Origin of the sequence: Saccharopolyspora sp. ASAGF58 (genome assembly GCF_012277335.1) — a bacterium.
In the GTDB taxonomy this organism is placed as follows: domain Bacteria; phylum Actinomycetota; class Actinomycetes; order Mycobacteriales; family Pseudonocardiaceae; genus Saccharopolyspora; species Saccharopolyspora hattusasensis.
The window spans coordinates 2,470,604-2,527,385 of sequence record NZ_CP040605.1 but is presented as its reverse complement, the minus strand read 5'-3'; the positions used below and the strand labels follow the sequence as shown (position 1 = coordinate 2,527,385).

Genomic DNA, 56,782 nt, shown 5'->3' with positions numbered 1-56,782 from the left:
TCGCGATGCGGCCCGACCAGCGACACGCCGCGGTCGATCTCCTGCGGCCGGACCCGCTCCAGCTCGGCGAGCAGGGCCGCTTCCAGTTCCGCCGGGTCGGCGGCCTTGCCCAGCGGCGCGCCGTAGCCCTCGGGCAGCGACTCGCCGAGGCTGCTGCGGTAGCGGACGTCGGCCACCCGACCGGACGGCACGGTCGCCTCATCGGTCGCCGCGACGTTGGCATATGCGCTGGTCACGTGGGGTGCGATGGCAGCGACCAGGTCGAGCCGACCCGCCAGCAGCTCGGCACCGAAGCGGGCCAGGTGGCCATCCCACGCCTCCAGCGTGCGCAGGTCCGCCGAGCCGCCGCCCTTGCGCGCCGCGCCCGCGGACTTGAGCAGAGCGCTGCGCTGCTTGAGCACCCGGTCGTAGTCCGAGCGGATACCCGCGTACCGGGGTGACCGCGTGACCAGCAGGTCGTCGAGGAACCGGCGGCGCTCGCCCGGATCACCGCGCACGATCGCGAGGTCCTCCGGTGCGAACAGCACGGTGCGCAGGATGCCGAGCACGTCGCGAGGCCTGGCGACGGCACCGCGGTTGATCCGCGCCCGGTTGGCCTTGCCGGGCGTGATCTCCAGCTCGACCAGCAGCTCGCGCCCGCTGTTGACCACGGCGGTCCGCACGACCGCGCGCGCCGCGCCGTCGCGGACCAGCGGGGCATCGGTGGACACGCGGTGCGAGCCGAGGGTCGCGGCGTAGCCGATCGCCTCGACCAGGTTGGTCTTGCCCTGCCCATTGGCCCCGAGCAGCACGGTGATGCCCGGCTCCAGGTCCAGGTCGGCGTGCGGCCACGACCGGAAGTCGGTCACTTGCAGATGACGGACGTACACGGCGATCCAACTTATTCGCAGCTTTGTTCGGTCGTCCGCCCGGTCGCCGAATTCGCGGATTCGACGCCTTTGTCGCCCTGGCGATTTGTCGACAAATCGCCAGGACGGCGGGCGGCGGTGCTCCCTGGGGCGGGTTTTCCTGGTAGCTGCCTGGTGCGTTGAGTCGCTACCGCACCTCAACGTACTCAAGACACCTGACCTGCGGAAACAGCGACGACGGTCGGCGGTGTTGATTTGTCGGCAAAGCAACACCGCTTCCGGGCCCCGGTCAGTCCTCGGTCTTCTCCACGGCGTGGCCGCCGAACTGGTTGCGCAGCGCCGCGACCGCCTTCATGGCCGGGGAGTCCTCCTGGCGCGAGGCGAACCGCGCGAACAGCGAGGCGGTGATCACCGGCGTGGGCACGGCGTTGTTGATCGACTCCTCGACGGTCCACCGACCCTCGCCGGAGTCGTTGACGTAGCCGCGCAGCTCGGCCAGCTCCGGGTCCTCCTCCAGCGCGCGGACCAGCAGGTCCAGCAGCCAGGAGCGGACCACCGTGCCGCGGCTCCACGCCTTGATCGTCTCCGGCACGTTAGTGACCACGTCCGACGCCGACAGCAGCTCGAAGCCCTCGGCGTAGGCCTGCATCAGGCCGTACTCGATGCCGTTGTGCACCATCTTCGCGTAGTGCCCGGCACCCACCGGGCCGGAGTGTGCGAAGCCTTCCTCGCGCGGGCCTTCCGGGCGCAGCGCGTCGAAGATCGGCATGGCGCGCTCGATGTCCTCGGCGTCGCCACCGGCCATCAGGCCGTAACCGTTCTTGGCACCCCACACGCCGCCGGAAACCCCGACGTCGACGTACTTGATCCCGCGCTCGGCGAGCAGCGCCGCGTTGGCCTGGTCATCGGTGAACTTCGAGTTGCCGCCCTCGATCACCAGGTCGCCGGACGACAGCAGCCCGGCCAGCTCCTCGACGGTCTGCCGGGTCGGGTCGCCGTGCGGCACCATGATCCAGACGATCCGCGGGCCGGCCAGCTTCTGCACCAGCTCCGCGATGGAAGCGACATCGCTGACGTCCGGGTTGCGGTCGTAACCGACGATGTCGTGACCGGCGGCGCGCAGCCGCTCACGCATGTTGAAACCCATTCGGCCGAGACCGACAAGTCCGAGTTGCACCGGATCTCCCTCTGCGAGCTGTGTATCGACTGGTTGGTCGGCGCGGATGGCCGGCCGCGGGGTGAAGACCACCAGCTGAATCGATCCGACCGGAGCCTAGCCATCGGCGTTCGCGGCTCCGGTCGGGCAGTGCGCCGGATGTGACCCAGGTCAGCCAGGAAGGCGGACCGGCATCAGGAGGTAGAGGTAGCCCTCCGCCACTTCGCCATCCTCCCCGACCGGCTTGATGAGGGCCGGGCGGTTGGCGGTGGTGAACTGCAGCTGGGCGCGCTCGGTCTTCATCGCGCCGAGCCCGTCGAGCAGGTAGGCCGGGTTGAACGCGATGGTCAGCGGCTCGCCGACCAGCTCGATCGCGAGCTCTTCCTCGGCGCTGCCCTCGTCGTCACCGCCGGCGGTCAGCCGCAGCAGCCGGTCGGAGAACTCCAGGCGCACCTGGGTGCCGCGCTCGGCGACCAGCGAGACGCGCTTGATCGCCTCGACGAGCGGGGCGACGTCGACGTCAGCGGTCACGGCGCTCTCGGCGGGCAGCAGCTGCCGGTACTTCGGGAACTCCGCGTCCAGCAGCCGGGTGGTGTTGCGGCGCGCCATCCCGGACAGGCCGAGCAGGCCGTCGCCGGAGGCCAGCGAGATCTCCACCTTGCCGCCGCCGGTGCCCAGCGTCTTCGCCGAGTCGGCAAGGGTCTTGGCCGGGACGAGCACCGCGGTGTCCTCCATCGAGGTGCCCGGCTCCCAGGTGATCTCGCGCATCGCCAAGCGGAACCGGTCGGTGGCGACCATGGTCAGCTTGTCGTTGTTGATCTCCATCCGGATGCCGGTGAGCATCGGCAGCGTGTCGTCCTTGCCGGACGCCACCGCGACCTGGCCGACGGCCTCGCTGAACAGATCGCCCGGAACCGAACCGGCGTGCTCGGGCATCGCGGGCAGTTCGGGGTAGTCCTCGACCGGCATGGTCGGCAGGCTGAACCGCGAGCTGCCGCAGGTGATGGTGACGCGAGAGCCGTCGACGGTGATCTCGACCGGGCGGGCCGGGAGCGCCTTGGTGATGTCTGCCAGCAACCGCCCGGAAACGAGGGTGCGTCCGCTGGCGTCGATCGAGGCGTCGATGGTGACCTGCGCCGAGACCTCGTAGTCGAACCCGGAGATGGTCAGCGCCTCCCCGGAGCTCGCGTCGAGCAGCACTCCGCCCAGCACCGGAACCGGTGGGCGCGACGGCAGGCTGCGCGCGACCCAGGCGACGGCGTCGGCGAGACCGTCACGTTCCACGCGGATCTTCATGGGTGTCCTTTCGGTTCCAGCCGTGGCTCGGCTGCCGGAGAACTGTGTAGAGCTGGAGCGCAGCTCATCGGGTCGGTGTAGTCGGTGTGCCCCGCGCCCCTCGTAACGAGGACGAAGCGGTCCCCCACGAGCGCCGTGCACGCGAAGTCGGCTCGAGCTCGACCCGGAGTTCACGCCGGCGGCCTCCGCAGGAGTTCCACCGTAGAGCGTGCGCCGCGATCTCCGCATCCGGGTCCGGGCAGTTCGTGCTGCCGTCCTGGCGGTCCAGGCCGAGTTGTCCACTTATCCACCGAGCCTTCTTCTCTTTTTCTTTTTTCTTCAAAGAGAAGAAAAGACCGTAGTAGTAGTAAGGGCTGTGAGTTGTGGGGACAAGTGTCGTTTGGGCTGGTCGGACGGCGTGGTCGGTTGTGGATGAACACGGGATGTAACTGGGGACTACGACGTCCGGGTTGTGGACAACTTCTGCCCCACCTCGGTTTATCCACAACCACCCCGAGTTGTCCACAGTTCCATCCACAGCTTTCGGCCCGGTTATACCCAGCCCCTGTTGGTTTTGGGCTCGTCCACCGATCAGGTTGTGGGCAAAGCTGTGAAAGCGTTGTGGTCAACTGGGCTCCGCTCTGTGGGCAGCTTGCTCCAGCTTGTGCACAGCTTGTGGATGAATTGGGGAAAACTCCAGGTCAGGCCTGGGGATGAAGAATCTGTGGATAACTCGGGCCTCGCCGCTGACATGGCGGACTTTTTTATCGATGGGGTGAGGCGAAGACCACCCGGGCCCTCAGGAAAATTCGGCGCGCCAGCTCCCTTCGCGAGTGCGGAGCGCGCTTGATCAACCTCGGAACGTGGTGGTTTGCTGTCCGGGCCCGCGCCCCGCGGGCGGTTCACAGCCTTCGATGCGCGCGCATCCCGGGCTCCGGCGGTCCGCGAAGCGGCCCGAAGTTTTCTGTCGGGGCGGTCTGATGCGAGCCGGGTGGTCCAACAGAAACCTCTCGACGTCCCCGGCGGACCCCGGGACGTCCGGCGCGCGCCGCGAATCGCGCAGCGGCCAACGATCAGGCGGAGCCCCGCTCCGGGCCCGACGGCGCGCGGCCGGAATGATTCCCCACGGGCAGCTACGGGAGAGCTTTCTGCTAAAGGGGGTGGCTCGCGCCGGGCGGGGTCAGCAGAAAGATTCGCCGCGAGAGGCGAAGGAATCACACCGGGGGCCCCGAGATGGCCCCGCAGCGGCCATCTGAGCGGCCCGACCCTTCTGACCTCGAACTTCTCAACAGCACCGCGGCATCAGGCAAGCAGCGAAGGCGCGCAGGGACGCCCCCGGTTTCCTTTGAGAGGTCAGCGGGACTGCTGCTTGATTCTGGCCGTGAGCTCTTGGACGTGCTCGTAGACGCGGCGCCGCTCGGCCATCTCCTTGCGGATCTTCTTATCCGCGTACATCACCGTCGTGTGGTCGCGGCCGCCGAAGTACTGGCCGATCTTCGGCAGCGACGAGTCGGTCAGCTCCCGGCACAGGTACATCGCGATCTGGCGGGCCTGCGCCAGCGCCTTCGTCTTGCCCGGGCCGCACAGGTCGTCGATGGTCACGCTGAAGTAGTCCGCTGTCACCGCCATGATCGTCGGCGGGGTGATCTCCGGGGTCTGCGAGTCCGGGATCAGGTCGCGCAGCACGATCTCCGCCAGCTGCAGGTCGACCGGCTGCCGGTTCAGCGACGCGAACGCGGTGACCCGGATCAGCGCCCCCTCCAGCTCGCGGATGTTGCGCTCGATCCGGGACGCGATGAACTCCAGCACGTCGGCCGGCGCATTCATCCGGTCCTGGGCGGCTTTCTTGCGAAGGATCGCGATCCGCGTCTCCAGCTCCGGCGGCTGGATGTCGGTGATCAGGCCCCACTCGAACCGGGTGCGCAGCCGGTCCTCCAGGGTGCGCAGCCCCTTCGGCGGCCGGTCCGAGGACACCACGATCTGCTTGTTCGAATTGTGCAGCGTGTTGAAGGTGTGGAAGAACTCCTCCTGGGTTCCTTCCTTGCCCTCCAAGAACTGGATGTCGTCCACCAGCAGCACGTCGACGTCGCGGTACCGGCGCTGGAACGCCACCTGCCGGTCGTCGCGCAGCGAGTTGATGAAGTCGTTGGTGAATTCCTCGGTGGACACGTAGCGGACGCGCATCCCGGGGAACAGCCGCTGGGCGTAGTGGCCGACCGCGTGCAGCAGGTGCGTCTTTCCGAGCCCGGACTCGCCCCAGATGAACAGCGGGTTGTACGCGCGGGCCGGTGCTTCCGCCGCGGCGACGGCGGCGGCGTGCGCGAAGCGGTTCGAGGAGCCGATGACGAACGTGTCGAAGGTGTACTTCGCGTTCAGCCGGGTCTGCGAGGTCGGCGGCGCGTGCTTCGGCGCGGTGAACGGCTGGCCCTGGTGCGGCTCGCCCGGTTGTCCGGCGCGGCCGAAGGTCGGCCAGATCTCGTTGGCGGACTCGTCGGCTTCCGGCTCGGTCGCCGCGCTCTCCGGCTCGTCGGTTTCGCCGTCGCCGTCGGCATCCAACAACGACGGAACCTCGCCGTTGGGCCATTTGAACTCGGCCGTCGAGAAGTCGATCCCGGGGTGCTTGTCCGGTGCCGCGTGCCGCCCTCCGGCGTCGGGCACCGAACCAGGCACCGGACCGGGGACGGGCCCGCTGATCGAGCCGGTGTGCGCGGTGTTCCCGAAAGCTTCGGGCCCCCGCCCGAAGCCAGGCGCGGAGACGAACGGATGCCCGGAGTGATCGGCACCGGTCGGAGTACCGGGACCGCGGCCGGACCAGGAATCGACCGACGCGGGTGCCGCGACCGGGCGGGTGGGCGCGGGAACGGCGGTGTCCACCTTCACCGCCAGCGACACGGCGCGGCCGAGCCGGCGGGAAAGCGCGTCGGTGATCGGGTCGCGCAGCGCGCGCTCGATGGCTTCCTTGGCGAAGTCGCTCGGCGCGGCGAGCAGCGCGGTACCGTCCAGCAGCCCGATCGGTCGGGTCACCCGCATCCAGGCGCGTTGCTGAGGCGAGAGCGTGCCGGAAGACAGCTCCTGCACCACCTCATCCCAAACTCGAACGAGATCGGCTTGGTGGTCGGACACCGCCTTGCTCCCCTCCCCTCGCTCGCGAAGCCCCCGGTGCGGTCCCGGGCCAGGCTCCCACGGTGCTCGGGCGCGGGCGGTGTCACGGGACGGTGGGGCAATACTCAAGTGGACACCTGTTCGAGCAGGTGTCCACAGAGTTGTCCACAACTTGTGTATGAAGGTACGGCAGGCCGCTCCGGTGATCCTTCCTGGGGCGGCTGTACCGCTGCGATCGAGGTCAGGTGCCCACCGAAGACCGGTGCTCCCACACACCGGTCCGCGCATCGCAGGGGGGCACGCTAACAAGGTCGCGCCCGCGTCACAAGCGACTCCCGGAGATGCCGCGAAGATCGGGATGTGGCAGCCTGGTGGCCACCGGTGCGGCGGTTGTGCCCGGTGATCGTCGCCGGTTGGCGACCCCGGTTCAGCGTCCTCCGCTGCCACTGCGTACTCTCGTACAGTCCCCCGCTTCCTGAGCGGGCATGTCGCTGCGCCGAGATTCCGGCGCCGTGCACCGCTCGGTGTTCGCCGATCGCCGCACGGCCAGCGACTGCGGCTCGCGAAACAGGGACACCTTGACCGAACCGTGGTTCACCGTGGCCATCGGTGCCTGTAGTAACCGGGAGATCCGACCGTGAGCAAGGGCAAGCGCACTTTCCAGCCGAACAACCGCCGCCGTGCCAGGAAGCACGGGTTCCGGCTGCGCATGCGCACTCGGGCCGGCCGGGCCATCGTGGCCTCGCGCCGTCGCCGGGGTCGCGCGCAGCTGACTGCCTGATCGCGTCCGGCCGTGCTTCCCGCGGCAGCCAGGCTGACCAAGAACCAGGAGTTCCGCCTGGTGGTCCGTCGTGGTCGCCGGGTCGGCCGGTCCCGCCTGGTGGTCCACGTGCTGCGTCCGGACCAGGCTCGGGACCTCGGCCCGCACCACACCGGCGAGGCCTTGCCGGAAGCCGAGGCGAAAACGGCACCCACCCGGAATTCGGATGTCTCGACCCGGGTGGGTTTTGTCGTGAGCAAGGCCGTGGGGACGGCCGTCGTCCGGCACCGGGTCACCCGCCGCCTCCGGCACCTGATGCGCGACCTCCTGCCGGCGTTGCCCGCTGGCACACTGGTGGTGGTCCGCGCCCTGCCGCCCGCGGCAGGTGCGTCCAGCCGCGAGCTCGGTGCGGATCTCGACGTGGCGCTGCGCAAGCTCCGCGTCCTCTCCCCCGATGTTCCGGCGACGGGTTCCAGGTGATGGCTTCGGACGAGCGCCACGACGACAGGCTCCGCGCCCCTGCTCGGCGCCCGGGCCCGCTCGCCTGGGTGCTGCTCGGTCCGGTGCACGTCTACCGCAAGGTGATCTCCCCGCTGCTGCCGCCGTCGTGCCGGTTTTACCCGAGTTGCAGCACGTACGCGGTCGAGGCGCTCACCGTCCACGGCCTGTTCCGCGGTGGCTGGTTGACCCTGCGCAGGTTGCTGCGCTGCGGCCCCTGGCACCCTGGAGGCCTGGACCCCGTTCCACCGCCCCGTGAGCGGTCCGCGGCGGGCGACCCCGTTGGTGGCCGCGTACCCGAGAAACCTGCCGAGGAGTAGCCCGCGTGCTGGACTTCATCTATTACCCGGTGTCGGCCATCCTCTGGTTCTGGCACAAGGTGTTCGGCTTCGTGCTTGATCCGGCCAGCGGCTACGCCTGGGCGCTGGCGGTGATCTTCCTCGTCTTCACGCTGCGCGCGCTGCTGTTCAAGCCGTTCGTGCACCAGGTGCGGTCGATGAAGAAGATGCAGGAGTTCGCGCCGCAGATCCGAGCGCTGCAGGCCAAGTACGGCGACGACCGGCAGAAGCTGGCCGCCGAGATGCAGAAGATGCAGGCCGAGCAGGGCTTCAACCCGATCAGCGGCTGCCTGCCGATGCTGGTGCAGGTCCCGGTGTTCATCGGGCTCTTCCACGTGCTCAACGGGTTCAAACCGGGCGCACCGTCGAACTACATCTTCAACGCCGACGACGTGGCCTCGTTCGTGGCGGCCGATCTGTTCGGCGCGAAGTTGTCGAACACCATCAGCCAGACCCCCGAGGTGCTCGCGACGTTCGGCACCGACCGTGTGGAAATGATGCTGGTCGGTGTGCCGCTGATGATCGCCGCCGCGATCGCCACGCACTTCACCGCGCGCCACTCGGTGCAGCGGCAGACCGCCGATGCGGCGGCCAACCCGCAGACGGCGATCATGAACCGGATGACGCTGTGGATCTTCCCGATGTTCGCGATCATCGGCGGTCCGTTCCTGCCGCTGGCCATTCTCATCTACTGGCTGGCCAACAACTTCTGGACGCTGGGTCAGCAGCGCGTGGTGTACCGCCGGATCGACCACGAGGAGGCTGCGCTGACCGGCGCGCCCGTGGTCGTCGAATCCACTGCGGTGGAGACGGAAACCACGCGGGCCGCGGACCCGGCGGCCAAGGACCAACCCGGTGAGATCCCCGGGGTGATCGAAGACCGTTCTCGCGACGCGGACAAGCCGGGCGAGTCCCGCTGAGTCCGTCGCGAACCCTGGAGAGGAGACACCCAGTGTCCGAAACCGTGCAGGAGTCGAGCCCGTCCCCGGCCGAGCCCCAGACCGACAGCACCGAGAACACCGAGACTGAAAAGTCCGAGGTGTCGAACACCGAAGCTCTCCTGGTGCAGGAGGGCGACATCGCGGGTGACTACCTGGAGCGGCTACTCGACCTGCTGGACTACGACGGGGACATCGACCTGGACGTCGAGGCGGGTCGCGCGGTGGTGAGCATCGACGGCGGCGACGATCTGGAGAAGCTGGTCGGCGGACGCGGCCAGGTACTGGAGGCGCTGCAGGAGCTGACCCGGCTGGCGGTGCAGCAGGAGACCGGTGTCCGCAGCCGGCTGATGCTGGACGTCGCGGGCTGGCGGGCGGGCCGCCGGCAGGAGCTGACCGAGCTCGGGCGCTCGACTGCGGAGAGCGTGCTGGAGACCGGCAAGGAGGCGCGGTTGCGCCCGATGACGCCGTTCGAGCGGAAGATCATCCACGACGCCGTTGCGGCCGTCGACGGCGTGCACAGCGAGAGCGAAGGCGAAGAGCCCAACCGCAAGGTCGTCGTCTTCAAGAGCTGACTGCTACCCCACCGGTGCCCCCGTCGATCCTCGGACCGGCGGGGGCACCGTCCTATTCCGGCCCGTGTTCCACGTGAAACGCGGCGGTTGGACGAGACCTCGATGCGTTCGCTTCCTCGAAGTAGCGCCCGCGCTGTCGCGGGTTCTCAGACGTCGCCTGGCGAGTAAGCCGTTACGTCCTGTTGTAATTGCGCGAACCGGGGATCTGGAGTCCGGGCGGCGCCTGTGGTTGCGCCGCCCGCATCGCCACGCGCGTTGAGCCGATTCCCCCAAGGAGGTTTCACGTGAAACGCGGGTTGCCGTGTGACTGCGGATTGCGATCCGGCAGGCTTAGGTGAACACACCTGGTTCCACGTGAAACATCGACACGGGGTGAATGCTTTGACCGGAGGTGCGCCATCCGAGGCGCGGGTCGTATTCGGCGAGCGGTTGGCGTTGGCGGAACGCTTCGTCGAGTTGCTCCAGGAGCACGGAATCCGCCGCGGTCTGATCGGTCCGCGCGAACTGGACCGGCTCTGGGAAAGACATTTATTGAACTCTGCGGTGATTGCGGAGTTGCTGCCACCGAATTGCCGGGTGTTGGACGTAGGCTCTGGGGCGGGGTTGCCGGGCATCCCGTTGGCGATCGCCCGCCCGGATCTGAACTTGACCCTGTTGGAGCCGATGGCTCGACGGGTGACGTGGTTGCAGGAAGTCATCACCGAGTTGGCGCTCACCGTCGAGGTGGTGCGTGGACGTGCCGAGGAGGGCCCGGTGCGCGAACGGCTGGCCGATCAGGACGTCGTGACCGCGCGTGCCGTGGCGCCGATGGAACGGCTCGCGAAGTGGTGCCTTCCGCTGCTTCGGACCGGGGGCCGGCTGCTCGCCATGAAGGGCGAGAGCGCGGCGGAGGAACTCGAACGGGATGCGGCGGCGATCGCTGCGGTCGGCGGCGGTCGCGGCGAAGTGGTTTCGTGTGGTGTCGGTGTGATCGAGGTGCCGACGACCGTCGTCGTGGTGGAGCGGGTCGCGGCGACCCGAAATGCGTCCGGTCGGCGTCGTGACGGTGCACGTCGAACGAGAAAGGATCGTGGACGGTGAATCCGGAGTCAAACGGAGCGGGTCGTGTTTCACGTGAAACGAGGGGGCGTGCAATGGGCGGGCTTCGGTTCCCCTCCGGGCCGGGAGGCGAGTCGTCGATGAGCAGCTTCGGCAAGGACGACATCGGCTGGACCCCGATCATGGAGGAGGCCCAGCGGGCGACCCGGGTGCTGCACCCGGAGACCCTGGAACTCCCCCGCCCCACCAATCGGCGGATCATGACCGTGGCCAACCAGAAGGGCGGCGTCGGCAAGACGACGAGCACGGTGAACCTCGCGGCCGGGCTGGCGCTGCATGGGCTCAACGTGTTGGTCATCGACCTCGACCCGCAGGGCAACGCGAGCACCGCGCTGGGCGTCGAGCACCGCTCCGGCGTCCCGTCGGTGTACGAGGTGCTGCTCGGTGAGATCAGCATCGCCGACGCGGCGGCGCAAAGTACCCAGTCGAAGAACCTGTGGTGCGTGCCGGCGACGATCGACCTGGCGGGCTCGGAGATCGAGCTCGTCACCATGGTGGCGCGCGAGGGTCGGCTGAAGGAGGCGCTGAACTCCGAGGTGGTGGACCAGCTCGCACCCGACTACGTCCTCATCGACTGCCCGCCGTCGCTGGGGCTGCTCACGGTGAACGCGTTGGTCGCCGCGAACGAGGTGCTGATCCCGATCCAGTGCGAGTACTACGCGCTGGAGGGGCTGGGCCAGCTGCTGCGCAATATCGAGCTGGTGCAGGCGCACCTCAACCCCGCGCTCTGGGTGTCGACGATCCTGTTGACCATGTACGACGGACGCACCAAGCTGGCGGACCAGGTCGCCGCCGAGGTACGCGGCCACTTCGGGGACCTGGCGCTGCGGACGGTCATCCCGCGGAGCGTGAAGATCTCCGAGGCCCCCGGCTTCGGCCAGACGGTGCTGACGTACGACCCGGGCTCGCGCGGGTCGATGAGCTACCTGGACGCCGCTCGGGAGATCGCCGAGCGGGGTGCTGAGAGGAAGACAGCATGACCGAGCGTCGAGGTGGTCTTGGCCGCGGCATCGCCGCGCTGATCCCCAGCGGTCCCCCGGCAGGCGCTCCCCCGGCGGGTGCCGACGGCGTGGCATTGCAGAGCAGCCCGGCCCTGCGTAAGTCGTTCGGCAACCGGTCCGGGCCCGATGTTTCACGTGAAACCGGCGGTTCCGTGGCGGGCGCGGTGTACCGCGAGATTCCCATCGACTCGATCGTGGCCAACCCGAAACAGCCCCGGCAGGTCTTCGAAGAGTCCGCGCTGCACGAGCTGGAGCACTCGATCCGCGAGTTCGGGCTGCTGCAGCCGATCGTGGTGCGGGAGCTGGGTGCCGATAAGTTCGAGCTGATCATGGGTGAGCGCCGGTGGCGTGCCTCCCAGCTGGCAGGGCTGAAGGTCATCCCCGCGATCGTCCGCAGGACGCAGGACGACGCGATGCTCCGGGACGCGCTGCTGGAAAACATCCACCGGGTGCAGCTGAACCCCCTGGAGGAGGCGGCGGCCTACCAGCAGCTGCTGGACGAGTTCGGCGTGACCCACGACGAGCTGGCCGACCGCATCGGCCGCAGTCGCTCGGTCGTCACAAACACGATCCGCCTGATGCGGCTGCCGCTGGAGGTGCAGCGGCGGGTGGCGGTCGGGGTGCTGTCGGCCGGGCACGCCCGCGCCCTGTTGGGCCTGGAGGACGTCGAGCAGCAGGAAGACCTCGCGAAGCGGATCGTCGCGGAGGGCTTGTCGGTCCGCACGACCGAGGAGCAGGTCAAGCTGATCAAGTCGGAGGCGCCGCGGAAGAAGAGGGCGGCGAAGAAGCCGATCGAGGCCCCCGGCTTCGATCGGTTGGCGGACCGGCTGTCGAACCACTTCGACACCACCGTCAAGGTGGAGCGCGGCAAGCGGAAGGGGCGGATCGTCGTCGAATTCGGGTCGGTTGACGATCTTGAGCGGCTGGTGGAGTTGATCTTGATTAATCAGGACCGCGAGATCCATGATCAATGATGCCGGGGCCTTTCGTCACGGTGACGATGACTTTTGGTAGTTGAAAATCGCAGACAGTAGTTAAGGGCCAAGGGTGCTCATAGCTCTCGCTTGCGACAAGAAGGGGGCCGGTCTCGTCGGAGACCGGCCCCCTTGTTTCACGTGAAACAGCGGATCACCGCGATCGCGCGATCGCCCGCTCGACGAGCGTCGCGAAGACCTCCCCCAGTGACCGCCCGGCGGCCTCGACCGCCATCGGCAGCAGCGAGGTCTCGGTCAGTCCGGGCGACACGTTGACTTCCAGGAAGTGCGGCGTCCCGTCCCGGTCGATGATCGCGTCCGTCCGCGAGACGTCGCGGAGCCCGAGCAGTCGGTGTGCGGCGATCGCCAGCTCGCCCGCGGCGGCGGCGGCTTCGGCCGGGACCTCGGCGGGTGCGTGGTAACTGGTGAGCCCGGCGGTGTAGCGGGCGGTGTAGTCGTAAACCCCGTTCGCCGGCTCGATCTGCACCGCGGGCAACGCCTCCGGTCCATCCGGCCCGTCGATGACGGTGATCGCCACCTCGGTCCCCTGGACGAACTGCTCGACGAGCACCGCGTCGCCGTAGGACAGCGCGCCCACCATCGCCGCGGGGAGCTCGGCGGCGTCGCGCACCATGTGCGCGCCCAGCGCCGACCCGCCCTGGTCCGGCTTGAGCATCAACGGCAGCCCGAGCTTGGCCACGAGCGCGTCCAGCACGGCCTGCGCGCCGAGCTCGCGGAACGTTGCATGCGGCAACGCAACCCAGTCCGGCGTGGCAAGCCCGGAGCGCGCCAGTTCGGCCTTGGCGGTCGGCTTGTCCCAGGCCCGGCGGCAAGCATGCGGGCCGGTGCCCACGTACGGGACACCGACCATGTCCAGCACGGCCTGCACCGCGCCGTTCTCCCCTTCCCCGCCGTGCAGGGCGACCACGACCGCGTCGGGGCGCTCCTGTTCGATGCGGGACAGCAGCCGGGCGTCGGCATCCCACTCCGCCACGGTCATGCCGACCGAACGCAGTGCGGCGGACAATCGGCGCCCGGAGCGCAGCGACACCTCGCGCTCGTGCGACAGCCCCCCTGCGAGCACGGCAACCCAGCGATCAGACACTCAACACACCCCTGGAAAGTAGTAGTCCACTGTGCTCAGGAGGACTCCTGGTGCACAGTGGACTGTTTGGATTTCGGGCCAGGATTCGGCGAAAACTCTACGCGGTGTCGGGAGACGGAACCTGCGGGCCCGGGACGCTGCGCTGGGGCACCGTGCCGAAGGTGCGGACCAGCTCCATCTCCTCGGTCAGCGTGTTGGCCAGCCGTCGGACGCCCTCGCGGATCCGCTCCGGTGTCGGGTAGCAGAACGACAAGCGCATCTGCCGGCTGCCGAACCCGTCGCGGTAGAACCCGGTGCCCGACACGTACGCGACCCGCTGGGTCACCGCGCGGGGCAGCATCGCCTTGGTGTCCACGCCCTCCGGCACGGTGAGCCAGACGAAGAAGCCGCCGTCGGGGCGCGTCCACGTGCAACCCGGCGGCATGTGCTGCTCGAGCGCGCTGAGCATCGCGTCACGCCGCTCCCGGTACTGCTCCTGGAAGATCTTGATCTGTCCCAGCCAGTCGTGCGTGCTCAGGTAGCGGGACACGATCATCTGGTTCAGCGTGGGCGGGCACAGCGTGGCCGACTCGGCGGTCAGCACCAGCTTCTCCCGGATAGCGTGCGGCGCCAGCACCCAGCCGACGCGCAGCCCGGAGGCGAACGTCTTGGAGAACGAACCGAGGTAGACGACGTTGTCCGCATCCATGCTGCGCAGCGCGGGGTGCGGCTGGCCGTCGAAGCCGAGCAGGCCGTACGGGTTGTCCTCCACCACGAGGATGCCGTGCTGGGCGCAGATCTCCAGGATCTCGGAGCGCCGCGGCAGGGCCAGCGTGATGCCGCCCGGGTTGTGGAAGTTCGGAATGGTGTAGAGGAACTTGATCCGCTTGCCCTGCGCGGTCACGTTGGCGATGGCCTGGCGCAGTGCCTCGGGCTGCAGGCCGTCCTCGTCCATCGCGACGTGCACGACCTCGGCCTGGTACGCGGCGAACGAGCCGAGCGCGCCGACGTAGGACGGGCCCTCGGCGAGGATGACGTCGCCCGGGTCGCAGAAGATGCGGGTGACCATGTCCAGGGCCATCTGGGAGCCTGCGGTGACCATCACGTCGTCCGGGTGGGCGGTGATCCCCTCCAGCGCCATGACCTCGCAGATCTGCTCGCGCAGCTCCGGCACGCCGTGCGCGGAGCCGTACTGCAGCGCGACCTGGCCGTCGACGGAGATGAGGCGGGCGACCTCGGCGGCCAGCGAGTCCAGCGGCAGCGCGGCGAGGTTCGGCATGCCGCCGGCCAGCGAGACCACCTCGGGGCGGCTCGCGACGGCGAAGAGAGCTCGGATCTCGGAGGCCGTCATCCCGGTGGTCCGCTCCGCGTAGTGCGCCCGGTACGCGTCCAGGTTGCGTGCGGGCTTCTCGGGCGGGCTGGGCTGTTCCGGCGTGGCCGGCTGGCTTCCGTGGTCCGACATATCGCGCTCCGGTTTCGGTTGTGCGCTCTGCTCATCCCCGTGGGGACGATCGGGCGATTCTATAGGGCCTATCGTCACAACCCACCCGACATGTAACGAGCACCTCGCAATAGCGGGTCTCCGATCTCGTTCTGCGTGGCGGTGCGGGTGGCGGCACCTCAGGGGCCTTCTCGACTCCGGGATCCCCGACTGGCGTTGCGGCTGGCCTCGCGAGATAGCTCCGGAGAACCCGCGGCGGTGCAGGTTGCATAGGTGGGCCAAGCGGCTCCGCCACATCCGGCAGCTTGGAACGCATCCCGTTCAGGTGTCGCCGTGGCGGTTGTTCCGGTGGCGCTGGTGGTGGCGGCTCCCTTGTGATCGGTTGGCCGGAGGTAAGCGATCTCACTCCATCGGGTTGCTGATGGTGTGCGCTGTGGGTTCCGGTGCCGGGCTGCGGCGGCTTATCCTGGCGGCATCCCGCCGCATCTGCGCGGGTTCGTGCGGGTTTCCAGGAGGTCAGGTGTCGCGACGCGTCGTCGGCGTCACGCTGGACAACCTCGACCACCTGCCCCGGCGGTGTCGCCGATGTGTTTTCTGGGAGTTGGCGCCGCACGTCCGGGAGCAGGCCGAGGAGTTCGGCGAGACCGAACTGGAGAAAGAGGCTTGGGTCTCCAGCGTGCTGCTGGAGTGGGGCTCCTGCGGCCGCATCGTCTACGTGGACGGCGTTCCGGCGGGGTACGCGATGTACGCGCCGCCCGCGGCCGTGCCGCGCTCCAACGCCTTCCCCACAGCCCCGGTGAGCGCGGACGCGGTGTTGCTGACCGCGCTGCGCGTGCTGCCGGAGTTCGAGCACGGTGGGCTGGGGCGGATCCTGGTGCAGAACGTGGCGAAGGACCTGACCCGGCGCGGGGTGAAGGCCGTGGAGGCCTTCGGCGACCTGGCGGGCTCCGCCGAGAGCTGCGTGATCCCGGCCGGCTTCCTGCAGCAGGTCGGCTTCAAGACGGTTCGCCAGCACCCCAAGTGGCCCAGGATGCGGCTTGAGCTGCGCACCGCGATCTCCTGGAAGGAAGACGTGGAGGCGGCGCTGGAGCGGCTGCTGAGCTCGGTGACGATCAAGACGGCCGAACCGGTCATAGGCGGCGCCTGACCGGCCGAACGGGCTCGGCAGGGTGACCAAGTCGACAGGTCACCAAGTCGACAAGTCACCAAGTCGACAAGTCACCAAGTCGGAGAGGCCACCAAATCGACGTCAAGAGGCCACCAAATCGACGTCGACAGGTCACCAAGTCACCAAGTCGACAAATCCCCCAACTATCCGGGAAACTTCCGCATCGCAGAACATAAGTTTCGGTTCCGCAATTTCAATGGAAATTGGACCTTCGATTTCCATTGAAATTGCGGCGGACCAGTGCGGTCAGGCGCCCTCGGCGCGGGCGAGTTCGTGGCGCAGCAGGTCGTCGAAGGTGAACGTGCCCGTCGGCTGGTCGTCCTTGCCTAGCAGGTACAGCCGCTTCACCGCGACCAGCAGGCCCTCCGCGACGACGTCCCGGAACGCCGGGTCCAGCAGCCGGCTGCGGTCCCGGGCGTTGGTCAGGTAGCCGATCTCCATCCGCACCGCGGGCATCCGGGTCAGCCGCAGCACGTCCCAGGTCTTGGGGTGGGTGTGGCAGTCGCGCAGCCCTGTCCGGGCCACGATCTCGCGCTGCAGGAAGCCCGCCAGCGCCTCCCCCACGGTCGACGTGGTGCCGTTGCCGGTGCCGAAGTGGAAGCTCGCCACGCCCTCCGCCAGCGGCGACTGGTTGGCGTCGATGTGCAGCGACAGGAACATGTCGGCGCCGGCCTCGTTGGCGAAGCCGGCCCGGTCGGCGTCCGGCGGGCTGGCGTTGGGCCCGCGGGTGATCAGGGCCTCCATCCCGGTGGCGACCATCCGGCCTTCCAACCGGCGGGCCAGGTCCCAGGTCAGGTCGGCCTCGTGCACGTTGTCGATGCACACCCCGCGGTCCGTGCCGCCGTGGCCCGGGTCGATCACGATCCGCTTGCCGCGCAGCCGGGGCCCCGCGCGCCGCACCTTCTCCTGCTCGCGCAGGAACACCGGCCGCCCGCCGCGGACCTTCGGCGCGAGCTGCTTGAGCGCCCGCAGCGTGCCCGGCCCGCAGATGCCGTCGGGGTTCAGCCCGTAGTCGCGCTGGAAGCTGCGCAGCGCCTGCTCGGTCTCCCGGCCGAAGATGGCGTCCGGGCGGCCCGTGTCGAAGCCCAGCTCCAGCAGCCGTTCCTGCAGCGCGAAGACGTCGTCGCCGCTGATCGGCTTGGACACCAGAAAGGCCAGCGACCGGTCGCCGAGCCGCCAGCGCGCGTCCGTCAGCGCCCGGTAGGTCGCCGGGCCCACGACGCCGTCGGTGATCAGCCCACGTTGCTGTTGGAAGACCCGGACCGCTTGTTCCACCGCGTCGTCGAAGATCGACGGTCCCGTCCGGGTGTTGGCCGGAAGCAGACCCAACGCCGCAAGGGTGTTCCTGATCTCGGCAACGGCCGGACCGACGTCACCGCGGTGGAGCAGCTGCATGCACTCCTCGCTCGATTCAGGCGCCGGTACTGGCACCGACGCGAAGCATGGCCGGGTTTGCCCCGGATTCCCGTTCTGCGTGCCGGGTCCGGAAGGCGGACCCGTCGGGTCATTGTGCCTTGTGCACCGAGACCCGGCGCTGCGGCCCACGACCACCGGGGTGGACGTGCGACAACGGTCCGTGGGTGGGTGATCTCGTTCGGTGCGCGAAAACACGATCCCGCCGTCACTGTCCTATCGACTAGACGGCGGGTCCGCGTTATTCGGTTGCGTCAGATGGAGTCCGATTTCACAGGTACTCGGACAGGTCCGACTCCAGCGCCGCCTTCGGCTTGGCGCCGACGATCTGCTTGACCGGCTGGCCGTCCTTGAACAGCAGCAGGGTCGGGATGGACATCACCTGGTAGTCGCGCTGCAGGCTGGGGTTGGCGTCGATGTCCAGCTTCGCGACGGTGATCTTGTCCTTGTGCTCGCCGGCGATCTGCTCCAGCACCGGGGCGACCATCTTGCACGGGCCGCACCAGTTGGCCCAGAAGTCGACCAGGACCGGCTTGTCGCTGTCCAGGACCTTTTCCTTGAACGTCTTCTCGTCCACGACCACCGTGTTGGTGTCGGCCATGTTCCTTCTCCCTGTCGGTTTGGTGCTGCCTGGAGTCAGTTCGCCGAGCCGGGCCCGTAGCCGCCACCGACGAGCTCGGCGGCCACCTCGGCCTCGGGCACGTCGTGCTCAGCGAGCCAGCGCTCGGCATCCATTGCGGCGGAGCATCCGGAACCGGCCGCGGTGATCGCCTGCCGGTAGGTGTGGTCCACCAGGTCGCCCGCGGCGAACACGCCGGGGATCCCGGTGTGCGTGGTGGGCTGCTGGACCTGCACATAGCCCTCGGCGTCCACGGTGACCTGGTCGCGCACCAGCTGGCTGCGCGGGTCGTGGCCGATCGCGACGAACATGCCGGTCACGTCCAGCTCGGAGGTCTCGCCGGTGACCGTGTCGCGGAGCTTCAGGGTGCTGACGGCGTTGCCGCCGACGACCTCGGTGACCGCCTTGTTGGTCAGCCACTTGATCTTCTCGTTGGCCCGGGCCCGCTCCAGCATGATCTTGGAGGCGCGGAACTCCTCGCGGCGGTGGATGATCGTCACCGACCGGGCGAAGCGGGTCAGGAAGGTGGCCTCCTCCATCGCCGAGTCACCGCCGCCGATGACGGCGATGTCCTGGTCGCGGAAGAAGAAGCCGTCGCAGGTGGCGCAGGCGGACACGCCGTGGCCGAGCAGGCGCTCCTCGCCCGGGACGCCGAGGTAGCGGGCGGCGGCGCCCATCGCGAGGATGACCGCCTTCGCGCGGTACTCCACACCGCCTGCGAACACGGACTTCACGCCGGCGCTTTCTTCCCCTGGGGTCAGGTCGAGGCGCTCGACGTCCTCGGCCCGCAGCTCGGCACCGAAGCGTTCCGCCTGGGACCGCATCTGCTCCATCAGATCCGGGCCCATGATCCCGTCGGAGAAGCCCGGGAAGTTCTCCACGTCGGTGGTGGTCATCAACGCGCCACCGAACTGGGTGCCCTCGAAGACGAGTGGTTCGAGCTCCGCCCGTGCGGCGTACACCGCAGCTGTGTATCCGGCGGGGCCAGAGCCCACGATGATCACGTTGCGGACTTCGCCAGTCACCGCGCCCCTTCCGTCGTAGCGTCTCCGTCGCGCTCGGCGCGCGACGGTACCCGGCTCAACGCGATCCTATTCGGGTCTGTTCCCGATCACGGAGACGCCGTGCCGGATGGCACAGCGGAGCCGACCCCGTCCCACGGGTCGGGAGTCGGTGAGGCGCGGCGGCCGGGTGCGGATCGCACCCGGCCGACCAGCACGTGGGAGGCGTTCCTAGCCGCCGAAGGTGGAGTCCGAGACCTTGGCCGGGTTGCCCGGGCCGCACTCGGGGCCCACCGCTAAAAGGCGGAACTTGCCGATGGCGCCGCCTTGCAGAACCAGCAGCTGGGCGGGTTTCCCATTGAGCGTTATCTCCCGCGCGCCCAGCGGTTTGCCGCTGTTGACGCCGTTGGCCTGCAGGCAGCCGATGAGCCGCTGCGGGTCCGTCAGCGTGCTGCTGTACTGCTCGGACTTCATGATCTCGCCGAACTGCTCGCCGTTCAGCGTGACCTGCTCCCCCCGCAGCGCCAGCGGCGCCGGTGCCCCGCCGGTCGCGGCCGGCTGCGGCTGCGCCTGGTTGCTGCCCGAGGTGTCCGTGTTGCTGGGCAGGACCGAGAACACCACGGCGGCGGCCGCGGCGGCCACCCCGGCCAGTCCGGCGCCCAGCGTGAACCGCCTCCGGCGGCGCTGCTTGGCCGCGGCGAAGTCGATCACCTGGCCGCCCTGCTCGGCGGGCGGTGCGACGGGCTCGGCCGGCGGTGCGGCAGCGGCCTGTTGCTGGGCCCAGGCCCGGACCTCGTTCTCCAACGCGGCGTCGATGCGGGCCGAAACGTCGTCGGGAATCGTCAGTGGCGGCAGCGCCGCCAGGTCTGCGCTAGTGGCGTCCAACGCCGCCAGGATCTCTCTGGCCTCCGGGTCGTCCTGGACCTGGACGCGCAGTTGATCGGCGGTCTGCTGGTCCAGCACTCCGGCGTGGAGATCGGCCAGCAGGTCCAGGGACCATGGTGGCCCCTGCGGCGCCCCCGTGCGCCGGTGTTCACCACTCATCGTCCCTCCCGTCGACGCATGGCCATCGCGTCATCTGGGACGTTCGCATCTGCACTTGGGTTCCGCAGGTGTCCCAGAAGTTTGGCGAGTTTGGCCCGCCCGCGCGCGCACCGGCTCTTGATGGTTCCCTCCGCAACCCCCAAGATCGTTGCTGTCTCGGCCACGGAGTATCCCTCCACGTCCACCAGCACGATCGCGGCGCGTTGATCTTCGGGGAGTTCGGCGAGCGCCTCCTGGACGGCCATCTTGGTGTCCTGCTCATCGATGGCGTCGCGGGGAACCGCCGGTTCGGTCGGGCCGGTTTCCGGCAGCGGCACGGTCGGCCGGGCCTGGCGGCGGCGTATCCGGTCCAGGCAGGCGTTCACCACGATCCGGTGCAGCCAGGTGGTCACCTGGGATTCGGCGCGGAACGACGAAGCGTTGCGGAAGGCCGAGATCATGGCGTCCTGAAGCGCATCGGCGGCGTCTTCGTGGTCGCGCATGGTTCGCAGCGCCACTGCCCACAGCCGATCCCGATGTCGGCGGAAGAGCTCGGAGAACGCATGTGGATCTCCGTTTGTATGCGCCGCTATGAGTTCGGCGTCCGAGCTGACGGGGACAGACACGGAACACAACTTTACTGTTCCTGTGAAACGGCACACCCGCCACATTGACCAGCGGCGGATCTGGCCAGGTCAGTGGTCGCGGCGGGAGCCGGGCGTCGCCCGAGTCCGCACCACGACCGTCAGGCCGCGCTCCCGCTGACCTTCACCTCGTTGATCTGCGAGGCGAATCCGCCGTTGCTGGGGACCAGCTGGGTGATCACCACCAGGACCTGCTGGGTCGGCGAGTCGGCTTGGATCGGGATCGAGGTGTCGCCGGCGTTGAGCACCGCGGACCCGAGCAGTTTGCCGTCCATGCTCGGCGTGCCGTTGACCTGCCGGATCTCCACCTTGGTGCCCGCGCTCTGCGAGTTGATCACCACTTCCCGCAGCACGGCGGCGTGGTCCAGCGTCAGTACCGCGCCGGTGCCGTTGCTGATACCGCCGGGGCCGAGCTGCTGCTTGTAGGCGAACGTCGACCACCAGGTGCCCGGGTTGCCGTCGAACAGGTTCGGGATGCGTTGCGGGGCGTCCGCATCGCCGCTGGTGTTGAACGAGGTGCCGGCGGTGATCTTCACCGGGGTCGCGGGTGCCTGCGGCTGTTCGCTGGGTTGCTGCTGGCCGCCGGGGCGGTTGCCGGTTTCCCCGATGACCTGGCCGGTGTTGTGGCCGGTGTTGGTCTCGGTGAACATGCCGATCAGGGAAGCCGCGATCCAGCCGACCACCAGCAGCGTGGCCACCGCGAGCACGCCGACGCTGATCATCAGCTTCTTGCGCTTCGCTTTGTCCGGCTTGGGGTCTTCTCGCCGCCAGACCTCGTTGCTCTCGGTCGACCGCGCGCCCTGCGCCGACGCGCTGCTGTTCTCGAAGGTCGCGTGCTGCTCCAGCACGCGGAGCACCGCCGCGCCGGTGCGGACCCCGCCGGTGGTGCCGATGGAGTCCGGGTTGCCCAGCGCGCGCACCGCGACCGTCGACAGCTCCAGCGGCACGGTCGGCCGCAGCGTGCGCGGCGCGACCAGGTTGCCGTCGGGTCCGGTCGGCGCGGCGGGCAGGCCCTCGGGCGCGTCGCCGAGCGCCCATCGGCCGGTGAGCAGCAGGTACAGCGCGGCGCCGAGGCCGCGCACGTCGTCGCTGGAGGTGGCCTGCGCCATCGGGCCCGGGAATGCCATCCGGATCTCGCCGTCCGGGGTGACCCGGATCCGCTGCGGGTGGTCGGCGCCGAGCACCAGGCCGGCGTGGTGCGCCGCCTCGACGGCGGCGGCCAGCGGCTGCAGCAGCCGCGCCGCGGTGCCGGGCGGCAGCGGGCCCTCGGCGACCAGGTCGAGCAGGTCGGTGCCGTGCGTCCACTCGGCGATCACGAGGCCGAGCACGCCGGTCGGGTCGCTGGACGATTGCGTGACGACGTCGAGCACCCGCGCGACGCCGACGTGGTTGAAAGTGCTGGCGTGCATCGCGCGTTCCAGGGTCCGGCGCGCGCCCGACGCCGCCTCGGCGTCCGAACGGTCGCCGACCAGGATCGTCAGTGCGACGTCTCGGCCGAGCACGCCGTCCTTGGCCCGCCACAGCTGCACGTTGCAGCGTTTGTCCGCACCGACTTGGGAGAGCAGCCGGTACCGGCCGTGATCCAGTACCCGGCCAGGCGTCAACACCTGCTCGGTCGAACCCTCGTCGCCGGACTCGTCGCGTTCCGCAGCGATCTGCTCAGTGGGTTTGCTGGTCACCTTCCCTCTCCCGCTCCTTCCGGTCCGCCAGGGGTTGCGTGCCACCCCGATTCCCCCGCGGAAGGAGACTTCGCCAACGAGGGTACGTGACGCGGAAGTCAGCGACGACGCAGCAAACCGGTGAGCCGCCCGAAGGCGGGCTGCAGTTCCGCCACCCGCAGCACAGACATCAGCCCGAAGATCGCGGCCAAACCGATTACGCAGCCGACGATCAACTGCAGCCAACCCGTTCCGGCACCGGCGGTTCCGGGGATCAGCGCGTCCACGCCGAGCGTGCCCGCCCAGGCGAGGAGTCCACCCAGCACCGAAGCCGTCAACGTTTTCGCCAGCGTGACAAGGAAACGCCGGCTGCCCAGCGGGCCGAGCCGGTGCCGCAGCCAGGCTTCACCGACCAACCAGCCGACCACGAACGTGAACGAGTTGACGAAGCACAGGCCGAACACCACCTGCTCGGGTGCCAACACCGCGGGCAACGCGAACGCCAGCAGCACCTTCGCGACGGTCATCACGACCATGATCAGGGTCGGGGTGCGCGCGTCGTTCAACGTGTTGAACGTCCGCATCTGCATCATCGTCAGCGCGTAGGGCAGCACGCCGAACGCGGAGACGGCCAGTCCGAGGCCGAGGGTGTTGGCCTGCTCGAGCAATTCGGGCTTGACCGTCGTGAACAGGGCCACCGCCAGCGGGACGCCGAGCGCGGTCATGACCGCGCTGATCGGCAACAAGGTCACAGTGGACAGTCGGTTGCCCAGGGACAGGTCGTCGATCACCTTGGCGTGGTCGCCGTCCGCGGCGGCCGCGCTCATCCGCGGCAGGATCGCGGTCATGATCGAGAAGCCGATCACGCCGTAGGGCAGCTGCAGCAGCATCCACACGTAGTTGTAGGTCGACAGGGCGCCCCCGGCGGCCCCGGTGGCCACCCGGGTGAGCGCCCAAAGCCCCACCTGGCTGACCGCCACGTAGCCGAGCATCCACAGCGCGAGCCCGCCGAATTCCGACAACCGCGAGTCCCAGCCCCACTGCCAGCGGAAGCGGAACCCGGTCTTGCGCAGCGCGGGCACCTGCACCGCGGCCTGGCAGACCACGCCGAAGGTGACACCGATGCCCAGCACGAGCAGATGCGCGTCGGTCATCGACACCGGGTCGAGCGTGATCTTGCCCGGCAGCAGCACGTAGCCGCCGATGGTGGCGATCACGACGAGGTTGTTCACCACCGGCGCCCAGGCCGGCGGGCTGAAGATCTGCTTCGCCTGCAGGATCGCGCCGACCAGCGCGCTGATGCCGTAGAAGAAGATCTGCGGCAGCAGCAGGTAGGCGAAGGCGCTGACCAGGTCCCGGTTGGACGCGTCGGACTCGGTGACCAGCGCCCAGGTCAGGACCGGCGTGCAGACCATCGCCAACAGCGTGCCGACCGCCAGGACCACCGTGGCCAGCGTCATCAGCTTCTGGACGAACCGCTCACCGCCGTCGGCGTCGGACTTCTTGGCCCGCACCAGCACCGGCACCACGACGCTGGTCAGCACGCCACCGATGAGCAGCTCGAAGAGCATGTTCGGCATCGTGTTGGCCACGTTGAACGAGTCGTTCTCGACCGCGAAGCCGATCACCCCGGCCAGCATCAGCTTCCACAGGAAGCCGGTGATCCGGCTGGTCAGGGTGGCGATGGCCATCGAGCCGCTGGCCCTGAGCAGCGACGGCTTGCCCGGCGAGACCGGGCGGATGACCTGGGTCTGCTCGGTGGCCTGCTCCGCGGCCTGGCTCATGCCGGGTTCCGGCGGCACCACCGGGATCGGCTGGGTCTCCGCGACGTGCCAGCCGCGCGGCACGCCCGGCGCCTGGGGCACGGCGTCAGGCCGGCGGATCGGCACGGTCGGGCGCGCTGCTTCGGGGCGTGGCGCCGAGCGTGGCGCGGGCCTGGGTGGCCCGGGGTTACCGCTCATCCGCCCGGCATCCCTGTCTCGGTTCACTGCCTCAAATCCTTCGCCCGTCGGCACGCCGAGTGCACGGCCCGGTCCTGTCTTTCAGTCGAGGTCCACACCTAAGAGTGAAGACGCGACCCCGCTCAGGATCTCAGTTCCGATTCCGATCACCGTCGGTGGTGGCGATCTGGGCGGTTCCAGGCGTGCTGTCCTGCTGCGTGCCGTTCGCGGCCGCCGGGCCCGTCGAGGCGGTGTCCGGCTCCGCGTCCGGCTCGGCGTCCGGTCCAGCCTGGTTCGGCGGCTCCGACGAGTCGTCCGGGTCGGTCGAACCGGCGGCCGTCCGGCGGCGCCTGGCCAGGGCCCTCTTGGCGATCCGTAGCCCCGACATCAGCACCAGCAGCGCGGCCGCGCTGCCGGTCAGGATCGGGATCAGGGCACCGAAGTTGTTGGATTCGAGCTGCATCCGTTTGGTGGTGCCGAACTGGGTGCCCGACTCCGTGGTCAGGGTCACGTCGATGGTGAACTTGCCGGCCCGCTGCGTCGTGGCCGGCAGCTGGAACCCGCGGCGGCTGTTGGCCGGGATGGTTACCGGGCCGTCGAAGTCCTGCTTGATCTCGACGCCGGGCACCCGCGGGATGCGGAACACGACGACCACCGTGATCGGCAGGTCGTTGACCACGGTCAACGGGATCGGGCTGGTGGCCGTGTCCATCCGCGTGACCTGGCCGGCGAATTCCTCGATGTGGACCTGCGAGAGGACGTCGTCGATCGTGAGGGTCGTCCGGTTCACCCATTGGCGGGCGGCGTCCGGGTTGCCGCGCCACGCGCTGGACGCGCCGTGCAGCAGACCGTTGCGCAGCGGCGTGGTGATGTCGCCCTTCCGGACGGTGCTGGACCGCTCCTCCCGGATGGACCCGTACAGGTCGCCGACCTTGAAGTTCTGCGCGGCGAGCTGGGCGAGCACCGGCTGCGAGATCTCGGCCGAACCGGCGTCCACCGGGTAGTCGAGGTCGGCTTCCGGCAGGGTGTCCGGGGACGGGTCGGGCAGCGGGGTGGGCCGGATTAGCCCCGCGTCCGCCAGTTGCTGCATGCCGTCGAGAAGGGCGCGCAGGTCGTCGCCGCGGAGGTTCCAGCGGCGCGGCGGCGCCAGCACCGTGGTGGCGCCCGCCACCTGGCCCTGCGTCGCGCGGAACGCCAGAGCGCCGAGCGCGTCCTGGACGGACAGCAGCCCGTTCTGCGGCGGCGACAGCGTGGTGACCTTCTGCTCCGTGTCGTGCTGCGGGTCGAGCGCGCTGGTCAGCAGCGGGTCGATGGGGACCGCGGTCGTGTCGCGGCCCCGCACCCGGACCGGGGACAGCGACCCGGCGGGGATGTTCAGCGCCCGGGGCTCCAAGAGCGCGGTGTGGGGCATCTTCTGACCGATCGCCGGATCGGCCAGAACGCCCTCGATCGGCCAGAGCACGTTGCGCGGTTCGACGCGCAGGATGTTGCGCACGAGGTCGGTGCCGTCGAGCGCGCCGTCCACCAGGTCCGGCAGCCCGGCCCGGCCCAGGGCCACGATGTCCGCGTCCGCGTAGGGCAGCGCGATCACGCAGCGCCCCGACGTGGCCTGGCGGAGCCTGGACAGCCACAGGTCGGCGGCACCGGCGCCGATGCCCTCGACCAGCGAGCCGTTGGGCTGGCGCACCAGGTAGCCGCGCTGCATGGCCTGGACGGTGATCAGCAGGTCCGGGTCGACGGCGAAGCACAACGCGCTGCCCAGCGGCGATCCGGGCGTCACGCGGTCGCTCACCGCCTGCACCAGGTCGTAGAGCCGACCGCCGGGCGCCAGCGACGTGGACAGCTGGTCGTCGGCCAGCACCGCGCGGATGCCGCCGATGGCCTCCCGCTCCAACCGCGGGTAGTCCACCAGCGGCACCAGCATGCTGGTGCCGGTCGGTTTCTCGGGCCGCACCGGCGCACCGCCCGGCGGGGCGAGCACCGGCAGCAGGAACTGGGCCTGCGCGATGCGGGCGCGGCCGCCACCGCTCGGCGCGCCATTGACGTTGACCAGCAGCGGGTACACGCCGGGCTGGCTGATCTGCAGCGAGTTCGCGCCGGTCAGCGGGATGTGGAGCTCGACCGGGCTCTGCTGGCCGGGCGCGAGTCGGGCGGCGACCGAGGTGAACGCGGGCTCCGTGACGGTGGCCGGGTCCTCGCGCAGCGCGCGCTGGACGGCCGGCTCGGTGCTGGTCGCGTTGCCACGCTGGATGCGGGCCTCGACGTTGTTGATCTGGTGATCGCTGGTGTTGGTCAACCGGCCGGTGACGACCACTTCGCCGGGCGAGCCGACCCCGACCGCAGACGGCGTGATTTTAATCACGTCCAACTGGGTTGGGGTCTCGCCCTCCGCGGCCGCCCGCGGCGCCGGGACCAGCGGAACTACCGCGCACAACAGCACCGCGACCAGCGCGGCAAGCAGAAACCTCACCCCGGCTCCGTTCCGCTACCTCGTGCCGGCCGGGCTCCGAGCCGTTCGCTCGCGCCACCCGATGCGCCGTCGCGCAGGCTCAGCGCGCGGCGCACCAGCCGACGCTCGTCGGCGTAGGCCAATATCTCGTCCAGTTCACCAAGCGGCACCCACGCCACCTCGGTGACCTCCACGTCCTCGTCGGAAAGCTCTCCGCCCACCGCATCCAGCAGGAAGTGGTGCACGGTCTTGTGTATGCGCCGGTTGCCCGCGATGAACCAGTAGTCGATCGTGCCGATCGGGGCGACCACCCGGCCGATGATGCCGGTCTCCTCTGCGACCTCGCGCACCGCGGTCTGCTCCGCGCTCTCGCCCGCCTCGATGTGCCCCTTCGGCAGCGACCACAGCAGTCGCCCCTTGCGGTCCAGCCTCCCGATGATCGCAGCGAGACCTTCGGCGCCGTCGACCACCAGCCCACCGGCCGAGGTCTCGTCGACGGTCCGCAGCCTGCGCCGCCGGCGCCGATTCCGACGCCCCGGCTGGGCACCGCCGGAGCGGCCGGGCGACGGGGGCATGCCGCCGATGGTAGTGCGATCAGCTGTTTCAGGGGTGAGCTGGGCGGTCGCCGCGGAGCCGTCGAACCCCGCTCCCACCTGGGGCCGGAAGCGATCCGGAGGAAAACGGGTCGCCGATCCCCCGGGAAAGCACACCCCGCCCTGCGTCGGTCGGGTGGCGGCCGCATATGGGTGACTCGTTGGGCCGAGCGGCCGATATCCTGGTAAATCGTGTCCTCCCCTTCGCACCACGACTCCGTCACGTCCGCCGAGCAGCTGCAGGCCCGGGAGCGCCAAGCGCAGCGCAACGCCGTCGTGGAATTGGTGAAGGTCGCACCGGTCGCCGAGGAGCTCGCGCAGCGATTCGCCGCGGCGGGCCACCGGCTGTACCTGGTCGGCGGCAGCGTGCGGGACGCCCTGCTGGGCCGGTTGGGCACCGACCTGGACTTCACCACCGAGGCACGACCGGAGCAGGTCCGCGAGCTGCTGACCGGCTGGGCGGAGACGATCTGGGACACCGGGATCCAGTTCGGCACGCTCGGCGCGTACCGGCACGGCACGACGGTGGAGATCACCACGTTCCGCGCGGACACCTACGACCGCGTGGGCCGCAACCCCGACGTCGCCTTCGGCGACACCATCGAGGGCGACCTGGTGCGCCGCGACTTCACCGTGAACGCGATGGCCATCGAGCTGCCCGGCCGCACGTTCGTCGACCTGCACGGCGGGATGGCCGACCTGGCGGACCGGCGGCTGGACACCCCGGCCGCGCCGGAGGACTCCTTCGCCGACGACCCGCTGCGGATGCTGCGCGCCGCCCGCTTCGTCTCCCAGCTCGGCTTCACCGCCACCGACCGGGTCGTGACGGCGATGACCGACATGGCCACCGAGATCACCCGGATCACCCCGGAGCGGGTGCAGGTCGAGCTGTCCAAGCTGTTGTGCGGCGAGTTCCCGCGGCGCGGCATCGAGCTGCTGGTGGAGAGCGGGCTGGCCGACCACGTGCTACCTGAGTTGCCGGCCATGAAGCTGGAGATCGACGAGCACCACCAGCACAAGGACGTCTACCGGCACTCGCTGACGGTCCTGGACCAGGCGATCGACCTGGAGCGGTCGGCCGATCCGGCGGGCGAGCCGGACCTGGTGCTGCGGCTGGCGGCGCTGCTGCACGACATCGGCAAGCCGGCCACCCGCCGGTTCGAGTCGGGCGGCGGGGTGAGCTTCCACCACCACGAGGTCGTGGGCGCGAAGATGGTCCGCAAGCGGCTGCGCGCGCTGCGGTACCCGAAGGACGTCATCAAGGACGTCGCGGACCTGGTGTTCCTGCACCTGCGCTTCCACGGCTACAGCGACGGCCAGTGGACCGACTCGGCGGTCCGCCGCTACGTCAACGACGCGGGCCCGTTGCTGCCCCGGCTGCACAAGCTGGTGCGCGCGGACTGCACGACCCGCAACAAGCGCAAGGCGACGGCCCTGCAGCGGGCGTACGACGAGCTTGAAGAGCGCATCACGCGGATCGCCGAGGCGGAGGATCTGGCGAAGGTCCGGCCCGATCTGGACGGCAACGAGATCATGCGGCTGCTCGGCGTCGAGCCGGGCCCGGTCGTGGGCCGGGCCTGGAAGCACCTGAAAGAGCTACGCCTGGACCGCGGCCCGATGTCCCGCGACGAGGCCGTCGAGGAGCTCTTCCGCTGGGCCCGCGAACAGGGCATCGACGTTTCCTGAGCCCTTGCGCCTGCACCCCTTCGCTTCGGTTTCGGGTTCTTCCACCGCAGGTCAGAAGGTTTTAATAGTATCGAATACTATTTCCTGCTGTGATCTTCTGGTGTTGAGCAGTCGTTGATACTGCTGCTCGGTCGGCCGGGCGGGCTGCCGGACGCGGTTTCGGTCAGGGTGGTTCGGGCGCGGTCGACCAGTGAGATCATGCGATGGTGGGATCAGATGCGGACGTGGAACCGGGGACGCTGCTCGTCGCTGCCCCACAGCTGCTGGACCGGAACTTCCGGCGGACGGTGGTCTACGTGATCCACCACCGCGCCGAGGGCACCCTGGGTGTCGTGCTGAACCGGCCGAGCGAGGTAGCGGTGCACGACGTGCTGCCGAAGTGGGGCCAGCACGCGAGCGAACCGCAGTCGCTGTTCGTCGGCGGGCCGGTGGAACAGCGCACGGCGATCTGCCTGGCGACGCTGCGCGCGGGTGAGAACGTCGGCGCGATCGCGGGCATGGTCGGGGTCCGCGGCCCGGTCGGCCTGGTCGACCTCGACGGCGACCCCAACGAACTGGTCCCCCGGGCCCGCGGCCTCCGCTTCTTCGCGGGTTACGCCGGCTGGGAGCCGGGCCAGCTCGCCGGCGAGATCGAACGCGGCGACTGGATCGTCGTCCCGGCCCTGCCGGACGACGTCATCGCCGACCCGGGCGCCGAGCTCTGGGGGCGGGTCCTGCGCCGCCAAGGCCCCCCGCTGGCATTCCTCGCGACCCACCCCGGCGACGTGAAGCTCAACTAAGGCCTGTGTTTCGAAAGTGGTTTGCGTAGCGGTGCGGGTAGCCACACCGCAAGCGGCTGCTGCCGCTCACGTCCTAGGAACGAGCCAATCGGGTGCGGGGCCTGTGGATGGACAGGCGAGTTATCCCCAGATTTGGGAGTTATCCACAGAGTTGTGGACAGGTTCGGAGTGGACGGGGCAGAGCCAGCCGTTGCGGTGTCCCCGGGAAGATCAGTTCTGCTTGAGCACGCCGCAGCAGCCGCCGGCGCAGCCACCGCATCCGGCGGCGGGCGCCGGCGCGGGCATCGACTCGGCGGCGCGGTTGCCGACCACTCCGCCGACGGTCATCAGCGCGAAGGCGCCGATCAGCCCGAACACCGCGACCATCACGACGCTGGACGTGGCGGCCAGCATCGGCAGCGAGACACCGGCGAGCACCGCGATCGCGCCGCCGGCCAGCATCGCGGGTGCCGCGGCCCGGTTGGCGAGCTCGAACGCGTCCTCGCTGCGCATGGCGGCGGGGGTGCGAACACCGATGTAGCGGTTGCGGGTCAGTTGGCCCCGCAGCCCCCGGAAGCCCAGGAACAGCAGCGCCGCTCCGCCGAGGACCAGGACAGCGCAGAGGATCACCTGTACAGCGAGCACTCCGACAGCGTAAGCCTCACCTGCTCGCCACCTGCCCGACACCCAGGTCAGGTGTGCTGTCGGCCATGGCGAAGTTTCCTGTCTCAACCGGAGATTTCTGTCTCAACCGGACCGCTGGCGGCCGCGCTCGCGGTGGATCTACCGGCCGCACGGCCTGCAGTTCGACGGCAGTCGAATTTCCATTGAAATTGCGGAAGTTGTCCACAGCCGTCGGCGTGTCGGGGTGCGACACGCCGATCATCCGCAATTTCCATTGAAATCGAAGGTCCGATTTCCATTGAAATTGCGGAACGGCGAAGCTTGGTGCTGGTCAGCGACGACAACTTCGCCCCGAACCAGACCACACAGCTAATCACGCTGGCCGTGAAGTGACCCCTGATTCAGTCGCGTAGCGGGAAGTCGCCGGCACCGATGAGCTGCCCGAGGTAGTGCTTGAGCCGTTCCGTGGTGTCGGCGACTTCGTCCTGCAGCGCCAGCTGCTCATCGAGACTGGACATGACTTCTACGATCGCCTCTTGCTGATCCAGCGGGGGCAACCAGACCGGCAATTGCCGCACGGTCCTGGCACTCAGGCTCGGGATCGTCGTTCGCGAGCAATGTTTGTCCATCCAGTCCTGCGCCCACTCGGCGGCGAGGTAGTGGAGCAGGTAGTGGTTTCTCAGTTCTGGCGCGCGGGGGCGCAGTCGGAGGAAACCGGGACCGAACAGCGACCCCACGTGCTCGGCGGTGACGAGTGCGGTCCGGCCGATGGTGCCGGTGCGCGAGCACAGGATGTCGCTGGTCTGAAGCAGGTAGCGGGCCAACCTCTCGCGCGCGACCGGGTCGACGCGCTCCACCTTCTCGGGCACCAGCCGATTCCGGCGCAGGTTGCGCGGAGTCAGCACCGGTATCCCGTGCTCATGCGCGGGGATTTCGCGGAGCATGCCGCTCGGCCCGGCGAGCACGTCGCAGACTTCGCCTAGCGGCACAGTCGGTGGTGCCGGGCGGTTGTTCCTCGCCGCGAGGCTTGCCAGATCAAGGCGGTCGAGCTGCCGAGCGACCAGGTCCTCCAGTTCTGCCGAGCGACGGGCCAACCGTGACAGTTGCTGATGTTGCTCGGTTACGGCGGTTGCGAACTCAGTCGGGCGGAACCGGGCCTGCGGGCTGGACAGGTACATCGCCGGTTGTAGCTGGTAGTCCTGTCCACTGATTTCCGAGATGTCGACGGAGCGGGCGAATCCCGGTTTGAGCACCGCCTCCCCTCTCCGGTGCTGCCGGTGGATCGCGACGATTTCGGCGATGTCCGAGTCCGCCAACTCGTGCAGGATCCGACTGGTCGGGCGGCCGCGGTCCTTGGCGCTGACGAAGAGGACCCGATCGTCGGATTCCGACGGCGCACGCAACAGCCAGAGGTCAACCGGGATACCGGTGGCGCGGAAGAGACCCCGGGGTAGTTCGATCACGGCCTCCACCGTTCGCGCGTCGATCAGCTTGCGTCGGATGCCTGCTTCCACGCCACCCGCGAACGTTGCGGCAGGAGCCATCACTACAGCTGCCCGACCGCCGTGTGCCAGTTTGTCGAGAACATGCTGGATCCACGCGAAGTTGGCGCTGCTGCGCGGCGGTGTGCCGAAACGCCAGCGCGGATCGTGCGGTCGATCCGTCCAGTCCCGCATGGCGAACGGCGGATTGGTCATGATCACGTCGAACTTCCGGTCGCGGTCCACGTCCTGCCGGAGCACGTCGCTGGGCCCGCGATCGAGATCGGCGGTGATGCCGCGCAACGCGAACCGCAGGTCGGCCACTCGCCAGGAAAACTGCGCCAGCGCACGACCGGTGATGGCAGCGGACCAGCCGAGCAGTTCGGCTGCGGCGACCAGGAAGCTGCCGTTGCCGCAGCACGGGTCGTAGATCGTTTCGCCCTCGATCGGCTTCAGCAACGCGGTGACGGTTCGGACGATCGAACGTGGGGTATGGAACTCGCTGGTCATCTGGAACTCAGCGAAGTCCTCCAGCAGATCGTCGAGAAGAGCGGTCGCGCTATTCTCTCCGTTCTTGATCAGGTCGAGGCTCTCAACGACCCGCATGACGCGGATCGGATCGATCTCCTCGGCGAAACGCAGTCCGAGTTTCTCCAGCTGAGCGAGTGCTTGGCGCATCCGCCCGCTTCCTGCTGGATGCTGCAGCTCGGCGCGAATGGCTTTCCATTGTCCGCTTGCTCGAGCCTGCAGGAGACCGAGCATGAACTCCTGGTAGTTGGCCCGGGCTGCGGCTCCGCGCAGTTCGTGAAGTCCAGAGATCGCGAATTTTCGTACCTCAGCGGCGGGGTCGGCCTTCGGCGGTGCGAGTTGAGACGGCAACGTGCCCGCGAGACCTAACGCCCGGCGGAAGCGATCGCCGTAGGTGGTGCCTTCCGGCTCGTCCACTCGCCGCTTGTCGCGCGGTATGCGGCGTTTGTCGAGCCAGGCCGCGACCTCCAATGCGGAGAAGCTTCCGTCCGGCGCGGCGGGGAAGTCGGCGTCGCGTTCGCGCCAGTTGCTCACGGCCGCACGGCCGACTCCTGCGGCGCGGGCGATTTCGCTGGCAGAAAGCCGCTCGGTCATCGCGCACCTCCGAGGTCGGGCCGCTCGGCGAGTACCTGCGGAACGCGGTCGAATCGCCTGGTCTCCACCTTGAGCGTGACCGACAGGTAGCCGAGCAGCTGGTGGATGCGGCTGTGGTAGCCGGTCAAACGGCGGTTGAAGATCGGTTCGTAGTGCATGATCCGGTTCCGGAAGTGCCGCACCGCGTCGAGTTCGCTGTGCAACTTCCTGCGCCGGTCGGAGAAGTTCGGGAACGCGCGGTGCAGTGCGGGCACCCAGAGCTTGCGGTCGTAGCTCACGCCTCGGCTGACCAGCGACACCCAGAAGCCGAAGGTCAACGCGGCCACGATGTCATCCGCTGTCGTGGCGCGGTCTCGCAGGTCGAGTCGCTTCTTGAGCTTGGCTTCAGCCTCCCGCACCTCCGCTTGTCCGTTGTGATCGAGAGGCGCCACTTCCCACCAGCATTGGCATCGAAGTGGTCCCGCAACGTCTCGTGCATCGCGTTGCGGAGCGCGACCTCGAGCCAGTGCAGCGGACTGTAGAAGGCAGCACAGACCGACAAGTTCCACTGGGCGGACGCCGCGCCCACGTCACCGGCGGTCTGCGCCAGATACGGCGTCATGCGCGCGGGTGACAGCGTCTTGAGCACCCATTCGGCGGAGTCGCCGGACATCGTTTTCCCCCAGGTTTTCGGTCGGTTCGCGTTAGGCTTGGGTACGTAAGCCCCGGGTCCGCCTCTGCGTCAGCGCGCATGCCGCCCGGGGCATCTTCTTGCCGCGATTCGCGGCGCTCGAAAAGCGCACCACGTTGCGCGAAATTTGTGAACAGCCTTCGTGGCGTGAGCGGAATAGTGAAGACCGGAACCGCGAGGCTCATCCCGCTGGCCCTTAAGTGATCTCGGCTACCCTGGAGCCGTGCGCGCGAGGCTGCTGCTTCTTGCGAGGCCGCGTTGACCGCCTGTTAGCAGGCGTCAACGCGGCGACCCCTCATGCCCGACAGGGCCTGGGGGGTTTTCCATTTTCCGCAGGCGGCACACTTAGGCAGGCACGACCCGCGCGGTTCGGGCGAGAAGGCAGGGAAGGACGCAACACGATGAGTGGCCAGGCAGAGGGCTCGACGACCGGGGTTTCCGAAGAGGTCCCGCAGTTCCGCTACACGGCGGACACGGCGACCGAGATCGAGCAGCGGTGGCAGCGCCTCTGGGACGAGCACGGCACGTTCCACGCGCCGAACCCGGCCGGCCCACTCCAGGGCGACCTTCCGGCGGACAAGCTGTTCGTCCAGGACATGTTCCCGTACCCGTCCGGCGCCGGACTGCACGTCGGCCACCCGCTGGGCTTCATCGGCACCGACGTCTACGCCCGCTACCACCGGATGCTGGGCCGCAACGTGCTGCACACGATGGGCTTCGACGCGTTCGGCCTGCCCGCCGAGCAGTACGCGGTGCAGACGGGGACCCACCCGCGGACCACCACCGAAGCCAACATCGAGCGCTACCTGGGCCAGATCCGCCGGCTGGGCCTGGGCCACGACGAGCGCCGCCGGGTCGCCACCACCGACCTCGAGTTCTACCGGTGGACGCAGTGGATCTTCCTGCAGATCTTCAACGCCTGGTACGACACCGATGCCAACGGCGGCAAGGGCCGCGCCCGGCCGATCAGCGAGCTGGAAGAGCAGTTCGCCACCGGTGAGCGCGCCACCCCGGACGGCCGCCCGTGGGCCGAGCTATCCCGCGCCGAGCAGCGCAAGACCATCGACTCCTACCGGTTGGCCTACCTTTCGGAGGCGCCGGTGAACTGGGCGCCCGGCCTGGGCACCGTGGTCGCGAACGAGGAGGTCACCGCCGACGGGCTGACCGAGCGTGGCAACTTCCCGGTGTTCCGCCGCAACCTGAAGCAGTGGATGATGCGGATCACCGCGTACGCCGACCGCCTGGTCGACGACCTGGACCGGCTGGACTGGTCGGACAAGGTCAAGACCATGCAGCGGAACTGGATCGGCCGTTCGCAAGGCGCGAACTTGGTGTTCCCGCTGGACGGTTCGGCACACCACATCGAGGCCTTCACCACCCGCCCGGACACCCTGTTCGGCGTCACCTACATGGTGCTGGCCCCGGAGCACCCGCTGGTCGACGAGCTGACCGCGGCCGCGTGGCCGGCCGAGGTCGACGACCGCTGGACCGGCGGCGCGGCGACCCCGGCGGAGGCGGTCGCGCAGTACCGGCGGGCCGCGTCGATGAAGTCCGACCTGGACCGCCAGGAGAACAAGGAGAAGACCGGCGTCTTCACCGGTGCCTGGGCGACCAACCCGGTCAACGGCAAGCAGATCCCGGTGTTCATCGCGGACTACGTGCTGATGGGCTACGGCACCGGCGCGATCATGGCGGTGCCCGGCGAGGACGCCCGCGACCACGAGTTCGCGGGCGTGTTCGGCCTGCCGATCATCCGCACCGTGCAGCCGTCCGCGGACTTCGAAGGCGGCGCCTACACCGGTGAGGGGCCGCGGATCAACTCCGCGAACCCGGACGTCGGCCTGGACCTGAACGGGCTAGGCCTGGACGACGCGAAGAAGACCATCATCGCCTGGCTGGAGGAGCACGGCCACGGCCGTGGCACCGTCCAGTACAAGCTGCGCGACTGGCTGTTCGCGCGGCAGCGCTACTGGGGCGAACCGTTCCCGATCGTCTACGGCGAGGACGGCGTGCCGCTGGGGCTGCCGGAGGACCAGCTGCCGGTCGAGCTGCCCGAGGTGGAGGACTACTCGCCGCGCACCTTCGAGCCGGAGGACGCCGACAGCAAGCCGGAGCCGCCGCTGGCCAAGGCCACCGACTGGGCCGAGGTGGAGCTGGACCTGGGCGACGGGCTGAAGCACTACAGGCGCGACACCAACGTGATGCCGCAGTGGGCCGGTTCCTGCTGGTACCAGCTGCGCTACATCGACCCGATCAACTCAGAGCGGTTCGTCGACCCGGCCAACGAGCGCTACTGGATGGGCAAGCACCCGGAGCTGCACGGCGCGAACGACCCGGGCGGCGTGGACCTGTACGTGGGCGGCGTGGAGCACGCGGTGCTGCACCTGCTGTACTCCCGGTTCTGGCACAAGGTGCTGCACGACCTGGGCTACCTGGAGTCGGAGGAGCCGTACCGGCGGCTGTTCAACCAGGGCTACATCCAGGCCTACGCCTTCACCGACCCGCGCGGGGTCTACGTCCCCGCCGAGGAAGTGGAGGAGCGGGACGGGAAGTTCTACTTCCAGGGCCAGGAGGTCAACCGCGAGTACGGGAAGATGGGCAAGAGCCTGAAGAACTCCGTCTCCCCGGACGAGATGGCCGACGCCTACGGCGCGGACACCTTGCGGCTGTACGAGATGTCGATGGGGCCGTTGGAGGCTTCGCGTCCGTGGTCGACCAAGGACGTCGTGGGCTCGCACCGGTTCCTGCAGCGGCTGTGGCGCAACGTCGTCGACGAGAACACCGGTGCGCTGCGGGTGACCGATGAGCAGCCGGGCGTCGAGGCGCTGCGGGCGCTGCACAAGACCATCGCCGGGGTTCGGGAGGACTACGCGGAGCTGCGGTTCAACACCGCGGTGGCGAAGCTGATCGAGTTCAACAACCGGCTCACCAAGACCTATTCGTCGGCGGCGGGCACCCCGCGGTCGCTGGTGGAGCCGCTGGTGCTGATGGCCGCGCCGCTGACGCCGCACCTGGCCGAGGAGCTGTGGGCCCGGCTGGGCCACGGCGGGAGCCTGGCGCACGGCCCGTTCCCGGAGGCCGAGGAGGAGTACCTGGTCGAGGACACCGCGGAGTACCCGATCCAGGTCAACGGCAAGGTGCGGTCCCGGGTCGTGGTGCCGGCCTCGGCGGATCAGGACGCGGTGAAGGCGGCGGCGCTGGCGGACGAGAAGATCGTCGCGGCGCTGGACGGCAAGGACCCGCGCAAGGTCATCGTCGTCCCGGGTCGCCTGGTCAACGTCGTCGCCTGATCAGTGCGCCTCGGAGGCCGCAATTTCCATTGAAATCGAAGATTCAATTTCAATGGAAGTTGCGGTCCCTCTGGACCTGGCGAGGTAGGTCAGATGGCGGTGTGTTGGTAACTTTGCGCTCTCGAAGGCGATCACCGGGGCGATCACCGGGGCGATCACCGAGGCGATCAACCAGGCGATCACCCGGGCGATCAACGTGCTGTTCGGCCAGCTCCGTCCGTATGCGGTGGACCTGGTGACGGCCTTCGGCCTGCCCCGCCAGTTACTCCCAGCCCCGATCGTCACCGGCGCCGAGGCCGTCGCCAGGAAGCCCAGCACGCGGCCCACGGAACGGCGCCGATCGTGTTGTGCGGCGCGGCGCTGGCGATTGCCCTGCGAGCCGTAGCGAGGCCAATAACGTCACCGTCGCCGATCGCCCAACCATGAACACGCTGACTACCGCACTGCGTAAGGCAAAAGTGATCACCGTGCAAGATGTGAAAGAACTCGAGACATGCGCGGGCTTGCGCAACCAGGCCGCACACGGCGACTTCGAATCGCTCAGCCACGAGCGGGCCGGTCTGATGGAGCAGCAGGTTTGCGCCGGAAGTGCCAGCGCACCGCCCGAACAGATCAAACAGATCAAACAGGTCAATTGCGGAACAGGGCGTTGAGGTCCGAGAAGTCCACCGCGTCGGCGAGCGTGTCGTAGCTGCCGTGCTCCAGTGCTTCCCGGATCCCCCGGCGCGCCACGGCATATGCGGCCTGCGCGACTGCCGCGCCGAGGCTGATGCGAGCGGCTCCGGCCTCGGCCAGCTCCGCGACGGTGGGCGCGCCAGGGCGGGCCAGGACGTTCAACGGCCGTTCGATGTTCGCCGCCAGCTCGGAGATCACCGCGATATCGGTCGTTCCGGGAACGAAGATCCCGTCCGCACCGGCCTCCGCATAGGCGGCCGCGCGGGCGATGGCATCGCGCAACCGCTCTGCCGGATCGTCGTGCACGGGACGGAGGAAGGGATCGGTGCGCGCGTTGATGAACAGCGGGATTTGCGCGGCGTCGGCCGCCGCGCGAGCAGCGGCGATGCGCGCGACCTGCTCTCCGACCGGGCGAAGCGACGGTCCGACGCCGTCTTCGATGTTGACGCCGATCGCGCCGGCGTCCAGCACCAGGCGGATGGTTTCCCCGACGCCGTCGGGGTTTTCGGCGAAGCCGCTCTCGATGTCGGCGGTGACCGGCAGGTCGACGGCGGCGGCGACGCGCGCGATCAGCTCGATGGCGAACCGTCGATCGAGCGCGTTGCCGTCGGCGGCACCGAGGCTCCACGCGACGCCCGCGCTCGTGGTCGCCACCGCCGTCGCCCCGGCGTCCTCGACGAGCCGTGCACTGGCCGAGTCCCAGGCGTTGGGCAGGACCAGCGGCGCCCGTTCGGCGTGCAGTGAGTGGAAGATCTTCGCCTTGTCCCGCTGGGTGATCGTCATGTCCGCAGTCCACCACATTTCGGCCAGCAGGACTGGCGGATATGCGTCGTGCACGGGATGACCAACGCGCCATTGGGGTGTTCGACCCACAGTCCGCGACCGCGTGACCAGCCGGTGAACTTCCGATCCCAAGCCAGCGAAACGGCGGCTCGTCTCAGACGGGCCGCCGTTTCTGCTACCCGGCAGCCCTCTGACTCACCGCTGCTGATTGCGCCGCAGCTTGCGGCGTTCCCAGGCGTTGGGGTGGCGGATGGTCACCCCGGCTGCGCTTCGCGGTCGGCGTTGGAAGCGCGCAGCTCACTCTGGTCGGAGGCGCCAGGGACCTCAGCAGTCATGAGGTTGATGATATAGAGCGGCCACCGCTGACCATCGTGATTCGTGCGGCCCGGGGAGACCTGCAAGAAAGGCAGTCGACGTTCGTGTCGAGCGAGGCGAGTTGCCTACTTTTTGGCCGAAGCTATGAAGTTGATCCATCGATGTGCTGTGAAGACAAGTGTCCCGCCGTTTGGGTCTTTGCTGTCGCGGACGCCCACTGCTGGAAGTGCCAACGCGACCTCGACGCAACCTTGCGAGCTGGTCGAGTAGCTGGACTTGAACCAGTGGGCGTTGGCTAAGTTATCCCCAAGATCTGACACTCGTTCATGTTATCTGCTGCAACGCCTTGCGAATCAGCTGTTTGGAGTAGTCCCGGTCCGCTGCGCGGCTCAGTGCTTCGGAGAACGCGACGCTGTACTGGTGGATCTTCAGTTCGCTCTCGACGAGAGTCAACGAGGTCACGGTCTCGTGCCAGCCGAGGCGCACGAGCCGGGTGCTCGGGAACGTCAGCAAGTGGAAGGTTGAGCTTCCCAGCGCGCAGTACGCACCGGCGCTGAACGGGATTATCCGGAGATCGAGCGTGTCGGGATGTTCGTCGGCCAGCACGAGCAGGCGCTCCAGCTGTTCCGCCAGAACTTCGGGGCCGCCGACCTGTTGGTAGAGGGCGCCCTCAGCCATGAGGAGCGTCGCGTGGAGCGGATCTGGCCCGCCGAGGCGGTCCTGCCTGCGACTTCGGGCTTCGATGCGGCGTTCGACCTCTGACTTGCGCAGGTTCGCACTGTCGCCGCTGTGGACGGCGCGAGAGTAGTTTTCGGTCTGCAGCAAGCCCGAGATCATGGCGCCCTCATAGGTGTGCATCTCTTGCGCGCCGTGCTCGTACCCGAAGAACCTGATTAGCTCTGGCGAGAAAAGCCCGCTGTAGCGCGACCACCAGCCGCTTCCATCTGAAGCTCGGCGCAGCGCAAGGAGTTCCGCGCATTCGTCGTCACTTACGCCGTAGTTGGCGAGCAGCTTCTCCAGCTTGTCCTCGGCGATCCGGCGGCGGCCGTGTTCGACGTTGCTCAGGTAGTTCTGCGTGATACCAATGGATTTCGCGCCTTCGGTGGAGCTCAGGTCGAGCAGTTCGCGTGCCTCCCTGAGGCGGATGCCGAGTTCCCACGCTGCGACGAGCGGTGAAGAGGGTGCCATCTGGTTCCCCATGTCGTGTGTCGGATCGGGAAATGCTTCAGGTTTAGCACAGAGAACATGACCCGATCAGGTAATATCCCCAGAAAGATTTCCAGGATACTTTTTGATCTAGACGGCGGCGGGCTGGCTCGCTCCCCGTTCCCCCGACACGACCGGTCCGCCGCCGTCTTTCCCCTTACTCCTGGAGGTGCTTGGTGCTTTTCCCTCGGTTGGAGCCGCAGCGGCCCGTTTGTTACTGGCGACCTTTCGAAGGCGTTCGGCACGGGTTGGAGCCCGACGAGCCGCCCTTTCCCGGGCAGGAGCGCTCCACCTTGTGCGGCCGGACGTTCAACATCGGCCGACCGGAGGCGATGAGCCTGCGTTCACTGGGTGCTGCGTTGCGAGCCGTGGGCGACGTGGACGCAGCACGAGCTGTCTTGGGCGAAGCGCTCGTGCTCTTTGAGGAACTCGATGAAAGCGAGGCCAACATCGTGCGTGAGGAGATTGCCGCGCTGGCTACACCTTGATCGAGGCTACAAAGGCGGCCCACTTCCCGGCCTGGAAGACGAGGACTCCGCCCTGCCGGTCCTTGGTGTCTCGAACGGCGACAACGTCGCGCCTCCTAGCTACCTCGACACAAGCTTGTGAGTTGGTGGTGTAGCTCGACGTAACCCACGGGGCGCTATGAAGCTGTTCCTCTAAGCCTGACACCCAATCAGGTTAACTCTTTAGGGTCTCCCGGATAAGGTCGGCCGTGTCTTGCCGGTCGAGCGCGAACGTCATCGCTTCCTCGAAGGAAGCGCTGTACTGGGCCACTCGTGCCTGGTCGTCGACGAGGTCCATCGCGACTGCTGTCTCTTGCCATGCCAACCGCGAGAGGCGAGAGCTCGGGAAGGTCAGCACGTGGAAGGTTGAACTTCCCATCGCGCCATGACTGCCCGCCGTGAACGGGATGATCCGAAGGTCCAGGTTGTCTGGGCATTCGTCGATGAGGTCGAGGAGATGGCGGAGCTGTTCCAGCAAGACTGCGGTTCCGCCCACTTGCTGCCGGAGCGAAGTTTCGCCCATGAGGATCGTCGCCCGCAGCGGATCGGTTCCCAACAGGCGTTGCTTTCGCTGCATTCGTACTGCTACGCGGCGTTCCACTTCGGACATTCGAAGGTTCGCGCCGTCGCCTCGGTGAATCGCACGCGCGTAGCTTTCGGTCTGGAGAAGCCCTGATACCAGGATGGTTTCGTAGGTTCGGACTTCCTCGGCGGCGTGTTCGTAACCGAAGAAGCGGAGCAGTTCTGCCGAGTAGATCCCGCTGTAGCGCGCCCACCAGCCACGACCCTCGCAGGCCTTACGCAGGGCAACGAGTTCGTCCAGCTCTTCGGGTGGTAGCTCGTAGACGGACGCGAGTTGCCGGAGCTTTTCCTCGGCGATGGTTCGCCGGCCGTGCTCGACATTGCTGATGTAGTTCTGCGTGATTCCAACGACTTTTGCGGCATCGGATCCCGTCAAGCCGTGGTCTTCCCGGGCCTCCTTCAGCCGTTGCCCGAGTTCCCAGGCGGCGAGTGTTGGGGAGGCTGGTGACATCGGAATCCCTTCGATCGGGGCAACAAGTGGGCTTCCGGCTACATCTAGCACATAGAACAGCACACTACTGAGTGATAGATCAAGAAGTATTTCTCCGGTAACTTCTGATCTAGACGGCGGCGGGCTGGCTCTCCTCCCCTCCCCCGACACGGCCGGTCCGCCGCCGTCTTTCCCTTTCCCCTTACTCCTGGAGGTGTTCTGGTGCTTTTTCCTGGGTTGGAGCCTCAGCGGCCCGTTTGTTATTGGCGGCCTTTCGAAGGGGCTCGGCATGGGTTGGAGCCCGACGAGCTGCCCTTTCCCGGGCTGGAGCGCGTCACTCTTTGCGGCGTCTCGATGAACATCGGTCGGCCGACCGTTGTTGATTGGTTGGCTCCCACCTGCGAAACCTGCTGGGCCGAAGCCAAAGCTCGCCGCGACGCCCAGAACTGACTAGTCCACACAGGACGATTCACGGAGGTTGGACATGGACGTGCTGCTCGGATTCATGAACTCCCCGATGAGCGCATCAACAGCGATCGGGGCGCTCGCTGCTGCCGCTGCGTTCGTCGCGGTTTTCCCGCTGCGTGGCGGAAACGGTCAGCATGCGGGGGCCGGGCCAGGCGTGGTCAGCGTCTGGCAGATACGCGACACCGTGCAATGCGCGCCCAGTCGACAATCCGAAGCTGTCAGCCGGGACGTTTTCGACACAATGGCCGAGGAAGCGTGCCAGGCCTACCTGGCGGAACGCTGCCGTCGCAAGCTCGGCGCCGAACCCCCGCCGTACGTCGGCAAACACCGGCTCGCCATCGAGGACCTGGTCGACGAATTCCACCCCAAGGTCACCATCACCCTGGGCCCCACCGCTTTCCACCAGCCCTGAAGCGCTCGCCTCAGGCGAGGCCGAGCTCGTGGGTCAGCTCGTCGAGCATCGAGTCGAACAGGCGGTCCGCGTACTTCAGGTCGAACGGGAAGCGGCCGAAGACCTCCAGCGCCACGTAGCCGTACAGGCGCACCCACCAGCGCAGCAGGAGGTACACCGCGTCCGGGCGCAGCGCCCCCGGCGGGACCTCGATGCCCTCGGTGGACAAGGCCGCCGCCAGCGCTTCCTGCTGCTCCGACAGGTCCGGCGGCTCGAACGGCGGCCCGGGTTCGGAGTTGATCTGCACCGCGCCTTCGACCAGGAAAGGCCCGACGATGCCCAGGAAGACCCCGGCGAACTGGTCCTGCTGCCGCTTCCCCTCCTCGCCCTGCGGGGTGGCGAAGACCAGCGCGAACTCCTCCGGGTGCGCCAGCGCCCAGCGCCGGAACCCGCGGCACACCGGGAAGATCTTCTCCAGGAACTCGCCGCCCGCCGGTTCCAGCGCCGCGTGCAGCTCGGTCGCCAGATCGGCGCAGATGTCGTCGCAGAGCCGGCGGAGCAGGGCTTCGCGGGACTCGTAGTACCGGTACAACGCGGGCGCGGTGATGCCCAGCTCCCGGGCGATCGCCCGCAGCGTCACCGCGTCGCGCCCATGCCCGACGAGCAGTGCCCGCGCATGCTGGCGGATCTCCAGTTCGGTGGCCGCGCGAAGCCGCTCGCGCCGAGTCACCTCGGTCATGTGCCACTCCAGTGCTTCCGTGGACGGCCCTGCCTCCCCGATCGGCCGCCCGTGATTGTGGCCCATCCGGCCGCCTGATCGGGCAAGCGAGGGTCGAATCCGCCACGTCGGCGACAGTCAGTAAACGGCCCCAAACGGGATGTGTTCTTCGTCGGCGGTGGCCGTTCGCGGGCGCTGCGCGGGTTAGGTTCGAGGATGGCTCTACGACTCAGGAGGCAAGATGACCGCCGCTGCGCAGGAAGTCGTCGTCTACACCCGGCCCGGCTGCCCGTTCTGCACCTCGCTGCGCGCCGGATTGCGGCGCCAGGGCTTGGCCTTCAACGAGGTCGACATCTGGGAGGACCCCGACGCGGCGGCGGTGGTGCGCTCCATCGCCGACGGCAACGAGACGGTGCCGACCGTGGTCGTCGGCGGCTGGCAGGCAGTCAACCCGTCGGCGAGCAGCGTGCTCTCCGCGGTCGCCGAGCACGCGCCGCACCTGTTGCCGGAGCGGCAGCCCGGTCCGGTGGACGGGGCGCTGAAGGCATTGGGGCTGCGCAAGTCCCGCGACTGAGCGCGGCTCGAGTTTCGCCGAGGGCCGACCGCACGGGGGGCGTTGCGGCCGGCCCTCAGCATGTTGTGATCGCCGGTGGCGCGATACCGGCGAGCAACAACTCGTTCAGTCTGCCGCTCGACTACGCCGAAAAGATCCATATGTCACCCGAAATTAGCCCGAACGGTGGATCCCTCGAACGGGATTCTCAGCTTTGTCGCGCGATGTGGGCCGGCGAAGTGAAAGGCCCGTTCGCCCTGGCATCGGGGTGAACGGGCCGTTCGCGCGCTCGGCGGCGGTGTCTTGGTGGCATGGACGCGGAATCACTCCGAATGCGGGGCAGCCCCGGCCAAAGCGGCCGGGGACTGCGCTGGACGGGCCTGACTGGTGTCGACGGGCTCGCCCGGGATGGGCACGGGCCTCGCGGGCAGCTCGCTCGTCGGCGGTGGGAGTCTGACGGCGGCGGTCCCGGGTGTGGGGTCCCCGGTGGCGGAGCCGGCCGTGAACTGGTTGGCGAAGAGGTTCCCGATCGCGGTCAGCGGCTCGGCGAACCAGTCGAGGCGGGGGTTCGTTGCGGTGCTCTGAGTGCTCAATGCCATGCCCACAGCCTGCTGTTTCGGGGTTCCGGTCGGATCCGTACGGCTACTCAGGTGTTACTCATGAGTAGTCGGGGCACTACGACATTCGAGCGCGTAAGAACCACTGTGGCCACGGGGCGTGTTCACCTGGCCGCGACGTTCGGGCCGAACGGTGTACTCGTGCCTACGATCGCCCCAAAGGCCGAATTAGGAGGGTATGGTCTAGACCATGTCGCGCTTGACTGGTGTCGGAGTCAGCTCCGGCCGCGCCTCGGGGCCGGTCGCCCGGGTCGCCGATCCCCTGCCCGAACCGTCCGCCACTCCCGCGCCCGCCGAACCGGCCGTCGAGGCGGCCCGCATCCGACCGGCCGCCGAAGCCGTCGCCGAGCGGCTGTTCGAACGAGCCGGCCGGGTCGAGGGCGACGCCAAGGCCGTGCTGGAGACGACCGCCGCGATGGCGATGGACCCGGCGCTGAGCTCGCAGGCCGAACAACTCGTCACCGGCCGCTCGCTGCCCGCGCCGCGCGCGGTGTACGAGGCCGCCAATGGCTTCGCCGAGGCGCTGCGGGCCGCCGGCGGCTACCTGGCCGAACGCGCCCGCGACGTGCAGGACGTCCGGGACCGGATCATCGCCGAGCTCGTCGGCGCGACCCCGCCCGGCGTGCCCGGGCTCGACCGGCAGAGCGTCCTGCTGGCCCGCGACCTGGCCCCCGCCGACACCGCCGATCTCAACCCGAGCATGGTGCTCGCGCTGGTCACCGAGGAAGGCGGCCCGACCAGCCACACCGCGATCCTGGCGCGGGCGCTGGGCATTCCGGCGGTGGTGGCGGTCCGCGGCGTGCTCGCGGTGCCCGACGTGGTCGGCGCGGTCGTGGACGGCGACAGCGGCGAGGTGGAGACCTCCGACCAGGAGGTGCCCGTCCAGGCCGCGGAGCGGGCCGCGCCCAGCGAGTGGAACGGCGTCGGCGCCACCGCGGACGGCAAGCCGGTCAAGGTCGTGGCCAACGTCGGATCGGGCGCCGATGCGCGGGCCGCCATCGCGGCGGGGGCGCAGGGCGTCGGGCTGTTCCGCACCGAGTTCTGCTACCTCGCGGCCAGCGAAGAGCCGGCAGCCGAAACGCAGCGGGCCGCATACCACGAGGTCATCGCGCCGTTCGCGGGCAAGCCGGTCATCGTCCGGACGCTCGACGCCGGCGCGGACAAGCCGCTGGCGTTCCTCGACATGGGCGTGGAGCCGAACCCGGCGCTCGGCGTGCGCGGCCTGCGGGTGGCCTTCGACCGGCCGGACGTGCTGGACCGGCAGCTGGAGGCGATCGCAGCGGCCGCGGCCGACTCCGGCGCCGAGGTGTCCGTGATGGCCCCGATGGTCGCGACCGTCGACGAGGCCGCCTGGTTCGCAGCCCGGGTGCGGGCCGCGGGCCTGCCGCGGGCCGGGGTGATGATCGAGATCCCGGCCGCGGCGTTGAGCGCGGCCGAAATCCTCGGTGCCGTCGACTTCGTCAGCATCGGCACCAACGACCTCGCCCAGTACGTCTTCGCCGCGGACCGGATGATGGGCGCGCTCGCCGGGCTCAACGACCCCTGGCAGCCCGCGCTGCTGCGGCTGATCGCCCAGGTCGGCCGCGCCGGTCGGGAGCTCGGCAAGCCGGTCGGCGTGTGCGGCGAGGCGGCGTCCGACCCGCTGCTGGGCGGCGTCCTCGCGGGTCTCGGCGTGACCAGCCTTTCGATGGCCGCCGCGGCGGTCCCGGCGGTCGGCGCGACGCTCGCCAAGCACCCGCTCGCGGCGTTCGAGCAGGCCGCCCAAGCGGCGCTGGCGGCTTCGAACGCGGCCCGCGCCCGAGAAGCGGCCAAGTCCGCCCTCGCCTGATCCAACCCAGTCCAGGGGCATCCCTGCCCGAGTAACTGGGCGCGATGCGGATCCCCCTCACCCGACCCGTTCATGGGTTCGCGCACGAGAGCAGCGGTCCCTGCGGGGAAAGGCCAGGTTGGAGTGGCCTGGCTCGGCGATGCCATTCGCGACCGTTGATTCGCGCGGTCGGCAACGGTCAGGGCGGCTCGCGAGACGTGCCTTCCGCAGTAAGGAGATCCCGGCGCCGCTGATCGGCTGAGTTCGAGGAACAGCCGGTTTAGCGCCAGGGGTCGTAAACGTGCTTCGGCTGGGCCGTTTCCCGCTGGTGTTCACCAGTTTTCTAATGCGAGTGGTGGTGCGGCTGGTGCCCGTTTTCGTGCTCGTGGCAGATCCGGCCCTGGTCCGTGTCGTGGCAGTGGATGTCGTGCTTCTGCTGCGGGGCGATCTGGACTACCGCGGTCGGTGCCTGGCTCGTGGCCAGCGCCTCGGTCGGGGTGAGGGCGGAGGTCCCCAGCAGGAGCGGTAGCGCCAGCGCGACGCCGAGCGAGCTGCGTAGTACGGGATGCATCATGCGTCTCCTTCAGTTGATGTCGACGAGGTCCACGAAGCGCGTCGCGGAAAATCACCGAAGAAGTGATGGGAAGGTGCTTTTCAGAATAGGAACCGGGAGGGCGTGCGAGAACCCGTGAGGTCATGATTTTCGTCCCGAAAAGCGAAAATCGTATTCTATTGGCGCAAAATGCGTTGGAATGTCGCGACCAAAGGCCCTGGACGACAGCAATCGCCGCGCAAAGGGCACCTCTTCGGGTCAAAGATGTCCTTTGCGCGGCGAGGTCCACTCCTCGGCGTCAGGCGCGGGAGCGGGCGAGGACCGGGCGGACGAGGTCGCGCAGGTTGGGCGACGGCTCGATGCCCAGCTCTCGATCCAGCAGGCGCTCGTAGCGCTGGTAGTGGCGGACCGCCTGCGCCGGGTTGGCCTGCTGCAGCAGCACCTTGACCACCGCGCAGTGCGCCGTCTCCCGGAACGGCTCAACCTCGGTCGCGGCCTGCGCGATCTCCAGCGCCGCCGCCAGGTGCCGGGACTGCACCAGCCGCTCCGCGGCCACCTCCAGCGCATGCACCTGCAACTGCAGCAGGCGCTCGCGCTCGGTCAGCACCCAGTCGTCGTACCAGCCCGGCAGCAGCGGCGCGTGCCGCGCCAGGTCACGGCCGATCTCCGCGCAGTCCGCGGGCGACTCGGTCGAATCCTGGTGCGCCAGGTAGCGCCCGGCCGCGACCAGGCCGTCGACGTCCAGTGTCACAAGCGGCGCCAGCTGCAGCTCGTGCGAAGTGCTGATCACCGCGCCCTGCACCCGCTGGCGCACCCGCCACAACGTGGTCCGGAGATTCGCCAGGGCGCTCTGCTCGTCGCTCTCCGGCCACAGGATGCCGGCCAAGCGGTCACGCTGCGTGCGTCCGCGTAGCGCCAGGAAGGCGAGCAGGCGCTGCCCGCTGCTGGACATCGCCACATCCTCGCCGTCCGCGTGCAAGTCCCAGCCGCCGAGCAGCGACAGCCGGAACGCTTGGTCGGGCTGCGCCGGAGTGCGCACCCGCGGGCGTGTCATCGGACGCACTGTTCCACCGGTCATAGTTCCCCCCTCGACAGGCCTGAAACGGGTGCTTCCTGAGGGAGCGACGCGGCTCGTGTCGGCTCCAGAAGCTCCCGAGCACCGGCTTGGACGCCGGAACCAGGGCCCACATTCGTGCCTATCGGGGCCACTCCAGTCAGCTGTTACGGGACTACGGACGGTGACTTTCGAACTCCGGGCAAGTTTGTGGGGCTCCCACACCCCCCGGTGGGAGCCCCATGAAGGAGCAACTCAGGCGCGCACAGTGCGGTGACGCCCGCCTTTGCTCCGTTGCTCGCGGCGGCGCGATATGGCCCGGGATACCCGCCGGTAGGTGCGCACGGCGAACGCGCCCGCGCCGAGCCACGGCAGCAGCAGGATGAGCATCGAGATCACCGCCAGCAGCGGGCCCCAGAGCTGCCCCTGCCCGATACCGGTCACCAGCATGGTCCAGTAGTCCTGACCCCTGGTGAACGCCCTGGACAGGTAGACCGGGAGCCGCCAAAGCAGCATCCCGAGCGCGAACAACAGGGTGGGCACCACGATCAGCACCCAAGCGGTGACCATGATCCGAACCCGCGGTCGCAGCCCGGTGTGCGCGTTGGTCTGGCCGCCGCCGCGCCCGACGAGGCGCAGCAGGAACGGGCGGATCTGCGAGAACAGGTTCGGCACCCCGACAAGGTCGCCAAGGATGTAGTAGCCGTCCATGCGCAGCAGGGGCAGCAGCTGCTGCAGGATCTGGATGTGGCTCAGCGCGATGAAGACAAGCAGCGGCGCGAACTGGGTCCAGCCGTAGAGCCCGTACATCACCAGGATGAACACCGCGTTGAAGTAGATGCCGCCCAGATCGGTGCGCAGCCGCCCCCGCCGGTCGAGGCGGTAGGCGTCGGTAACGTTGGTGTAGAAGCAGGGAATGATCAGCATGATGCCGACGCCGATCGCGCCCGGCTTGGCCCCGCCGTAGTGACATCCGGCGGCATGCCCGAGCTCGTGGAACAACGTGCTGGACACCATCAGCCCGAGCAGCAGGAGCACCTGCGCCGGTTCGCCCACGGACTGCTGGAACGCCAGGTCGACGTAACCGGAGCCGATCAGCCACCCGTCGAATGCGAGCAACGCGCACAGCACGAGCACCACGACTACGGGCGTGTACAGCGGAGCGAGAACCGCGGCCGCCGCCCGCACCGCCCGTGGCGGTGCGAGCATGCCGTGCATCGCCAACGACAGCAGCGGATCCGCCTTCGGCGGCTCGGCGATCGGCTGGGACAGGGTGGCGATGCCCAGCGGATGCAATTTCTCGTTGATGAGGAATTCCGCATTGGCCGCGGACAGTTGCTTGCCGGTCGCTTGCGACGCTCGCGCCGCTACTTCGGCCAGCCCACGGGTGCCGTCGATCGCGGTCGCGATCTCGTACAGCAGCGGTGACACCAGCACCATCTGGCCATCGCCGCGGGAGATCAGGTAACGCGGTTCGTCGAAGCCGCCGCCCTCGTACTCCCCGCACAACGACACTCCGTCGGCCAGCCGCGCAACCGCCTGCTCGTCGGTCTCTTCCACGCGGTCGGTCTGGGTGACTTCTGACATGGCTTCCTCCTGCGAACCCGTTCACGTGCGGGTAGCTGCACTGGCCCAGAGCCGTGGTGGCAGCACGTGAACCTGGCCGGGAGCGAGTGCTTCGCCCCCGGCCAGGCGGGACTGTCAGACCTGGTTGATGATCTGGGCGGCCGTGGCCTGCGACCCGAAAAGCGCCACGGCGGTGTTGACCGCCACGACGGTGTTGATGTCAGGGAACAAGTTGCAGCCGCAGCCGCCCAGGGCTTCGCGCTGCGGAAGCAGTTCCGCGGACTGGTCATGAAGATCGAGTTTGTCCATCTTCCATCTCCTCTTGTTGGTGGCCGGCCGCCCACCACGCGCAGCAGCGGTGGGCGGCCGGACGTGTTAACGGCAGATCGTCAGCGCGAGACCTGCGTAATGACCTGGGCGGCCGTGGCCTGCGAGCCGAAGAGGGCTACCGCGGTGTTGTCGGCCACGATGGTGTTGACGTCGCCGCCCCACCAGCCGCCGAGCGCCTCGCGCTCGGGCAGCATCTCAGCGAACTCGTACGAAAACTCCATGATCATGCTCCTGTTCGCATTGACGGAATTTCGTCTGCGGCTTTGTGCCGCTGGTGACGAGTACGCCAGAGGCCCGTCACCCCACCGTCACAAGACCGTCACGCGCTGCCGCGCCGGTGGTCGCGAGGCCCTCCGGTCACGTTCCGTGCGTACGGTGTGAGCAGCGAATATCCCGGGCTCGACAAGAGTTTTCGTCAGTGGATCGGGTGAACTGCGAAATTCCCACACGGATGGCGGTCACCCAATGAAAAAAAGGCCCGGGAGCCGGGCTGGCTCGCGGGCCTCGAACAGCGGGTTCTCCTCAGAGCCTGTCGGCGAATGCCGTCCGCGCCTTTGGAAGCGGCGTAGCCGCTTGCATTCACCTTGCCAAGAAGACCATCGGCGGGTTCTGAGAGGTTTTCTGGCGAGGACGGTCCCTCCGCCGCGTATTGGACATACATCAGGAGGGGCACGCGCAGTCCAGGGAACCTCTCAGGTTCCGCTAAGCGACCACCCACCCAGACCATTCACCAACAGGCTCTTTAGGCTTCTTCGGGTTGGGCCTCTTCTTGGTCCAGGCCGTGCTCGATGGCGTAGCGGGCCAGCTCGACCCGGTTGTGGAGCTGCAGCTTGCGCAGCGTCGACTGGACATGGTTCTCCACCGTGCGGTGCGAGATCACCAGCTTCTTGGCGATCTGCCGGGCGGTCATCCCCTTGGCGACCAGCCGCAGCACCTCGGTCTCCCGGTCGGTGAGCTGCGGCACCTGCGACCCCGAATCCGGGGTGATCGCCATCCGCCGGTACTCCCCGAGCACCAGCCCGGCCAGCCCGGCGGTGAACACCGCGTCGCCGGCGGCGGTGCGCTGCACCGCGTCCACCAGCTCCGCGACCGACGCCGACTTGACCAGGTAGCCGGAGGCACCGGCCTTGACCGCCTCCAACACGTCGCTGTGCTCGCCGCTGGCGGACAGCACCAGGACCCGCGTGCCGGGGATCTCCTGGGTGATCTGCAGGGTGGCGCTGACGCCGGAGGTGTCGCCCAGGTTCAGGTCCATCAGCACCACGTCGGGCGTGACGGTCCGCGCGATGCGCAGCGCGGACGCGCCGTCGCTCGCGGTGGCCCGCACCTCGAAGCCGCGCTCCATCAGGTCACGCGCGACCCCGTCGCGCCACATCGGGTGGTCATCGACGACCATCACGGTGACGGGCGGCTCGCTCATCGTTTTCCTCCTCTGCGCCGCTTGCCCTGGGCCGCACCCGGATGGGGAACCCAGACCTCCCACTCGGTTCCCTCGCCGAGCGCGGTCTCGAGCGTGATCGTGCCACCCAGGCTCTCGACGCGGCCCCGGATCGACTTCGCCACGCCCAGCCGACCCTCGGCGGCGGCCTGCTCCAGCCGTCCTTCGGCGATGCCCGGGCCGTCGTCGCGGACGCTGAGCACGATCGCGTCCGGCAGCTCCTCCAGCAGCACCCACCCCTGGGCGTCCTCGCCGGCGTGCTTCTCGACGTTCGCCAGCGCCTCCCGCACCACCGCGAACAGGTCGGTGCTCAGCGGCTCCGGCAGCCGCACCGGATTGCCCGGGATCGACACGTGGATCCGGCCGGTGCGCAGCACCTGCAACTGCGCGGCGAGGTCGGTCTCACCGTCCTCCGTGGTCTCCTGCGGCGAGGTGGTGACCAGCGCGCGCAGCGCGATCTCCTGCTCTCCCGCGAGTTTCGCCAGCTCGGACGCCTCGCCGCCGAGCTCCGCGCCGCGCCGCCGCACTCGCGCGAGCACCTGCAGAACGCTGTCGTGGATGTCGCGCGCCAGCCGTTCCCGCTCCGCGGTCGCGGCCTCCGCGCGCAGCGCGCGCGCCAGCCGTTCGGTGGACTTGCGCGCGGTGTCCGAGGCCAGGCCGAGCACCAGGCCGCTGCCGATCAGCAGCAGGGTGTCCAGCGAGGTGTCCGCAGCGCTGTAACCGCGGATCAGGTAGTTGCAGGCAGTAGCGATGATCCCGCTGGCCAGACCGCCGAACATGCCCCACTGCGCGGCGGCGACCGTGACCATCGTCGAGTGCCACACCGTCGCCACCGACGGCTTGGCCGAAAGCATCTGCCCCTCGGTGAGGATGAATTCGCTGCTGAGGAACAGCACCGTCACCACGATGCAGTCGAGCAGGACCATGCGGTTGGTGCGCCCCGGCCGGGTCCGGTAGCGCCAGATGGTGAACACCGTCCACACGGCCATCAGGCTGATGACCACCAACGCCAACCACGGCCGCTGGTAGTCGCCGTACTGGTCGATGACCCAATAGCAGGCGTAGAGGAACGTGACGACGCGGAACACGTTGTGCCCGCGCCAGAGCGGCGAGCGACCGTCGGTCACCTGCGGTTGCGACGGCGATTGCGTACGGCCCACATTCGCTCCCTTCTCAGCGGACCATCCTGCCGTACGTCCTGGTGTGCGAAGGTCGCCGCACCGAGCACTCCGCGTGTTTGTGATCACGACCCCGCATCGACGTGAAATGCCCGAGTGGCGAGCTGCGGCTTGACGGTTCCCTGTGACAGGCTCATTGGTGGAGGTGATCGGCTTGGTGGGCGGATGGCTGCTGTGGCGCCTGCGGCCGGCGGCCATCGCCTACGTGCTCGCGGTGCAGGCCGTCGCCCTGGCGCTGGTGGTGCTGGTCTTCGTGACGAGCCGGTCGCCGTTGTCGAACGAGCTGCTGACCTTCGCGATGCTGGCGGCCACCGCCGGGACTGTCATCGTGATCACCTCGGTGTCGATCAACGTGCGGCGGCAGATCCGGCGCAACCCGTGGACGCTGCACATCGCCTACCTGGCCGCCGGAATCCTCACGCTGCCGCCGAACCTGCTGGTGCTCCTGCTGCTTGGGCCGACCCTGCACGGGGTGCTGGACGGCCGCCCGGAGCTGCACCGCTGGCTGTTCACCACGGCCGCGACCACGATCGCCACGCTGTCCGCGCGGTTCCTCATCGGCTGGTCGGAACCCCATTGGAGCCCGGTGCTGTTCGTGCTGGCCGGGGCCGTGCTGCTGCTCGTGCGGGCCTTCCTGGTCGCGGTCGGCATCCGGCTGCGCAACCCCGGGGCGGCGCGGGCGGACGTGCTGGGCGAACCGACCGACGTGCTGCTCGGCATCGTCGCCGCGAGCCTGGGCGGGCTGCTGGCGGTGGCGGTGAGCATCGAGCCGGGCAGCGCGCTGCTGGCCGGGCCGCCGCTGGTGCTGCTTGACCTCGCCAGCCAGCTGCCGCAGTGGCGGCGGTCGGCGCAGCGGGACGCCAAGACGGGCCTGGCCAACGCGGCGCACTGGGAGCGGTTGGCGCGCAACGAACTCCACCGAGCGCAGGCCCGCGCCCAACCCGTGTCGCTGCTGTTGCTGGACCTGGACCACTTCAAGCGGGTCAACGACGAGATCGGGCACCTGGCGGGCGACACCGTGCTGGCGGCCGTCGCGATGATGCTGCGCAGCAGCGTGCGGCGCGAAGACGCGGTCGGCCGCTTCGGCGGCGAGGAGTTCGTGGTGCTGCTGCCGGGCAAGGACACCGACGTCGCGTGCGACGTGGCGGACCGGATCAGGGCCTCGACTGCGGCGCTGTGCGTGCCGACCCGCGACACCCGGGGCGACCACCGGGAGCTCAACGACCTCACGGTCAGCATCGGCGTGGCCACCACGTCCCGCTTCGGCTACGACCTCACGGATCTCCTGGTGGCCGCCGACGCGGCCCTCCTGGCGGCCAAGTCAGCCGGCCGGAACGCGGTCACCCTCGCCTGATCAGCACCATTCGATCCGGTTGTGGGTGAAGGCGCGCCTTCGACCGGGATAGCTGGTCGAAGGCGGCGTCCGCCATTCGTCAGACCTCCGAGTTAGGTCGAGCCGGTCGGGGTTTTCTCGTCCGGGGTTTCCTCCGGTGGGGGTTCGGCCTCGGCGCGGTCGGCGGGTTCCGGCGGTTCGGCCGGTTCCTCCTCCTCGACCAGCGAGCGGATCGCCGAGTTCAGCACCGCGACCAACGGCACCGCGAGCAGCGCGCCGACGATCCCCGAGACCACCATCCCGATGCTGATCGCCAGTACCACGCCCAGCGCGTGGATCTGCACCGCCCGCCCCAGGATTAGCGGCTGCAGCACGTTGCCCTCGATCTGCTGCACCGCGAGCACGATGCCGACCACGATCAACGCGACGATCCAGCCCTTGGTCACCAGCGCCACCAGCACCGCGACCGCGCCGGAGGCCACCGCGCCGACGATCGGCACGAAGCCGCCGAGGAATACCAGCGCTGCCAGCGGAATCGCCAGCGGCACGCCGAGGATCATCAGCCCCGTCCCGATGCCGAGCGCGTCGACCACCGCGACGAGCGCGGTCGCCCGCACGAATCCGACCAGCGAGGCGAAGCCCCGGCAGCCGGCGACGTCGACCCGGTGCCGCACGCGCTTCGGCGCGAGCTTCGCCACGAACAGCCACACGCCGCGGCCGTCGTGCAGGAAGTAGATCAGCGTGAACAGCGCCAGCACCAGCCCGGTCAGGAAGTTGCCGAAGGTGCCCGCGGTGGACAGCGCGCCGCTGGTCAACGCCGCCTGGTTGGCCGCCAACCACTCCTGGGCCTGCGTCAGGTAGTGGCCGATCTGCACATCGTTGATGTGCAGCGGGCCCCGCGCCAGCGAGTCCTTGAGCTGGTTGAGGCTCGCGACGACCTGGCGCTGCAGGTCCGGGAAGCCCTCGATGAACGCGTTGATGACGAACGTGAGGACGCCGCCGACGACCGCGAGCCCGCCGATCAGCACCATCGCGGTGGCCACCGCGCGCGGCATGCCGTGCCTGGCCAGCCAGGACACGATCGGCGCCAGCAGCGCTGACAGCAGCAGCGCGATGGCGACCGGGATCACGACCACGTAGATCTGGCCGATGACCAGCCCCACCACGTACAAGGCGCCGACGACCATCAGCAGCCGCCAGCTCAGCGCCGCCGAGACCCGTAGCACGCGGGGGATCGACGCCGCGGCATCGTCTCGCGTGGTGATCTTGAAGTCGTTCACCCTGTCACCGTAGCGCCGACCGCGGAATCCATGGGCGGAATGACCACTGGGCGCAACAGGACCCGATCTCCAGTAACACGATGTAGCGAAGGTGTCGCTATGTGCTTACGGAAGTGGCGGGTGTTTTGAAAGAGTGCGCGGCGGCGAGGAGGAGCTCCAACGGGGAGTCGCCCGAAGCCGAGGAGGTTCTGGCACCGAGATGTCCCGCCGCGACCGCAGGACAGCAGCCGCCCGACCGTGGCGGCTGCTCACCCGTGCGCTGGTCGTGACGGGCGCGACGGTCGCCGGGACCTCCGCGGCTTGGCTCATCGGCTCCGGGATCCACGCGGACGCCGCGGACCTCCCGCCGGCCGCGCCCGCCGGCCAATCGGCGCCGCGACCGGTCGAGCCCCCGGAGTCGACAGTGGACAGTTCGGCCGCCGGTCGGTCCGGCCCGGCGGAGTTCTCGCTGGCCCGCCTGGACCCGGTCGCGCTGGTCCGGTCCGATCCGGCCGGGCGGCTGCTCGACGCGGCGCGGCCGGTGACCGGCGTGCTGCAGGAGTCCGCGGCAGGGGTCGGGCACGTAGCCGACGACGCCCTGTCGACCACCGGAACCCAGGCCGCCGCCCTGTCCACGTCCGTCGACAATGGACTGAACGGCCTCGGGGGCCCGCTGCTGTCCGGGGAAACCGGCCAGCAGCCGGCCTATTCGCCGCCCGCGCCGCCCGCGCCGCCCGCGTCGGCACCGGCCGCCGCACCCGTCGTCCCGCTGCCGACGCAGCCGGACGAGCACCGGCACTCGGTCGAACAACCCGAGTCGGTCGTCCAACGGCAGGCGCCGGAACCCGGCGAGACCCCCGGACACGACTGGTCAAGGCCGTTCGCCCTGCCCGTGCCCTCCGGCGCGCCCAGCTTCGGCGGAACCGGCGACGGGCCGCAGCACAACAACGCGCCGGTCGGCTGCTACCCGGCACAACCGGATCGCACCCCCGCTCTCGCCGGGGCACCGGCCCGCGCCCGCGCCGGCACGCTGATCAGCGTGCCCGAACCGCAGCCGGGCACCACCCCCGACTAGATCCCCCGCGCGGCGCGCCGACGACCGATCTCGGTGCCGGCGAAAGGAAATCCGCCGCGCCCAACCCAGATCGCAGTTCCCGAAGGCCCACCGTCACTCGATGATCAAGTTCCGAGGACGGTGTGGCGCCCACAGTTCATTTTCCTCCCCCGACCGGGGAAGCCTCATGAAGGAGAAAGTCCATGCAGACTTGGGCGAAGCGCGGCGTGCAGGCCGCATTGGTCACCGGTGGAATGCTGGCCGTCGGCACGGGAGTCGCGTCCGCCGCCGGGTCCTGCCCGGAGCGTCCGGCCCCGCCGCTGGGGGAGTCGGCGCTGCCCCCCGTACTCGACGAGCTCGGAGACGATGAGGTGCCCGCCGGTCGGTGCTTCGCGGGCGAGCTGTTCGCCGAGAACTCCGGCACGCGGTACAACGCCCCGCTGGTGGAATCGCGGGCCAGCCACTCGGTCACCGCGCTGACGGGCACCCTGGACCCGGTGCGCGACCTGCTGCCGGCCGTCGAGAACGAGCTGACCCAGGAGATGCCGGCGCTGCGCGACCTGCACTGGCACGCCCCGTCGCGGAACATTCCGCTGCACCTGGCGGGCTGGGTCGCCGACCCGGCCGACGCCCGCCCGCTGGACACCGTGCCGGGCCTGTCGCCGTTCGGCGGGGACCGCCCGGTCACCCCCGCTGAGGGCTTCCACCGCTCGCTGAGCTGGGCCGGTCCCATCGGTGT

At 68.9% G+C, this 56,782-nt stretch carries 56 protein-coding genes (2 of these 56 cut by a window edge); 21 read left to right on the top strand and 35 right to left on the bottom strand.

What is annotated here, in order from left to right; genetic code table 11:
• The 4 genes from recF to dnaA form a co-directional block, all read right to left on the bottom strand.
• Positions 1-869: the 5' portion of a DNA replication/repair protein RecF gene (gene recF, locus FDZ84_RS11940; RefSeq protein ID WP_168585948.1), read on the bottom strand. Its footprint begins 307 nt before the window's first position; 869 of the gene's 1,176 nt are visible here — the first part of the coding sequence; its start codon is at positions 867-869; its stop codon lies off the left edge, out of view.
• A 268-nt stretch (positions 870-1,137) separates the two neighbouring features.
• Positions 1,138-2,025 (bottom strand): phosphogluconate dehydrogenase (NAD(+)-dependent, decarboxylating), encoded by an 888-nt coding sequence (gnd, locus tag FDZ84_RS11935; RefSeq protein WP_168585947.1) that lies wholly within the window; start codon positions 2,023-2,025, stop codon positions 1,138-1,140.
• Positions 2,026-2,175: 150 nt separating this feature from the next.
• Complete coding sequence (gene dnaN / locus FDZ84_RS11930; RefSeq protein WP_168585946.1) at positions 2,176-3,300, bottom strand: DNA polymerase III subunit beta; 1,125 nt, start codon at positions 3,298-3,300, stop codon at positions 2,176-2,178.
• Positions 3,301-4,632: 1,332 nt separating this feature from the next.
• Positions 4,633-6,402 (bottom strand): chromosomal replication initiator protein DnaA, encoded by a 1,770-nt coding sequence (gene dnaA, locus FDZ84_RS11925; RefSeq protein ID WP_168585945.1) that lies wholly within the window; start codon positions 6,400-6,402, stop codon positions 4,633-4,635.
• Positions 6,403-7,018: 616 nt separating this feature from the next.
• Between dnaA and rpmH the strand changes: the two genes are divergently transcribed.
• The 8 genes from rpmH (at position 7,019) to FDZ84_RS11885 (ending at position 12,563) form a co-directional block, all read left to right on the top strand.
• Complete coding sequence (gene rpmH, locus FDZ84_RS11920; protein WP_083822226.1) at positions 7,019-7,162, top strand: 50S ribosomal protein L34; 144 nt, start codon at positions 7,019-7,021, stop codon at positions 7,160-7,162.
• A 12-nt stretch (positions 7,163-7,174) separates the two neighbouring features.
• Positions 7,175-7,621, top strand: coding sequence for a ribonuclease P protein component (rnpA, locus tag FDZ84_RS11915; RefSeq protein WP_168585944.1), 447 nt, complete (start codon positions 7,175-7,177; stop codon positions 7,619-7,621).
• The gene (gene yidD / locus FDZ84_RS11910) at positions 7,621-7,959 is read left to right on the top strand and encodes a membrane protein insertion efficiency factor YidD (protein WP_168585943.1); all 339 of its coding nucleotides are present in this window, start codon (positions 7,621-7,623) and stop codon (positions 7,957-7,959) included. The genes rnpA and yidD overlap by 1 nt, the downstream gene beginning before the upstream one ends.
• A gap of 5 nt (positions 7,960-7,964) precedes the next feature.
• Positions 7,965-8,897: a membrane protein insertase YidC gene (yidC, locus tag FDZ84_RS11905; RefSeq protein WP_168585942.1), complete on the top strand. Its 933-nt coding sequence runs from the start codon at positions 7,965-7,967 to the stop codon at positions 8,895-8,897.
• A gap of 32 nt (positions 8,898-8,929) precedes the next feature.
• Entirely contained in the window at positions 8,930-9,490 is a 561-nt protein-coding gene (locus FDZ84_RS11900; protein ID WP_168585941.1) for a R3H domain-containing nucleic acid-binding protein, read from the top strand.
• A 381-nt stretch (positions 9,491-9,871) separates the two neighbouring features.
• Positions 9,872-10,570: a 16S rRNA (guanine(527)-N(7))-methyltransferase RsmG gene (rsmG, locus tag FDZ84_RS11895; RefSeq protein ID WP_168585940.1), complete on the top strand. Its 699-nt coding sequence runs from the start codon at positions 9,872-9,874 to the stop codon at positions 10,568-10,570.
• A gap of 98 nt (positions 10,571-10,668) precedes the next feature.
• Positions 10,669-11,568 carry a ParA family protein gene (locus tag FDZ84_RS11890; protein ID WP_168585939.1) on the top strand — a complete coding sequence of 300 codons (900 nt, stop codon included), beginning with the start codon at positions 10,669-10,671 and terminating at the stop codon, positions 11,566-11,568.
• A complete protein-coding gene (locus tag FDZ84_RS11885) occupies positions 11,565-12,563 on the top strand; it encodes a ParB/RepB/Spo0J family partition protein (protein WP_168585938.1) in 999 nt (332 codons plus the stop codon). The genes FDZ84_RS11890 and FDZ84_RS11885 overlap by 4 nt, the downstream gene beginning before the upstream one ends.
• 154 nt (positions 12,564-12,717) lie before the next feature.
• Here FDZ84_RS11885 and FDZ84_RS11880 read toward each other — a convergent pair whose 3' ends face one another.
• Together FDZ84_RS11880 and FDZ84_RS11875 are read right to left on the bottom strand one after the other, a co-directional pair.
• Positions 12,718-13,668 carry a D-alanine--D-alanine ligase gene (locus tag FDZ84_RS11880; protein WP_168585937.1) on the bottom strand — a complete coding sequence of 317 codons (951 nt, stop codon included), beginning with the start codon at positions 13,666-13,668 and terminating at the stop codon, positions 12,718-12,720.
• A gap of 97 nt (positions 13,669-13,765) precedes the next feature.
• Positions 13,766-15,109, bottom strand: coding sequence for a PLP-dependent aminotransferase family protein (locus tag FDZ84_RS11875; RefSeq protein WP_168585936.1), 1,344 nt, complete (start codon positions 15,107-15,109; stop codon positions 13,766-13,768).
• Positions 15,110-15,608: 499 nt separating this feature from the next.
• On the opposite strand from FDZ84_RS11875, the gene FDZ84_RS11870 reads away from it, so the two are divergent.
• Positions 15,609-16,235 carry a GNAT family N-acetyltransferase gene (locus FDZ84_RS11870; RefSeq protein ID WP_168585935.1) on the top strand — a complete coding sequence of 209 codons (627 nt, stop codon included), beginning with the start codon at positions 15,609-15,611 and terminating at the stop codon, positions 16,233-16,235.
• Between the two features lie 267 nt (positions 16,236-16,502).
• On the opposite strand, the gene FDZ84_RS11865 is transcribed toward FDZ84_RS11870, so the two are convergent.
• The 9 genes from FDZ84_RS11865 to FDZ84_RS11825 form a co-directional block, all read right to left on the bottom strand.
• Entirely contained in the window at positions 16,503-17,651 is a 1,149-nt protein-coding gene (locus FDZ84_RS11865; RefSeq protein ID WP_168585934.1) for an N-acetylmuramoyl-L-alanine amidase, read from the bottom strand.
• Positions 17,652-17,940: 289 nt separating this feature from the next.
• Positions 17,941-18,270, bottom strand: coding sequence for a thioredoxin (trxA, locus tag FDZ84_RS11860; protein ID WP_168585933.1), 330 nt, complete (start codon positions 18,268-18,270; stop codon positions 17,941-17,943).
• Positions 18,271-18,305: 35 nt separating this feature from the next.
• Positions 18,306-19,313: a thioredoxin-disulfide reductase gene (gene trxB, locus FDZ84_RS11855; protein ID WP_168585932.1), complete on the bottom strand. Its 1,008-nt coding sequence runs from the start codon at positions 19,311-19,313 to the stop codon at positions 18,306-18,308.
• Between the two features lie 207 nt (positions 19,314-19,520).
• Complete coding sequence (locus FDZ84_RS11850) at positions 19,521-20,333, bottom strand: hypothetical protein (RefSeq protein ID WP_210435522.1); 813 nt, start codon at positions 20,331-20,333, stop codon at positions 19,521-19,523.
• A complete protein-coding gene (gene sigM / locus FDZ84_RS11845; RefSeq protein ID WP_168585931.1) occupies positions 20,330-20,938 on the bottom strand; it encodes an RNA polymerase sigma factor SigM in 609 nt (202 codons plus the stop codon). The genes FDZ84_RS11850 and sigM overlap by 4 nt, the downstream gene beginning before the upstream one ends.
• A 119-nt stretch (positions 20,939-21,057) precedes the next feature.
• The gene (locus tag FDZ84_RS11840; protein WP_168585930.1) at positions 21,058-22,635 is read right to left on the bottom strand and encodes a protein kinase family protein; all 1,578 of its coding nucleotides are present in this window, start codon (positions 22,633-22,635) and stop codon (positions 21,058-21,060) included.
• Between the two features lie 98 nt (positions 22,636-22,733).
• Complete coding sequence (murJ, locus tag FDZ84_RS11835) at positions 22,734-24,575, bottom strand: murein biosynthesis integral membrane protein MurJ (protein WP_371812886.1); 1,842 nt, start codon at positions 24,573-24,575, stop codon at positions 22,734-22,736.
• A gap of 130 nt (positions 24,576-24,705) precedes the next feature.
• Complete coding sequence (locus FDZ84_RS11830) at positions 24,706-27,024, bottom strand: DUF6049 family protein (RefSeq protein ID WP_168585929.1); 2,319 nt, start codon at positions 27,022-27,024, stop codon at positions 24,706-24,708.
• Positions 27,021-27,578, bottom strand: a complete 558-nt coding sequence (locus tag FDZ84_RS11825) for an NUDIX hydrolase (RefSeq protein WP_168585928.1) — start codon at positions 27,576-27,578, stop codon at positions 27,021-27,023. Before FDZ84_RS11825 ends, FDZ84_RS11830 begins: the two co-directional genes overlap by 4 nt.
• Before the next feature lie 210 nt (positions 27,579-27,788).
• Here FDZ84_RS11825 and FDZ84_RS11820 point away from each other — a divergent pair, with 210 nt between their 5' ends.
• Positions 27,789-29,282, top strand: a complete 1,494-nt coding sequence (locus FDZ84_RS11820; protein WP_168585927.1) for a CCA tRNA nucleotidyltransferase — start codon at positions 27,789-27,791, stop codon at positions 29,280-29,282.
• 203 nt (positions 29,283-29,485) lie between these two features.
• A complete protein-coding gene (locus tag FDZ84_RS11815) occupies positions 29,486-30,061 on the top strand; it encodes a YqgE/AlgH family protein (protein ID WP_168585926.1) in 576 nt (191 codons plus the stop codon).
• 210 nt (positions 30,062-30,271) lie between these two features.
• Here FDZ84_RS11815 and FDZ84_RS11810 read toward each other — a convergent pair whose 3' ends face one another.
• From FDZ84_RS11810 to FDZ84_RS11795, 4 genes are all read right to left on the bottom strand, one after another.
• Positions 30,272-30,685: an SdpI family protein gene (locus FDZ84_RS11810; protein WP_168585925.1), complete on the bottom strand. Its 414-nt coding sequence runs from the start codon at positions 30,683-30,685 to the stop codon at positions 30,272-30,274.
• 16 nt (positions 30,686-30,701) lie between these two features.
• Positions 30,702-30,926: a hypothetical protein gene (locus tag FDZ84_RS11805; RefSeq protein WP_168585924.1), complete on the bottom strand. Its 225-nt coding sequence runs from the start codon at positions 30,924-30,926 to the stop codon at positions 30,702-30,704.
• A 139-nt stretch (positions 30,927-31,065) separates the two neighbouring features.
• Positions 31,066-33,267, bottom strand: coding sequence for an N-6 DNA methylase (locus tag FDZ84_RS11800; protein ID WP_168585923.1), 2,202 nt, complete (start codon positions 33,265-33,267; stop codon positions 31,066-31,068).
• A complete protein-coding gene (locus FDZ84_RS11795; RefSeq protein ID WP_246868953.1) occupies positions 33,264-33,698 on the bottom strand; it encodes a hypothetical protein in 435 nt (144 codons plus the stop codon). Before FDZ84_RS11795 ends, FDZ84_RS11800 begins: the two co-directional genes overlap by 4 nt.
• Positions 33,699-34,338: 640 nt before the next feature.
• Here FDZ84_RS11795 and leuS point away from each other — a divergent pair.
• Positions 34,339-37,227: a leucine--tRNA ligase gene (gene leuS, locus FDZ84_RS11790; protein WP_168585922.1), complete on the top strand. Its 2,889-nt coding sequence runs from the start codon at positions 34,339-34,341 to the stop codon at positions 37,225-37,227.
• Here leuS and FDZ84_RS11785 read toward each other — a convergent pair whose 3' ends face one another.
• Positions 37,228-37,545: a hypothetical protein gene (locus tag FDZ84_RS11785; protein WP_168585921.1), complete on the bottom strand. Its 318-nt coding sequence runs from the start codon at positions 37,543-37,545 to the stop codon at positions 37,228-37,230.
• Between the two features lie 29 nt (positions 37,546-37,574).
• Here FDZ84_RS11785 and FDZ84_RS11780 point away from each other — a divergent pair, with 29 nt between their 5' ends.
• On the top strand, positions 37,575-37,880 hold the full coding sequence (locus tag FDZ84_RS11780) for a hypothetical protein (RefSeq protein ID WP_168585920.1): 306 nt from the start codon (positions 37,575-37,577) through the stop codon (positions 37,878-37,880).
• On the opposite strand, the gene FDZ84_RS11775 is transcribed toward FDZ84_RS11780, so the two are convergent.
• The 3 genes from FDZ84_RS11775 to FDZ84_RS11765 all read right to left on the bottom strand — a co-directional run bounded on the left by FDZ84_RS11775 (position 37,858) and on the right by FDZ84_RS11765 (position 40,188).
• Complete coding sequence (locus FDZ84_RS11775) at positions 37,858-38,739, bottom strand: isocitrate lyase/phosphoenolpyruvate mutase family protein (protein WP_371812838.1); 882 nt, start codon at positions 38,737-38,739, stop codon at positions 37,858-37,860. The two genes, FDZ84_RS11780 and FDZ84_RS11775, sit on opposite strands and share 23 nt — an antisense overlap.
• Positions 38,740-39,125: 386 nt before the next feature.
• A complete protein-coding gene (locus tag FDZ84_RS11770) occupies positions 39,126-39,320 on the bottom strand; it encodes a DUF397 domain-containing protein (RefSeq protein WP_168585919.1) in 195 nt (64 codons plus the stop codon).
• 4 nt (positions 39,321-39,324) lie between these two features.
• Positions 39,325-40,188, bottom strand: a complete 864-nt coding sequence (locus tag FDZ84_RS11765; RefSeq protein WP_168585918.1) for a helix-turn-helix transcriptional regulator — start codon at positions 40,186-40,188, stop codon at positions 39,325-39,327.
• 266 nt (positions 40,189-40,454) lie between these two features.
• Here FDZ84_RS11765 and FDZ84_RS11760 point away from each other — a divergent pair, with 266 nt between their 5' ends.
• Positions 40,455-40,694, top strand: coding sequence for a hypothetical protein (locus FDZ84_RS11760; protein WP_168585917.1), 240 nt, complete (start codon positions 40,455-40,457; stop codon positions 40,692-40,694).
• Here the strand turns inward: FDZ84_RS11760 and FDZ84_RS11755 are convergent.
• Positions 40,684-40,878 (bottom strand): DUF397 domain-containing protein, encoded by a 195-nt coding sequence (locus FDZ84_RS11755; protein WP_168585916.1) that lies wholly within the window; start codon positions 40,876-40,878, stop codon positions 40,684-40,686. The two genes, FDZ84_RS11760 and FDZ84_RS11755, sit on opposite strands and share 11 nt — an antisense overlap.
• Positions 40,879-40,887: 9 nt before the next feature.
• On the bottom strand, positions 40,888-41,808 hold the full coding sequence (locus FDZ84_RS11750; protein WP_246868952.1) for a helix-turn-helix transcriptional regulator: 921 nt from the start codon (positions 41,806-41,808) through the stop codon (positions 40,888-40,890).
• Positions 41,809-41,946: 138 nt separating this feature from the next.
• Between FDZ84_RS11750 and FDZ84_RS40615 the strand changes: the two genes are divergently transcribed.
• On the top strand, positions 41,947-42,174 hold the full coding sequence (locus FDZ84_RS40615; RefSeq protein ID WP_371812837.1) for a zinc finger protein: 228 nt from the start codon (positions 41,947-41,949) through the stop codon (positions 42,172-42,174).
• Between the two features lie 34 nt (positions 42,175-42,208).
• Positions 42,209-42,604 carry a hypothetical protein gene (locus FDZ84_RS11740; protein WP_168585914.1) on the top strand — a complete coding sequence of 132 codons (396 nt, stop codon included), beginning with the start codon at positions 42,209-42,211 and terminating at the stop codon, positions 42,602-42,604.
• Between the two features lie 10 nt (positions 42,605-42,614).
• Here the strand turns inward: FDZ84_RS11740 and FDZ84_RS11735 are convergent, their stop codons facing one another.
• The gene (locus tag FDZ84_RS11735) at positions 42,615-43,322 is read right to left on the bottom strand and encodes a TetR/AcrR family transcriptional regulator (RefSeq protein WP_168585913.1); all 708 of its coding nucleotides are present in this window, start codon (positions 43,320-43,322) and stop codon (positions 42,615-42,617) included.
• Positions 43,323-43,542: 220 nt separating this feature from the next.
• Here FDZ84_RS11735 and FDZ84_RS11730 point away from each other — a divergent pair, with 220 nt between their 5' ends.
• A complete protein-coding gene (locus FDZ84_RS11730; protein WP_168585912.1) occupies positions 43,543-43,875 on the top strand; it encodes a glutaredoxin domain-containing protein in 333 nt (110 codons plus the stop codon).
• A gap of 302 nt (positions 43,876-44,177) precedes the next feature.
• Here FDZ84_RS11730 and FDZ84_RS11725 read toward each other — a convergent pair whose 3' ends face one another.
• Positions 44,178-44,453, bottom strand: coding sequence for a hypothetical protein (locus FDZ84_RS11725; RefSeq protein WP_168585911.1), 276 nt, complete (start codon positions 44,451-44,453; stop codon positions 44,178-44,180).
• Between the two features lie 208 nt (positions 44,454-44,661).
• Here FDZ84_RS11725 and ptsP point away from each other — a divergent pair, with 208 nt between their 5' ends.
• Positions 44,662-46,299, top strand: a complete 1,638-nt coding sequence (gene ptsP / locus FDZ84_RS11720; protein WP_168585910.1) for a phosphoenolpyruvate--protein phosphotransferase — start codon at positions 44,662-44,664, stop codon at positions 46,297-46,299.
• Positions 46,300-46,621: 322 nt separating this feature from the next.
• Here ptsP and FDZ84_RS11715 read toward each other — a convergent pair whose 3' ends face one another.
• The 7 genes from FDZ84_RS11715 to macS form a co-directional block, all read right to left on the bottom strand.
• Positions 46,622-46,852: a hypothetical protein gene (locus tag FDZ84_RS11715; protein ID WP_168585909.1), complete on the bottom strand. Its 231-nt coding sequence runs from the start codon at positions 46,850-46,852 to the stop codon at positions 46,622-46,624.
• Positions 46,853-47,129: 277 nt separating this feature from the next.
• Positions 47,130-47,885 carry a BTAD domain-containing putative transcriptional regulator gene (locus FDZ84_RS11710; RefSeq protein ID WP_168585908.1) on the bottom strand — a complete coding sequence of 252 codons (756 nt, stop codon included), beginning with the start codon at positions 47,883-47,885 and terminating at the stop codon, positions 47,130-47,132.
• A gap of 255 nt (positions 47,886-48,140) precedes the next feature.
• A complete protein-coding gene (locus tag FDZ84_RS11705) occupies positions 48,141-49,472 on the bottom strand; it encodes a hypothetical protein (protein ID WP_168585907.1) in 1,332 nt (443 codons plus the stop codon).
• Between the two features lie 114 nt (positions 49,473-49,586).
• On the bottom strand, positions 49,587-49,760 hold the full coding sequence (locus tag FDZ84_RS11700; protein ID WP_168585906.1) for a hypothetical protein: 174 nt from the start codon (positions 49,758-49,760) through the stop codon (positions 49,587-49,589).
• Positions 49,761-49,840: 80 nt separating this feature from the next.
• Entirely contained in the window at positions 49,841-50,002 is a 162-nt protein-coding gene (locus tag FDZ84_RS11695) for a hypothetical protein (protein ID WP_168584091.1), read from the bottom strand.
• A 521-nt stretch (positions 50,003-50,523) separates the two neighbouring features.
• On the bottom strand, positions 50,524-51,201 hold the full coding sequence (locus FDZ84_RS11690; protein WP_168585905.1) for a response regulator transcription factor: 678 nt from the start codon (positions 51,199-51,201) through the stop codon (positions 50,524-50,526).
• Positions 51,198-52,379 carry a MacS family sensor histidine kinase gene (gene macS, locus FDZ84_RS11685; RefSeq protein WP_168585904.1) on the bottom strand — a complete coding sequence of 394 codons (1,182 nt, stop codon included), beginning with the start codon at positions 52,377-52,379 and terminating at the stop codon, positions 51,198-51,200. The genes FDZ84_RS11690 and macS overlap by 4 nt, the downstream gene beginning before the upstream one ends.
• 142 nt (positions 52,380-52,521) lie before the next feature.
• On the opposite strand from macS, the gene FDZ84_RS11680 reads away from it, so the two are divergent.
• Positions 52,522-53,751 (top strand): GGDEF domain-containing protein, encoded by a 1,230-nt coding sequence (locus FDZ84_RS11680; protein ID WP_246868951.1) that lies wholly within the window; start codon positions 52,522-52,524, stop codon positions 53,749-53,751.
• 92 nt (positions 53,752-53,843) lie between these two features.
• On the opposite strand, the gene FDZ84_RS11675 is transcribed toward FDZ84_RS11680, so the two are convergent.
• On the bottom strand, positions 53,844-55,010 hold the full coding sequence (locus FDZ84_RS11675) for an AI-2E family transporter (protein ID WP_168585903.1): 1,167 nt from the start codon (positions 55,008-55,010) through the stop codon (positions 53,844-53,846).
• A gap of 199 nt (positions 55,011-55,209) precedes the next feature.
• On the opposite strand from FDZ84_RS11675, the gene FDZ84_RS11670 reads away from it, so the two are divergent.
• Positions 55,210-56,064: a hypothetical protein gene (locus FDZ84_RS11670; RefSeq protein ID WP_168585902.1), complete on the top strand. Its 855-nt coding sequence runs from the start codon at positions 55,210-55,212 to the stop codon at positions 56,062-56,064.
• 182 nt (positions 56,065-56,246) lie between these two features.
• Positions 56,247-56,782, top strand: the 5' portion of a protein-coding gene (locus tag FDZ84_RS11665) for a hypothetical protein (RefSeq protein WP_168584090.1). It continues 703 nt past the right edge of the window; the window shows 536 of its 1,239 coding nt (coding positions 1-536); its start codon is at positions 56,247-56,249; the stop codon falls past the right edge of the window.

Bases quoted from the DNA above. Each gene is read 5' to 3' on its own strand.
- FDZ84_RS11705 (WP_168585907.1), bottom strand. From the start codon at position 49,472: ATGTCAGAAGTCACCCAGACCGACCGCGTGGAAGAGACCGACGAGCAG.
- FDZ84_RS11725 (WP_168585911.1), bottom strand. From the start codon at position 44,453: ATGGCATTGAGCACTCAGAGCACCGCAACGAACCCCCGCCTCGACTGG.
- FDZ84_RS11710 (WP_168585908.1), bottom strand. From the start codon at position 47,885: ATGACACGCCCGCGGGTGCGCACTCCGGCGCAGCCCGACCAAGCGTTC.
- yidD (WP_168585943.1), top strand. From the start codon at position 7,621: ATGGCTTCGGACGAGCGCCACGACGACAGGCTCCGCGCCCCTGCTCGG.
- FDZ84_RS11735 (WP_168585913.1), bottom strand. From the start codon at position 43,322: ATGACCGAGGTGACTCGGCGCGAGCGGCTTCGCGCGGCCACCGAACTG.
- FDZ84_RS11740 (WP_168585914.1), top strand. From the start codon at position 42,209: ATGGACGTGCTGCTCGGATTCATGAACTCCCCGATGAGCGCATCAACA.
- FDZ84_RS11805 (WP_168585924.1), bottom strand. From the start codon at position 30,926: ATGATCGGCGTGTCGCACCCCGACACGCCGACGGCTGTGGACAACTTC.
- FDZ84_RS11875 (WP_168585936.1), bottom strand. From the start codon at position 15,109: ATGTCGGACCACGGAAGCCAGCCGGCCACGCCGGAACAGCCCAGCCCG.
- FDZ84_RS11765 (WP_168585918.1), bottom strand. From the start codon at position 40,188: ATGGCACCCTCTTCACCGCTCGTCGCAGCGTGGGAACTCGGCATCCGC.
- FDZ84_RS11730 (WP_168585912.1), top strand. From the start codon at position 43,543: ATGACCGCCGCTGCGCAGGAAGTCGTCGTCTACACCCGGCCCGGCTGC.
- FDZ84_RS11695 (WP_168584091.1), bottom strand. From the start codon at position 50,002: ATGGAGTTTTCGTACGAGTTCGCTGAGATGCTGCCCGAGCGCGAGGCG.
- FDZ84_RS11865 (WP_168585934.1), bottom strand. From the start codon at position 17,651: ATGCAGCTGCTCCACCGCGGTGACGTCGGTCCGGCCGTTGCCGAGATC.
- trxA (WP_168585933.1), bottom strand. From the start codon at position 18,270: ATGGCCGACACCAACACGGTGGTCGTGGACGAGAAGACGTTCAAGGAA.
- FDZ84_RS11700 (WP_168585906.1), bottom strand. From the start codon at position 49,760: ATGGACAAACTCGATCTTCATGACCAGTCCGCGGAACTGCTTCCGCAG.
- FDZ84_RS11670 (WP_168585902.1), top strand. From the start codon at position 55,210: ATGTCCCGCCGCGACCGCAGGACAGCAGCCGCCCGACCGTGGCGGCTG.
- dnaN (WP_168585946.1), bottom strand. From the start codon at position 3,300: ATGAAGATCCGCGTGGAACGTGACGGTCTCGCCGACGCCGTCGCCTGG.
- FDZ84_RS11825 (WP_168585928.1), bottom strand. From the start codon at position 27,578: ATGCCCCCGTCGCCCGGCCGCTCCGGCGGTGCCCAGCCGGGGCGTCGG.
- FDZ84_RS11715 (WP_168585909.1), bottom strand. From the start codon at position 46,852: ATGATGCATCCCGTACTACGCAGCTCGCTCGGCGTCGCGCTGGCGCTA.
- FDZ84_RS11690 (WP_168585905.1), bottom strand. From the start codon at position 51,201: ATGAGCGAGCCGCCCGTCACCGTGATGGTCGTCGATGACCACCCGATG.
- FDZ84_RS11885 (WP_168585938.1), top strand. From the start codon at position 11,565: ATGACCGAGCGTCGAGGTGGTCTTGGCCGCGGCATCGCCGCGCTGATC.
- FDZ84_RS11890 (WP_168585939.1), top strand. From the start codon at position 10,669: ATGAGCAGCTTCGGCAAGGACGACATCGGCTGGACCCCGATCATGGAG.
- murJ (WP_371812886.1), bottom strand. From the start codon at position 24,575: ATGAGCGGTAACCCCGGGCCACCCAGGCCCGCGCCACGCTCGGCGCCA.
- ptsP (WP_168585910.1), top strand. From the start codon at position 44,662: ATGTCGCGCTTGACTGGTGTCGGAGTCAGCTCCGGCCGCGCCTCGGGG.
- FDZ84_RS11800 (WP_168585923.1), bottom strand. From the start codon at position 33,267: ATGACCGAGCGGCTTTCTGCCAGCGAAATCGCCCGCGCCGCAGGAGTC.
- leuS (WP_168585922.1), top strand. From the start codon at position 34,339: ATGAGTGGCCAGGCAGAGGGCTCGACGACCGGGGTTTCCGAAGAGGTC.
- FDZ84_RS11815 (WP_168585926.1), top strand. From the start codon at position 29,486: ATGGTGGGATCAGATGCGGACGTGGAACCGGGGACGCTGCTCGTCGCT.
- FDZ84_RS11850 (WP_210435522.1), bottom strand. From the start codon at position 20,333: ATGAGTGGTGAACACCGGCGCACGGGGGCGCCGCAGGGGCCACCATGG.